This window comes from Sporosarcina sp. CAU 1771, assembly GCF_054482775.1.
This window is the reverse complement of the sequence record NZ_JBTLRN010000022.1, coordinates 1-57671: the sequence shown is the minus strand read 5'-3', so window position 1 is coordinate 57671 and position 57671 is coordinate 1. Positions and strand designations below refer to the sequence as shown.

Genomic DNA, 57671 nt, shown 5'->3' with positions numbered 1-57671 from the left:
AAGGAGTCTATACTTTCTACCGATGTACAGGCTGTAAATAAAGAGGCCGGCACTGCCGTTAAGTTGATTGACCGACTAACGCCAGAGGAACGTGAGAAAGCAATACAATTAGCCTCACAAATTCCAGTCGGTAACTATGAAGCCATAATCACATATGGTGCGAATGCTCAAGGCGAACTGTCAAGGTTTTCGAACCAAATGCTGGACCACGTACAAAGCAATGATATCGGTCCTGTTGGGGACATATTAAAGGATCTTATGGACAAACTTTCAGAAATTGATCCTGAAGATTTGTCAGAAAAGAAGAAGTCAGGCTTAAGTCGTTTATTTGGAAAAGTATCTAAATCACTGCAAGAAATGATGACAAAATATCAAAAACTTAGCACTCAAATCGATCGCATAGGCATTCAACTTGAGCATTCAAAAAGAGGACTAATAGATGATGTGAAAATGCTAGATCAATTATACGAACAAAATAAAACCTATTTCCAAGCGCTCAATGTATTTATTGCTGCCGCAGAAATTAAACGGGATGAAATTGCAAATGTCCTGATTCCTGAAATGCGAAGAGAAGCAGAATTATCAAACGACCAAATGGCATTTCAAGAAGTTAATGATATGGGACAATTTTTAGATCGACTGGAAAAGCGACTTTATGACTTGCAACTTTCCCGTCAAATTACAATACAAAGTGCACCACAAATTCGAATGATTCAACAGACAAATCAAACACTTGCTGAGAAAATTCAATCCTCAATTATGACATCTATACCGCTTTGGAAAAATCAAATTGCAATTGCACTTACTCTAAATAAACAAAAGAAAGCTGTAGAATCACAAAAGCTCGTTACAAAAACGACGAATGAATTACTATTAAAGAACTCTGAAATGTTGAAAATCAACTCAATCGAAACTGCAAAAGAAAATGAGCGTGGGATTATCGAAATTGATACATTGAAGAAAACACAAGAGAATTTAATACAAACGATTGAAGAAACATTACTAATTCAAGCAGATGGTCGTGCGAAACGAAAAGCTGCTGAAATTGAAATTGGACAAATGGAAGAAGAACTTAAACAGCGTCTTCTTGCAGTGCATGAGAAAACACAAAACCGCCCATCCTAGAGGCGGTTTTGTGTTTTTCTATTAAGTATTACGAATTGCAATCGCGAGTGATTTCCTTAAAATACGAAGTGTTTGATCCGTAAAACTCTCAACAGAATTGGATGATGCGGTTTTACTTCCGAACATCATAGTGAATATTGCTTTTCTATCCTCGGTAGGTTCCTCTGTAGATAAGAACAAATGCAATACAGTTACCCCTCTTTTTTCAGTTTCTAATACGGCTTCTGCGGTATCTAAAATACCATTTCGATCGTAACCAAAAGCAGAAGGTTCTCCATCCGAGAAAACTAGTAAAAACTTATGCTTTTCTTGTCGAACAGCCAATCGCTCGGCCATCCATCGAATTGCAAACCCATCACGGTTATCCTCATTCGCTTCGAATGATAATATAGCTAATCCATTATCCTTATCGCGTTCAGCAAATGTGTGCATACGACTAAATACATTCGGTTGAACTTCTTCAGATGCGTTATAGGCATCTTCATAATAGGATGAAATCTCATGATTCACTTGTAACTGTCTTAATACATCATGAAATAGGAGAACTGCACATCTCGTTTCATCAAGTTTATCCAACATTGATGCAGAGCCATCAACGAGTAAACCAAAAACTGCATCTAAATTTACCGATGGCGCATTTTTTCGATAAAATGGCCTTGGTCGTTCATCTACGACTAATGTCGTCAGTTTTGATGAAAGTCTTCCTTTCATCAACTTTTCACGCTTTGTATCCTGTTTAAGTTCGATTCTCTTTTTCATCTCTTCAACAAAAGAACGAACAAAAGGTTTCTGTTCTTCGCGCCATTGGGATAATTTTTGACGATTTTCCGGATTATCCATTACTTCAACACGTAGTTCTTCATAAGTGACATGGATATGCTCCTTACCAAAGTGCACTCCGGCTTTTTTAGTGTTGTCTTTTTCTTGTTTGTCGGTTTCATCTTCAGTGCTATGGTCACTCACATCACCTTTAGATTCACCGAATCCAAATTCTTCAATTTCTGCATCTTCATTTCCTAATTCAGACTTTCCGCCATCCGACTTTCCCGAACGACCATGTTCTAGTTCGAACTCTAAATGGGTTCCAGATTCATCCTCATTTTCTTCATGCCATGAACGAAATACCTCTTCAATCGTATCTTTTTCCTCTTCCCCACCCTTAGCTGCATCTTTCATTCCTTTATGATAATTAAAGACTGTATTCTCTTCAGATAATGATTCGGCAACAGAGTAATATTGATTGACCAAATCCTGATCAATAACTTGGTCAACTAGTTCTACTATGCGATTTGTAATATATAGACTATCAGAAGTACTTTTCGAATCATAAGCATGTTGAAGAATCGTTTTTACTATACCTATGTCTATTGGTCCCCATTCAATGGGTGTTTCATTGTAAAATCCATCATTCAACATAATGAATAATTCACTTAATAATGCATCTGCTAAGAAAGTTTTTTGCATATTTGAAATGACTGCTTGTTTATGAAACGTGTTATAAGCCATCTTCCTTATAGTAAAGGCACTTTCCGTCCCTGGCCTTTCTTTGATAATTTCATCTATAAGACGGAACTCCTCTAAAAGAAGAAGTAGCTCCGAGGCAAACTTCTGAAGTTTATGTGTGCTATATTTTTTTCTGTGACGCGTCCAATCAGTTACGTTAAATTTCTTCCAGAACCCTATAGTTAATAAATATATATCCGATAATCGACCTTCATGCATAAACTCATCACTTCGATGACGCCAAAAAACACTCATTGAAATGATTCCCTCTTTGGGTTGAAATTCGAGGAGTTTCCTTTCGGTTAGCTCAAGAAAAGGCGCATCTGCAAGTGCCCTTCCAAGTCTTTCATATAAGATTAACGTTTTTGCATCAACCATTTCATCATTGAATTGTATAAAACGATTCATTTTCATCACTAAACCCGCCTCATTTCACCCAAGTATCGACAAGTTCCATTACGAGTTTGCGTTCTATCTTATCATCCATTTTTTCTGCAATCGCATACCGTATGGCTCTTTTTACAGGTATGTGCTCAGCAAGACCTAATGCATCCAGTAGACTACGTACAGAGGCGGCATCATCCGAAAGTAAACCATTTACTACCTGTTTCTTTAAATCTTCACCAATTGAAAGTATAGTTTCAATCAGTTGAATAGAAGCTTCTGGATATCTTTCAATCAGTAAGTTCTTAAGTTCTGAACCAGATAAATATGGAATAGAAAATGAAACAAACCGATTTTTAAGCGCTTCATTCATCGGCGAAGTTCCGACGTAACCTTCGTTAATCGCAGAAACAACTGAGAAGTCTTCGTGTGCATAGATAACTTCCCCTGTAAATGGGTTTGTTAACACACGTCTATGATCTAAGACGCTATGTAAAATCGGTAAGGTTTCTGGACGTGCCATATTAATTTCATCAATATATAAAATGTGACCTAATTTCATCGCTTGTACAACGGGACCTTCGACAAAATCAATAACTGTCTCTCCACTTTTTTGGTTAATCGTTTTAAATCCAAGTAGCGCTTCTGCATCCAAATCAACAGAGCAATTGATACTTTGCATTGGTTGTTTGAATTTAGCTGAGATGGATTGCGCTAACTTCGTCTTCCCAGATCCCGTGGGCCCCTTAAGTAAAACAGGCTTTTTAAGGACGACACTTATTAGGACGTCTTCCCATAAATGGGCGTCTGGTGAAACATAACCCCCCTCTTGAATTAACCTTTGTTCAACTTCATTCCTCATTCTGTTTGACCTTACACCTTGTTCATTTAACACGATTGGATTCATCTGTTTCATTCCTCCTGTTAAAAAAAGCCTGATAAACCGCTTTGCGGGTATCAGGCTCTTTCGTTACTTAATTAAAATAGGTTTTGTAATAACCGCCAACTTTTCCAGAATTATCGACTACAAAAATGAATTCATCTGTTTCATTCTTCACTTCGTATTCTTTTCCTGGTGTCAGCATGTTATTCACAACATACTTTTCTGCATCTGCGTGAGCGCAAACCACAGTTCGAATCGTCGGAGATGTTACCCAATCAGCAAAAGTCATTGCTTATGATCCTAGAAGTAGATCTTCTGGATTTTCTAGCAATTCTTTTATCATCTTCAAGAATCCGACAGAATCTTTTCCATCAATAACGCGGTGATCATAAGATAATGCAACGTACATCATTGGACGAATTTCAACATTATCACCAATAGCAACTGGACGCTTTTGGATTGTATGCATTCCAAGAATACCAACTTGCGCACCATTTAGAATTGGAGTAGATAATAATGAACCGAAAACTCCACCGTTAGTAATAGTGAATGAACCACCTGTCATGTCAGCAATCGTCAATTTATTATCGCGTGCTTTTGCAGCCAACTCACCGATTGTTGCTTCGATTTCTGCAAAGTTTTTACGGTCTGCGTCTACAATGTTTGGTACAACAAGTCCACCGTCAGTTGATACGGCTATACCGATATCATAATAATTTTTAAGGAGGATTTCATCGCCATCTATTTCTGAGTTTACATACGGATATTTTTTAAGTGCTGCAACAACTGCTTTTGTGAAAAATGACATAAAGCCAAGACGTACATCATTTTTATCAAAGAATTCGTCTTTTTTACGAGAGCGAAGTTCCATCATTTTTGTCATGTCGATTTCATTAAACGTTGTAAGCATTGCAGTAGATTGTCTAACTTCAAGCAATCTTTTAGCAATCGTTTGACGACGACGTGTCATTTTTTCACGAGTTATGCGACCATCATCTTGAGCAGCTGCTACTGGAGTTGCTGCTTTTGGTGCTGGTTGTGTTTTAGGAGCTGAAGAATGTGCTTCTACGTCTTGTACACGAACGCGTCCCATAGGGTCAACTGGTGAAATAGCTGCAAGATCGATTCCTTTTTCACGTGCTAATTTACGTGCTGCAGGACTAGCGATTGTACGATCTGCTGATTCAACTTCAGCAACTTCCACAACAGGCGCTGCCGGTGTTTCTGCCGGTGTTTCAGTAGCAACAGGTGCTGCTGGTGTACCAGAACCTTCTCCTACGATAGCGATAACCTGACCTACTTCAACTGTGTCACCTTCTGCTGCTAAATGTTGTTGAACAACTCCAGCTTCTTCAGAAATGATTTCAACGTTTACTTTATCCGTTTCAAGTTCAACGATAAACTCTCCTCGTTCAACTGTATCACCTGGTTGTTTTAGCCACTGTGAAATTGTTCCTTCTGTAATCGATTCTGCTAATTCTGGTACTATGATCTCTGCCACAATTAATTCCTCCTCTTAATATACCGTTATTAACGGCTTAAAGCTTCAGTAATGATGCGTTTTTGCTCAATTGTATGTGACTCTCCATCACCTTCGGATGGGCTTGAGCGATGTATTCTACCTGAATAAGAAACTTTTTTATCGCCTGCAATTTCACTTATATAAGGCTGTGCAAACGACCAAGATCCCATATTTTTTGGCTCTTCTTGTACCCAAACAAGTTCTTTTGCATTTGGATAACGTGAAACAATTGTACTGATTTTTTCAGAAGGAAATGGATAAAGCTGTTCAACGCGAATAATATGCAGATGTTCAAAACCTTTTCCATCTTTCACATTTTCAGCTAAATCTATTGCCATTTTACCGCTAGCAAATAGAATACGCTCTACTTTTTCTACGTCCTTACCTGTTCCAGGTTGCTCAAGAACAGTTTGGAATGAACCTTCTGTCAAGTCGCTAACATCTGCACCAACGAGTGGATGACGTAATAATGATTTTGGCGACACGATTACTAATGGGCGCATTGGATCTGTACCAAGCATTTTAGACTGCCTACGTAAAATGTGGAAATAGTTTGCAGCACTCGAAAGGTTTGCAACTGTCCAGTTATTCTCACCACAAAGTTGTAAAAACCTCTCTAGTCGAGCACTTGAATGTTCAGGACCTTGACCTTCATACGCATGTGGTAAAAGCATAACAAGGCCAGACTTCTGTCCCCATTTAGAACGACTAGAAGATACAAATTGGTCAAACATTACTTGTGCCATATTTGCAAAATCACCATATTGTGCTTCCCATAGTGTAAGTGCTTCTTGATCCTCTAGATTATATCCAAATTCATAGCCAACAATTGCTGATTCAGTTAATGGACTGTTATGGACAGAAAACGAAGCTTTTGCACCACTAATATGATGAAGTGGAGTATGCTTTTCGCCTGTCTTCTCATTATGCAAAACTAGATGACGATGGGCAAATGTTCCGCGTTGAACATCTTGACCTGTCAATCGAATTGGATTTCCATCTTGTAAAACAGAACCGAATGCAAGTGTTTCTGCGTGAGCCCAGTCTATCTTCCCTTTTCCTTTAAATGGATCTTCTCGCCTTTGAAGAATTTTAACAAGTCTTCCAAACACAGAAAATTCTTTTGGATAGGTAAGTAGTTCTTCATTCATTTTTCGAAGTACATTTTCTTCAACACCAGTCTCAACTACAGGGTACCCAGCAAGAACTTCTGCAGGAACACTATTATCATGAGGCTTTTTATTTTTAGATGCAGGATGATCTCTTACAACATCATGTGCGTTTTGCATTAATTTGAAAACATCCGAATCTAACTGAACAACATCTTTTTCGTTAAGGATATTAGCAGAAACTAGTTCGTTCCCATAAAGTTCACGAACAGTCGGATGCTTGTGCACTTCATGATACATCAATGGATTTGTAACTAACGGCTCATCCATTTCATTATGACCATAGCGACGATATCCGAGTAAATCAATCAAAATATCTTTTCCGAACTTTTTACGATACTCGAACGCAAACGCAGCTGAAGCAAGAACAGATTCAGGACAATCCGCATTTACATGTATAACTGGCACTTCAAATCCTTTAGCAGGATCTGACGAATAGTGAGTTGATCTAGAATCATAATGTTCTGTTGTGAACCCAATCATATTGTTAGCTATTAAGTGGATAGAACCACCTGTTTTAAATCCTGGTACTCGGCTGTAGTTTAGTGATTCCGTAACAATTCCTTGTCCAGGAAATGCTGCGTCTCCGTGAATAAGAACCGCATAGGCAGCGTTTGTATCCTGTTTAGGAAACCCTGATTCATCTGTTTGCTCTTGGGCAGCACGTGTCTGTCCTGTTACAACAGAATTTACTACTTCGAGGTGAGATGGATTATAAGCCAAGAACCTTTTCGTTCCTGTTTCCCCGCTATATGTAGCTCCCATATGATATTTTACATCTCCGTACCAACCACGTGACGTTTCAACTGAACCGTCAGTTGGGAGGAATGGATCATCATCGATGTTGGCAAATTGAGCAAACATCATTTCATAAGGTTTATTCAAGATGTGCGTAAGTACGTTTAGACGTCCACGGTGGGCCATGCCAATAAGTACTTTTTTAGTTTTATCTTCTTCCGATAAGCGAACAAGTTCATCAAGAAAGACTACTAGTGTATCAAGTCCTTCGATTGAAAAGCGTTTTGCACCAACAAATGTACGGTGAATATACTTTTCAAAGCCTTCGATCTTAGTAAGCCTATCTAAAAGAGCTTTCTTTTGATCAGGTGATAGATTCATCTTGACATTGTTATTTTCAATTTTAGATTGAATCCAGTTGCGCTCATCTTCATCAATAACATGATCAAATTCATACGCGATTTTTCCTGTATACAAAGATTTCAAGTAATTGACAGCATCTAACCCATCATTTACACCTGCAGGTACGTCTTCAAAAAAGAGTGATGAAGGCATATTTTGCAAGTCATCTTCTGTTAGGCCATAATAACCTATATCAATACGAGTATAATCTTTCGGGCGATCGTTTAACGGATAAATATCGGCAGCAAGATGCCCGTAAGTACGAATAGCATCTAGCAGTTTATATGCTGAAAGCACGTTTTCAAATTCGCCTGGACCAACACCTCTTAAGGCTTCTGCTTGTTCCTTGTTTTCCATCTTTGGAGCACCATACTTACTAAATAGCTCACTTAATTCAGGATCAACCAATTCTGGAGATGTTTTAAACAATTCATACATTTCCATTATATACCCAAGATTTGGTCCGGAAAAAGAAGCATAAGGGGACCTATGAGTATCAAAACTTTTCGACATGTCCAATGACCTCCACATTTGCCTTTAGGCATTTTGTGTTTATATTTTTAATCCTTGTTAATTTTACCATGCAAACTGTATAACTTAAAGGATTTCGATTAAAGATTTGTTAATTTTCGCTTTAAATAGGCATAAACTTATTTTTACCGACCAAATATTACCTTGTTCTCCATTTTTACCTACATTATTATACTCTTTATTTCCATTCCATGATAAGTTCCGACATTTGTTGAGGTGTTTTCGGTAATGTCGCTTTCGACATAGTACGTTTTAATTCATCTTGTTTTTGTATTAATAAAACAAGTTCTTCCGAAAGAGGCCGTTTTGGGACGTCCTCTTCTTTCAATACACTGGCAACTCCAAGTGACTGGAAATGAGCAGCATTTAATATCTGATCCCCTCGACTCTTTGCTGCAGATAATGGAATAAGTAACATGGGCTTCTGGATGGCTAACAACTCAAAGATCGCATTAGATCCCGCTCTTGAAACTGCAAAGTCAGAAGCTGCAAGTAGATGTGGAAGTCCTTCGGTAACATATTCGAATTGGGTATATCCCGGAATGCTTTCGAGTTCTTCGACTAAATTACCTTTTCCGCAAAGATGTATCACGTCGAAAGTTTTCATAATGGTTGGCAAGTCGTCACGGAGTGCATCGTTCAAAACAGCTGAACCTTGGCTTCCTCCCATTACAATAAGAACTAATTTCTCTCCGGATAACCGGGCAATTCCTAAACCTACATCCCTTTTACCTTCCAACAATTCTGGACGTATAATGGGCCCGCTACAAGTTGCTTTTCCCAAAGGGACATAGTCTAGAGTTTCCTCAAACACGGTAAATATATGTTTTGAAAACGGTAAAGCCATTTTGTTTGCTAAACCCGGAGTAACATCCGATTCATGGATAACAACTGGAACTTTTGCTATTTTAGCAGCGAAAACTACTGGGACAGAAACAAATCCACCTTTTGAAAAAATGATTTCAGGTCTTGTTTTTCGTATAATTGATAATGCTTGAAAAACAGCGGTACAGACTCGAAATGGGTCTGTAAAGTTTTTCATTGAAAAGTAACGTCGAAACTTACCACTTTGAATTGCATGATAAATAACAGTAGGATGACCTACACCTATTAGCTCTTTTTCAATACCATCATGTGACCCTATATAATGAATTTCATATCCTCTTTCATCAAAAACAGGAATCAATGCTTCGTTGACGGATACGTGTCCTGCTGTTCCGCCACCTGTTAATAAAATCACCGGCCGTTTCATAAGGCCATTCACCTCTTTTTAGTTGGAAATTATCACACACACTGACCTATTATAACAAACAAATCATGCTACAATGGTGATTACTCACATTTCGTTAAAGTTTGCCATTTTATTAGCATAGATTTTTGATATAAAGGATGATTCCCATGGAAAATACGCTTTCAATAAAGAGAAAGACCAACGTTTTTGCGAAGATTGTAATGCCCATATTGATTACTCAAGTTGCTTTATATTTAGTCACTCTCTTCGATATTCTTATGACAGGTCGCTACGATACATACCATTTAGCAGGAGTTACAATTGGTTCATCCTTATGGGTACCTGTATATACGGGGTTAGCTGGCATCTTAATGGGATTGACTCCAATTATTGCACAACTAATTGGGGGGCATCGGAAAGATCATGTACGCCCATCTGTACAACAAGGAATTTATGTATCAGTTGCCCTAGCGTTTCTAGTTTTTCTGATTATACGATTTGCAATTGCACCTATTCTTGATGCAATGCCACTTGAAAAGGAAGTACGTATTCTAGCCTCTGGATACTTACAAGCAATGAGTTTGGGACTACTACCTCTTTTTGCTTATACTGTATTACGTTCATTTTTCGATGGTCTAGGAGCAACTCGTGTTTCAATGTTTATTATATTATTATCCGCACCAATAAATATATTATTAAACTATCTTTTTATATTTGGGAAATGGGGGTTCCCTGAACTAGGTGGGGTTGGAGCTGGATATGCATCTGCGATTACCTATTGGCTTGTGTTTTTAATCGCTTGTGGAGTAGCTTGGAAATGGAGACCTTTTACAGAATTCCACTTGTTTCAGCGTTGGGGTAAGGTTTCGCTAAAACATTGGAAAGAAATTTTAATTATCGGGGTTCCTATTGGAATATCAATTTTTGTAGAAGTAAGTATATTTTCTGCAGTCACGCTTATGATGAGTAACTATTCAACAGCAATAATTTCTGCACACCAGATTGCACTTAATTTCACTTCATTGCTTTATATGATTCCACTGAGTATATCTATGGGTGCAACAATACTTGTTGGACAAGAAATTGGGGCAGGACGGGTAAGAGATGCCAAGCATTATAGCTATTTAGGAATCGGTTTGGCAATCGCATTTAGTTTTGTATCGGTATCCGTTCTATTATTATTTAGAGAACAAATTGCCTCCTTCTACACCAAGGATCTTGAAATCATTAAATTGTCGATACATTTCTTTATTTATGCTGCATTCTTCCAGTTATCAGATGCCATACAAGCTCCGGTACAAGGAGCCTTAAGAGGATATAAAGATGTTAATATGACATTTATTATGGCCATAGTATCTTACTGGGTACTTGGGTTGCCTATCGGTTATTTAGTTGCGACTTATTCTGAACTTGGCCCTTACGGATATTGGGTTGGTCTAATTGCTGGCCTGACTTTAGGTGCACTAACTCTTTCAATTCGTCTTGTCTATATTCAAAAAAAGAAATTCATTTAAATTCGAAAACCCGCGTTTCAGCTTCGCGGGTTTTTTTGATGGTCAATTCAGTATGCCAGTACGTGTAATTTCAGCCTCTACTTTTACATTTATCTCAAGTTCCGAAAACGTATCACTCCACTTTCCTTTATTCCATAAGTGAGGATGGAATGCGCGAACATTTCTGCCGAAACCAACGACGTCACTTTTGGCATCTTGCAATTTCTTGATCACTTTGTTGAAATCCTTAGTCAATTCTTTCGAAAGGTATTTCTCTAATTCTATTCTTGTTTTATCTTCATCCAGGTGATCGTAACCAAATTCTTCAACACTGAACTTCATTTTATAAGTTGCATCAATCTTGCTGTCCTGAATGGCCCATTTTCTTTTGAAGGTGGCTAGTTGAACTGAGATTGGAAACGATTTACCGTCTTTTTCCCACGTGTATGTGAACATCGTATGCTTTCCAAGGTGCTTTTGAAGAACTTGAATGATTGTGGATTCCTTCTTGTCCAATGTGTGTCCTGTAAAAACGTTGCCACTAAACAAGGCGACCCCCGATACTTCAGGTGTACCGGTCATTTCGGACATTTTAATGAAAGGCAATGCAAGGTCAATTCCGTCGTCAAATAGGATTCCAGCGGCTTTTTGAATGTCGTTGTCCGGAATAATAGAGAACGATATGGCGGCTTCCAACATGTCAATAAAGTAATTAGGTAGCTCAACCGATATCTTTTCATTCTTCTCCATATATGGAGCCATTTCCCCTTCTACAACGACAAATCTACTACCTACCGGGTTAGTTGGAGATCTGAAGAAGACATCGAAAGTCTTTATTACATCCGTTTTCGCAGTCTCCTCAGAAAGGAGTATTACTTGCATTTGTGTAACACTGAGCGCTTCCCCTGTCTTACGATTGGCATCGAGTCGTGCTTGCCTTGGGGAGACACCAGTTCCTTCAACAGTTGAGTAACTAGCCGTGCCATTAGTTACTTCGAGCTTTGTGAAATATCCCTTCATTTCCCCAGGTTCCCCCTCAAAACCAAGAAGCGGTACAATGGTAAGCTCCTTGTATAATTGTTCATCCCAACATCCTCCCAACAGGAAAGTACATGCGATGGAAATAAGAGCAATTTTTTTCATTTCCCTTTCCTCCTATTCGTAATGATGACGATGGTCGGAATGAGGATGGTAAATAGAAGGTGGACATAAATGATAAGATCAGTCATTTTTACTACATATTGTTTTGACACAAAAAATAAAGGCAACAAAACGAGCAAAATATGCCAAATAATCGTATCCCTTTTGTGATGCTCTTTTGCATGAAGCCGATGAACGTACAAAGCGGAAAAGGAGAAAATTGTAACCGCAATGATGTTCCAAATCACCCAAATGTAGAGGAAGAACAAGTCAAGCCGCTTAACAAAAGTAACTTCCTGCGACCTCAAAATATAAAGAATCGGTTCCGGAATTTGTTGCAACCCGGTAAGCGTGAAATATAAAATTGTAACAATAATGGAGAAGAAAAAGAACGATAACCAAACCATTTGGTAGAGGAATAACGGTAAGCCTTTTATTTTCTGCTTTACATCGATATGCCTTCTGAAAAACAAATATAATTCAACGCCTATGAAAGCAATCTGTGCCTTAAAGAGACCTTTAAACCATTCCGTTCGAGTTGATTCTCCTAGTGGGAAAATGTTCGTCCATATGAAATCATCCCAAGCGAACTGTAAAATTAAAAGAAAAAAGAAGATGAGTGGGATAAGAATTACAGTTAAATTGATGACCGTTTCCGCCCTACTCAAATTTGCATAGAGCGATACACTTACTAGCGCCGCGAGAACGATAAATTGAGGCGTTTCCGGGAAACCCCACGCCGCTAACGTATAGTCGATGTATGCAAGATATACCACTGTAACAAAAAGCCAGTATCCTTTATACATCCACCCGACGAAAGGATTAATAGCAAACTGCATATAGTATCTTTCATAAAAGAGTAGCAGCATGTAGTGAAGGACACCAGCAACGAGAAAAACAAGCCATGCATCTCTGCCAACTGCGTTTATAAACGGTGATGGAAAGGAGAAGAATGCCGATCCTGTCTGTACAATGAAAAGAAGTAGGAAAAACTGGAGTCTTGATAAATTGAAATTCAAGTTTCTCCACCGTCTTTCTGCTTGTCCCCTCCGTGTGTGAATGTTTGTTGTTGCTTATGATTTTTATAATAAGGTACCCTGAAGAAAATAGTTTTAAAACGGGAGGGATCAAATGGCACGACCGGTGACAAATAGGGTTGTTTCAGTGAAGACTGATTCATCAAATGAATAAATAGGATAAGTGTCGCGATAGCGATACCGAAAAATCCAAAAAGGGACGCTGCAAGCATGAACGGAAATCGGATCATTCGAATTGTCATATTCATTTCGAATGATGGCACGACAAAACTTGCAATTGCGGTCATCGCTACAACTATGACCATCAAATTCGACACCAGGCCTGCATTAACAATCGCATCTCCGATAACAAGACCGCCAACAATCCCGATTGTCGGACCAATTGGTGCCGGTAATCGGATTGCCGCTTCCCGGATAATTTCAATGAAAACTTCCACAATTAGCGCTTCAACTAGCGGACGGTACGGGATATCTTGCACTGCAACTTTCACTTTTTGACTTATTTCAAACGGCAAAATCTCGGAATGGAAACCGACCACCGCAATATAAAATGCAGGTAGGAAAATTGCAATCATGAAACTAAGCACCCTTAGAATACGATAGAATGTTCCGACCAAGACTCGTCCATTAAAATCGTCTGGTGACTCAAAAAAAGAAAAAAATGTAACCGGTGCAATGAGTGCTGTAGGTGATTGGTCAGTGAAAATAACGATTTTTCCTTCCAGTAAATTCGCAACTACACGGTCCGGCCTTTCTGTGTTTAAGAACTGTGGGAAAGGCGACCAAACCGAGTCTTCCAAAAAATCCTCGATTTGTCCAATGCTGTATACTTTTGGTGTATCAATATTTTCAAGTCGATTTTTAACGCCCTCAACAACATCTTTATTTGCGATTGAATCGATATAAACATATGTGACTTTCGTATTCGTAACTTCCCCTAGCCTTATATCCTTTACGACTAGATCTGGGATTGCAAGATGCTTTCGAATGAGGGATATATTTTTATCGTTGCTTTCTACGAACCCTTCATGTGGGCCGCGAATGACGAATTCATTGGTCGGTTCAGAAGTTGAACGCACTTCATAAGATGGTATCGTAATTGTCATTAATAGATTCGTCGCGGGAAAATAGACTGCGATAAAACCATTTGCAACACTTTCTACCAATTTCCCTACCGAAAATGCTTCCACGTTTGATGCGGCGGTTCCACCCCAATTTGGGAGTTCATCAATCGCGCGTTGACGTATAATATCGATTTGTTTATTCACTTCTCCACTTTCCGTCAACGTGTTAAAAAAGCAAACGATACCGACGCCATCTTTCCAACTAACTTCCCGTACGATCAGATCCGCCGAATTATGGAATAAGTTTTTGATATATAATAGTAAACTGTCATTCGACTCCGCTTGATCCATACAATTCACCTCTTTGAAGAGTATGCGCAACAGAAAAACGTTTTAAACTGTATATGAACGTGTATTGATTTCAAAACTAATTAGTTTACATAATTATATTATGAGAACTGTTTATTTTGGAATCTAAAAAAAGAGTCATCCCCTGCCCCAGAATAATTCCGGTGCAAAAGACAACTCTTAAATTAAATTATTTTGTAATAAACTGTTGTGTCCAATAATGACCGTTCGCATCATATCCAATTCCGATATGTGTGAAATCAGACGTCAAAATATTTTGTCTGTGTCCTGGAGAATCCATCCATCCTTGAACTACTTCTGCAGCAGATCGTTGACCCATTGCAATATTTTCAGCCGCAGACCTATACGTAACTCCATTTGCTTTCAATTGGTCAAATGGAGATCCATATGTTGGGCTTGTATGTGAGAAATAGTTTTTTGTAGCCATATCCGTTGACTTTTGTCTAGCAGAGTTCATTAACTTACTGTCTATCTGTAATGATTTAAGTCCTGCCTTCTGCCTTTCAGCATTTGTTAAGTCTAGAACGGCTTGCTCAACTGCGGAATTAGAAGCATTTTGTTGTACTTCTGTAGGTTTTTCAACTGGTGCAGGCTTCACAACCGGTGTTGATGGTACAGATGGAGTTGGTTTCGCAACTGGTGTTGTCGGTACAGATGGTGTAGGCTTTGCAACCGGTGCTGTTGGTTCTGGTGCCACAGGCTTTGCAGATGGTGGTTTGGGTGATTGCATTACAACCTCTTTTTCAGAATTAGTTGTATTGCTCCATCCATAATACATTTGACTATTTATATACTTTTGAAGCTCTATTAGATAGAAGTTAAACTCCCTAGCATTCCATTCACTAGAATGTTGCACCCATTGAATTTTTTTTACTTGTACCTCTCCTTCAAAACTTGAAGCCTCGGCACTGTTGTTATTCGGTAGTAAGAGCGCCGAACTTACTAATAAAGCTGCAATCGATTTTTTCATCTCTTTTCTCTCCCTTCGCAATCTATCATAACGTGCGAGAGAGTAGATATTTCGGATATTCTTTCCAACAAGTCCAACATATTCATAGAGACCATACCAACGGTCATTATTCCACTCATAACTGGAGATTCTTGGACATATATGTTTATATTTCTTGAATATTGGGGTTGACGGGTACTAAAATCAGGTCTTTTTATAGATAATTGATTCAATTCCTTCTCCTATAATTACGAGTCGTGATGGCATTTTAACATATTCAGGCAACCAACTTACCATGCCATATGCATATTGAAAAAGATACGGATTTTTATAGCCTACCAAAGGAACATAACCTTTCATTCGATATACCGTATCAGGAAGAGACTTCACCCAATCCTCAAACTCTTCTTGTCGTACGCTTTCCTCAAATGTAATGAGTTTCGAAGAGAGTGGCAGTCCTTTTCCAGAAATAATCGTATCAGTAGTCCTTTCCTTAGATGCATTAAGCACTTGCTCGATATAGGAGAACTTTATTTTTGCATTTACCGTTTGGACTAAAGGTGCGGAGCAATTGAATTGGGCAATTTCCATTGTAAGTGTTGCCAACTCACCCTCAGAAATTAAATCTGATTTATTTGCAAGAAGGAGATGAGCATGACGAATTTGTTCCATATATAAGGTTCTGATTTGGGGAGAAAGCTTACTACGGTCAAGCCATAGTTTGCTATCCACAACCGTAATTATCCCTTTAACTTTGAGTCGATCCGCAAAAAGTGGCGAATAGACTGCATCTAGTGCTTCTACTGGATGAGCGGCACCCGTCGTTTCAATTAAAATCACATCTATATCCTGATTCTCTTCCAGTAATCCTTGGAGTTGAGCTTCTGTTTGTTCGGATCCAGTGCAACAGATACAACCATCAAGTAATTCTTTTAATGGAACTTCACCCTGAACCGCGTCAGAATCGAATGGTAACTTTCCGAATTCATTCATAAATACAGCAGGTTTCTTCCCCGCTTCTTTTAGTTGCTCAATAACATTTAGTAGTAAGGAAGTTTTTCCACTACCTAAAAATCCGCTAAATAAATATACATCAACCATTCGAACACCTCATCCTCTATAGAAAACGTCCGCCCCAAAGGACGGACGTTTTATAGTTATTTAATTAGTTTTTCTAACAATACTTCTTTTGCTTTCAATATTTGCGGATCGTCTTGTTCAATTTTATCGCGGAGCTTATCCATTAACCCTAAAGTCGTAGGGCCAACCAGAGTTCCATTAACCTCAAGGTCGAGATCTGTCTGAAGCTGTTCTACTGCCTCAATAGTTGCTTCATCGTATAGCCCGTCAATCTCTCCTGGTTCGTATCCAACGGCTTTCAACATTTCTTCAGCCGATTTAATAGAAGGAGAGAGCATGCCTTCTTTCAACTCAACAACTGGATCCAAGTAAGGTAACAACGCGTATGAAGGATAAGGAACCTCTATATCTGGTTGAACACCTTCTTTATGAATCCAATTCCCATTTGGCGTTAACCATTTTGCTGTCGTTAGTTTCAAGTTCGAACCATCTGATAAATCCATAGGTGACTGAACTGTTCCTTTACCGAACGTTTTCACACCAATAACAGGGATATCAGCTGACTCCTTGAGAGCTGCAGCTAAGATTTCAGAAGCTGAAGCACTCCCTTCATCTGTCACTACGGCAACTGGGATGGTTATTTTTTGATTGCCCTTTGCGACATATATATCTGGAGCCGTATCTTTACCTTGATACTGCAATATGTTCTTTCCATTCTCAACAAATAAGCTTGAAATATCAAGGGCTGAGTTCAAAAGACCACCTGGATTTTGTCGGACATCCAGAATAAGACCTTTCATGCCCTGTTTTTCCATTTCTTCAAGAGCGACTAAAAGTTCTTTATAAGTCCCTTCAGAGAAACTTGTAATTCGAATATGAGCTATGTCATCCTCAAGCATTTCAGAATAAATTGTTTCAAGTGGAATGACATCTCTAGTTATTTTTATGTCTACAGATTCAACCGCAGAACCACGCATAATCGTAAGGATAACTTCAGTGCCCTTCTCACCACGTATGAGAAGAACTGCCTCGGATGAAGACATTCCTTGAATACTTTCGCCATCAACCGCAATTATTTTGTCATGTGGCAATATGCCCGCTCTTTCAGCTGGCGAATTTTTAATTGGCGAAACAACAGCAATAAATCCATCTTTTTCTTGAATTTCCGCGCCAATACCTTCAAAGCTGGACGAAATGCTTTCGTGTAGCTGAAGTGCTTCTTGTTCGTTTAAGTAGTCAGAATAGGGATCATCAAGTGCATCTACCATTCCGTTAATTGCCCCATTGATTATTGTTTCTTCATCAATTTCTTCAAAATAATCTTTCTTCAACTGATCATAAGCATTGAAAAGTTTACTAAATTCATTTCTTTCCACTGTTGGAACTTGAACTGGAGAACCAACGTCAACTACCTTATCCTCGCCCACCATAAGTACGGCGAATGTTATACCTGCAGTAACAAGTATGATACTAATTACAAGCATCACAAAGGTAAACGGTTTAAGTTTTACGTACCCTTTAGCCGGTTGTTTGTCAGTTACTTCATCTTGAACGATTTCATCTTTTTCATCCATTTGTTTCCTCACTTTCCGCTCTATTGGATTCGGAAGAAATCAAACACCCTATGTGCATTTGATCTATAATCGGCCTATAAAGAAGCCGAATCTTCATCCAATTAATCCAGAATCGCTGCGTCAAGTGCAACTTCGATCATATCATTAAACGTCAGTTGACGTTCTTCTGCTGAAGTAGCTTCACCAGTAAGAATGTGGTCGCTAACTGTTAGAATTGCTAGCGCCTGACAACCGAATTTAGCTGCTAGTGTATAAAGAGCTGCAGCTTCCATTTCAACTGCAAGTACACCATATTGTGCCCACTTTTCATGATTAGCAAATTCGTTATAGAATAAGTCTTCTGTATATACGTTTCCAACCTTTATGTCTAAACCTTTTTCAACACCAGCGTTATACGCCTTTAAAAGTAAATCAAAGTCAGCAGTCGGTGCAAAATCATTGCCATCGAAGATGATTTGGTTCATACGAGAGTTTGTTGACGCACTCTGGGCAATAATTACATCGCGAACATGAACGTCTTTCTGTATCGCACCACATGTTCCAACACGAATTAGTTTTTTAACTCCGTATTCTTGCATTAGTTCTGTTATATAGATTGAAATCGATGGAACACCCATTCCAGTTCCTTGAACAGAAATACGCTTACCTTTATAAGTACCCGTGTATCCAAACATGTTTCGAACATCATTGTATTGTTTCACATCTTCTAGAAAGTTTTCTGCAATATATTTTGCCCGTAGTGGATCTCCTGGCAGTAAAATCGTTTCAGCAATCTCTCCTTGTTGTGCGTTAATATGTATACTCATTTATTATTCCCCGCTTCCATTTTTTTAATAATACAGCTTCTTCGTTAGAAATTATTATATTTCCCATATAATCATACATGCTATATTTCCTTTATGCAATGAAGATGGCGTCTACTAAAGCTCTGTTCTTTCTTCGTAAATCTTAAACAACTCATCAAAAACAATAGACCGTAGCTCGTCATCCGATTTTTCCTCAATATAACGCGAAAGTGGGTCGAATTGCGTTTCAACTTTAGGAAAACTTAAATCATTAAACATGCGTTCAGCAAATCGTGATTTTTCATCATCTTTTGCTCCGCCTCGATACGAAAGTGTAAATTGATAAAAGGATCGCTTCATTTACTCAATTCCTTCCTGAATTAGAATAAACTAATATATGCTTCGTAACCTTCTTCTTTTAATTGATCAACAGGAATAAAACGAAGGGCGGCAGAATTTATACAGTACCTAAGTCCGGCCTCACCAGGACCATCTGGAAATACATGTCCCAAGTGTGAATCAGCAGTTTTAGAGCGAACTTCTACCCTACGCATCCCAAGTGTCTGATCAACGTGTTCAGAAACTTCTTCGCTTTCAATCGGCTTTGTAAAACTAGGCCATCCGCACCCAGCATCGTATTTATCTAGAGAGCTAAATAATGGTTTCCCCGAAACAATATCAACATATATGCCATGCTCAAAATGACTATCGAACTCATTTCTAAATGGAGGCTCGGTACCACTTTCTTGAGTTACATGATATTGCATAGCGGTTAACTTAGTCTTGAGATCTTTTTTCATTTATTGTTCCCCCCATTTCACTTTTTTAAAGTTCTCTCGTCCAGAACCGGATGCATAGCGATTATAATGACTTGGATTTTTCATGTAATAATCCTGATGCCCTTCTTCAGCTCGGTAAAATGGTTTTGCGGGCAATATTTCGGTCGCAATCGGCTTGTCGAACTTGCCGGAACTTTGTAAGGCTGACTTAGAATTTTCAGCAAGAAGCTGCTGTTCATCTGAATGCACAAAAATAGCCGTTTCATAAGATTCCCCACGATCAAAAAATTGTCCCCCTGGATCTGTAGGGTCAATTTGACGCCAGAAAATATCAAGTAGCTCACTATATGAAATTAATTCATCATCAAAAGTGATTTGTACCGCCTCCCTATGCCCTGTTTTATTCGTACAAACAAGCTCATAGGATGGGTTTACGATATCTCCACCTGTATAGCCCGAAACTACAGATAGAACGCCTTCATACCGATGGAAAGGTTTTACCATACACCAAAAACAACCTCCAGCAAATGTTGCTAATGCTTCTCCCATGCGTTCTCCTCCTCATTTTTTAGGAATGAAAATTTCAAGAATAATTTCATCTTCTGCAAGATTAAACTCTTTTGCTCTTACTTGTAAATTTCCGGATACGGGTATATCAGATAAGTTGATAAATATTTCTTCCTCTTTGGAGCGGACAATCATCCAAGAGGGAAGCTTTACCGAATCTTTTAATATCTTTAAGACTGTCGAAGGAGGAATTGTTAACTTGCCTAATTCAACGGATGACTGTTTTAAAACTAAATTCCCATCTGCATTAACTATTGGTTCAAAGTGCATTACAACAGGAAGCGTATAGGAAAAAACAGTCAATTCAGACGTTAATACAATATCATCTTTCACTTCTAATTTTAAAGGTAAAGGTTCACCTTTCACAGCTTTTTGAATATAGGTATTGGCAATACCTTCAAAGTCGCTTTTAGATGAACGAACTGTTAATTTATGAGTCGAGGCATTGTTTGATTGGACTTCTGGTATTTCAACCGATTCGACAGGGCTTCCGATAAAGATAAATAATGCGACAACACCGGTTATTATCAATCCAACTAATAAGAAGAAATTTAATTTCCAAAAATTCATTTAATGCGTCCCCCTACATATCCAGCTGCCCATCCGACATTTTTTGTAAATCACACATCTCAAACGAATCTAAAAATCGTTGAGCCATTGAGTCATACCCTTTGGCATTCGGGTGAAAAAAATCTGTGTGATAAACCATTGCTGTATTCGAGTCAAATAAGTCTACTACAGGAACGAAGCAGGACTTTCCATCCATAACGGCATGGAATTCTATTGCGTTGTTCCATTCATCTATTATATCCTCAAAGTCGGTTGCTTCATCCGTTACAATTGAAAAGGGATTATAAAGTCCCGCTACACCTATTACTACATGATCGTTTAACGCTCTGATAGTACCGAACACTTCATCCATATTTTTATCGAAACTTTTTAATTCATCATAAAATGGTTCTTTTTGAAGCTTGAAAAGGTTTTTTTTAACAACTTTCATAATATCATTTCCACCAATAGTGAGTAAAATGATATCCGCTTCTTTCACAAATGCTTGAATTTCTTTTTCTTCAAGTTGCTTCAGTAATTGATCACTTCGTCGTCCTTTTTTTGCCAAATTATCGAATTCGATGTCTTTGATTCCCTTCCAGCCTTTAATCTCTTCCGTAATGCGACCAGTGTATCCACCTTTTTTTAATTCATCTCCAACTCCTTGCGTTAAGGAGTCTCCAATGCCGACGACTTTAATCACTTTTGGAATAAAATAATTGGGTATCGTCCATTCTTTAAAGTTGGAACTCTTTCTTTCTGGAAATATAACGTCTGTCGATTTTACAATTGGAGAAGTGCACCCGGACAAACATATTGAGAAGACAATTAGACTAACTAGTACTCTCCTCACTTCACGTTCTCCTTTTCTAGTTAGAGTTAGTCAGTATAATACATAAAACCAATTGCACCCTCACCAGTGTGAGTGCTTATAATCGGTGTTGCGTATGTTATCTTGACATCTATTATTCCAGTTTCTTCAATAAGTTCTTTTAAAGGTAATGCCATTTGCAACCCATTCGCATGTGAGATACCTACACTGTGAACTTCCTTTCCCGCTGTTTCTTCTGTGAACGCTTTGAATAAATGCGCGACCACTTGTTTGTGACTTCTCGCTTTTGCAACAGGTGTATACACGCCATCTTGTAGCGTAGCAATAGGTTTAATGTTTAGCAGTGAACCTATCATTGCTCGACCTTTCCCAATACGACCACCTTTAACAAGGTTATCTAAAATATCTACAACTACGAAGAGCGAAGTCTTTTTTCGAACAGCGTGGAGTCGGTCAACAATTTCTTTAACGGTTTTCCCCATTTCAGCCATTTTAACGGCTTCAAGCACTTGAAATGCCAAACCGTGTGAAATAAACATTGAATCGATCACAGTTACATTTGAGTTGGACATTTCAGCGGCTGTTTGTGCTGATTTAACGGTGCCACTCATGCCACCTGTCATATGTATCGAGATGATTTCACTTCCATCTTTCCCAAGTTCATCGTAAAGCTCCTTAAATGCACCCGCAGCAGGCTGTGAACTTTTTGGTAGTTCTTTTGCTGCTCCCATCAATTCAAGAAATTCCTTTGGCTCTAAATCTACGCCGTCAATATAAGTTTTACCTTCAATTTGAATCGTCAGTGGCACAACATAAATGCCATTCCTTTTAATTTCTTCTTCAGTTAAATCTGAGGTCGAATCCGTAACAATATATACTTTTTTCACAGGACATACTCCCTTCGACTTTTGATGAACATTTTATAAATCTATCAAGTTAATCATACTTTTGTTTAAAATTAAGCTATACAGGAGGTACATATTCCTTAATTTCATAGACATACGAAAGCTTAAAGTGTATTTTACCTACCTTGTTTCTCAACCGCTAACTTAATCATTTCATTCGCATGACTAAGAAGTTCTGCTCTACTAAGATTTTTACATTGTTCAGCAGAAATTAAGGGTAAGATTGCAATTTTCACATGTGCAGGCTTAATTATATTGTTATTTTTTTCCATAATAATTGAAGTGCCTGAAAGTGCAATAGGGACAATCGGAACATTTGCAAGCTGGGCTATTTTTGCAAAGCCAGATTTAAAAGTCTGTACGCCTTCACTTTTGCTTCTGGTTCCTTCGGGAAATATCAACATAGAATGACCTTCCTTTAACTTTACTGCCGCATCATCCAATACATTCATGGCACTTCTACGATTAGAACGATCTAGAAACACACAATTCATCTCGATCATCCATTCTCGAATAATTGGTAATTTCTTCACTTCCACTTTTGATATGAATCCAAAAGGCTTTGGAATGTGTGCAATTAATACAGGGATATCAAAATTACCTTCATGATTACTAATAAACAAAACAGGGCCTTCTGGTAGGTTCTCAATACCACTAACCGAAAATGTACTACCCGTTTGATTCAAGATTCCGAGCGCCCATTTTTTAGGAATCTCATCTATATATAAATCTCTTATAGATGGATCCAAGTCTAAACTAATTTTCTTCGAAGACTTAAGTTTTTTTATAGTGAAAGGGAGATATCCAAACAAATATGAAAAAGTCCTAATTGTGCGGATCATTTATCCTTATCACTTTTTTCGTAGATTAAATATGAAAAAGGAATTCCAACAACCGTTTTCATCTCTTCAGAAGATGAGATGAGTTCCCATCCTGAGCTATACTCTGGAAAAAAAGTATCTCCTGGAAATGAGTGTTGAATCGACGTGATGTATAAGCGATCTGCAATTTCTAAAGTTAATTTGAATATTTCAGAACCACCGATAATCATCACTTCTTCATTGTATTCTTTTGCTTTTTCAATTGCCTCAGTTAGGTCTTGTACGACCAGAACACCTTCCGCAGAATAGTCCTGATTTCTCGTGACGACTATATTTAATCTTCCGGGAAGTGGCCTCCCAATCGATTCATATGTTTTTCGTCCCATGACCATCGCTTTTCCCATGGTCATTTTTTTAAAATAAGCGAGATCTTCTGGAATATACCAAGGCAAATCGTTATTTAATCCTATTACTCGATTCGCATCATGTGCTACTAATAATGAAATCATACAGTTCGCCCTTTCTTAGACAGCAATTGGCGCTTTAATGCGCGGATGGGGATCATAACCCTCAATAATAATGTCAGTTAACTCCATATCGAAAATGGATTTCCCGTTTGTGTTTAGTTTTAATGAAGGCAATTCTTTTGGCTCTCTAGATAGTTGTTCGTTCACTTGATTGATGTGATTGGAATAGATATGCGCATCTCCCAAAGTGTGAACAAACTCTCCAACCTCCAAGTCGCATTCATGGGCGATTAAATGCACCAAAAGCGCATAGGAGGCTATGTTAAACGGCACTCCAAGAAATATATCTGCGCTGCGTTGATAAAGCTGACAAGATAGTTTTCCTTCCGAAACATAAAACTGAAAAAGTGCATGACACGGCGGCAGTGCCATATCTTCAACTTCTGATGGATTCCATGCACTTACAATATGACGCCTTGAATCTGGATTGTTTTTAATACCTTCAATTAAATTTGCAATTTGGTCAATAGAACCATCTCCAGTTGTCCACGAACGCCATTGCTTTCCGTAAACTGGACCAAGATCTGCATATTTTTCCGCAAATTGTTCATCTTCTATAACGCGTTCTTTAAATGATTTCATTTCTTTCAAATAAACTTCTGCAAAATCAGGATCTTGAGTAGCTCTTCGTCCAAAATCTTTCATATCAGGACCTGTATATTCGTCACTACTCACCCATTGTTCAAACGCCCATTCATCCCAGATTGGGTTGCGGTCTTGAATCAATGTTCTTACGTTTGTATCCCCTTTTAAAAACCACAACAGTTCCGAAGCGATAAGACGGAATGCTGTTTTTTTGGTAGTCATTAAAGGAAATCCTTTTGCTAAATCAAATCTCATCTGATAACCGAACACACTAACCGTTCCAGTACCTGTACGATCTTCTTTCTTATTACCTGTTTCAAGAACATGTTTACATAAATCTAAATACTGTTTCAAAAAAACCCTCCTAGCATATAACTTTAGTATAACAAAAACTCCGCGAAAATGGTTGTTTAAGACAACCATTTTGGCGGAGTGTTCTTCGACCAGTAAATATCACCGATAGAATAATGAGTTGCGAAATTGTCCTCTGAAATATGATAATGGAAATTAAAGAAAAAACCATCTTGAGGACGTTTTTCTGTTCGTACATGAAAACGGATTACATCTTTGTTTAAATCCATATCAACAACATGAAAGATTTTCTCGGAATAATTCCCGGCCGGCTTTTCACTAATTGCGAGACGCCTTTTTTGAATATCATTTGTATCTAACAGTGTCATTCGAATAGCCTCGTCAATTTTTGGAAAGATCACTTCATCAAACTCATCGCCTATAACTGGACCTATTTTAGAACCGAATTTTACATAAGCTTGCTGTTTAGCAGTTTCGACAATTTCATCTTCAATGGAACGAAAATGGTACTTCGTTTCGGGTTCATCAAAGCCTAAATGATACGTAGTATTTTCTTGTGGTACACCAGCTTGTTTTGTATCACTTTTTTCTTGAAGAAATGTCCATATTTCATGTCCTGGTGTGATTACACCAAATGTAAGGAGGGCAACCGTAACAATAAGCGACTTTTGTAACCACTTTTTCAAGTCTTTCACCTACACTTCAAGTTTAATTTTAGAATAGAAAAGGTTTCTTCTTTCCTTCTTTCATTGTACAATATATATGTAGATAAATGTACGTTTTTTTGAAGGAGGTTGTCACTGATGACTATCATCGATGTAATGGGTCTCGGAATGCTCGCCCTACTCGTATACTTGAGCGCACTTAACTTTACACATTAATCAAAACTAGCCACCACCTCCTAATTAAGGAAGTGGTGGCTTTCCCTTTTTTCTATTGTCCCAAAGTGGAATTTGGTATTTGGTCTTACAAATCGATTCGCACCGTAGTGCTCGAACACCGGTGAGTCAAACCTGTCTTTGATGACAACCCGCTCCTTAGAGACACGGTATGCCTGTTGCATCCACTCTAGGGTCAATGAAGCTTGCGCACCGACTTGTCTGAGAGGCGTAAAATTAGATGATTCTTCAATAGGAGCACTAAACATAGGATCAATATATACGATATCCCAACTAGAGTCAGCCTGTGCTTTTAAAAACTCGATTGAGTCTATCTGTACAACTTGCACTCGTTTCATAGCTTCTACGAGTTCAGCAGATTCAGAAGGAAAAGAACGCAAACCAACTTTCGTTATAAACGCAACATCGGGGTCCATCTCGAGTCCAGTTACGCACCCCTTACTTCCCACTACAGAAGAAGCAATAATACTATCTGAGGCGAGACCAAGTGTGCAATCTAAAAACGACATTCCTTCTTGCAACTGAGCAGCTTGAATTAGTGGGTCCTCTTCTCCGGTTACCAATCGTTTAATGCGAAATGCTGCCGAGTTCGGATGAAAGAAAAATGGTTTTTCCATACCTTTACGATAAAGTTCATATCGACTCTTCCCCGCGATCAAACATGCTGCATCGTAGTCATTTTGCAATCGTGCAATCGACCTTTTTTTTCGCTCAACAATAGAATACCCTAGAACATCAGCTGCTTGTTCCGCAAATAGCTGAGAAATCTGGCCTGGTCTACCGCCCGTCGAAATTATCGTTTTCACTTACTGCAAACTTTGTCTAGAGCGCCCGACAAATGCTCCTTAATTTGCTCCATTTCGTAATCCTCGATTTGTTCTCTTGGTATAAAATACGCAAGTGCACCATCTTTCCATAATGCAATGGAAGGTGAACTAGGAGCAACCTCTGGCATTAAGTCTCTTAGTGCTGATGTTGCTTCTTTGTCTTGACCAGCAAACACTGTAAACAAATGATCTGGTGCATTTTTGGTTTCTTCAAGTGCTTCTCGAACTGCAGGACGAGCTAAACCTGCGGCACACCCACAAACCGAATTAATAACAATTAACGCGGTACCTTCAAGTTTACTCATATTTTCTTGTACTTCTTCTTCTGTTGTTAGTTCTGTAAATCCTGTCTGGACTAATTCTTGTCGCATAGGCCCTATAATGCCCTTCATATATTCATCATAAGCATTCATTTTATTTTCCTCCTTTGTAATCCAATAGATATTAATAAAGACTTGGAACATCTTTCATTCTACCTTGTCAAGACCATTTATTCATCATAAGTACCTTGTAGTACTGAGTTTTCCGGGATATATAAATTTAATTAGTAAGAAAGTATATTTAGTTAGTTAGCTCATTAAAGGCAAGTACCTTTAATGCCAAGATTTCTTCATCAGTAAATTTACCTTCCATTTCTTGTAGAACGAAAAGTATTTCATTCTCGGACATACCCTTTTCTGCTTTGGATTGTAACGTCAGAAGTTCAGATATTCCTATCTTTTTTATGAGTAGTCGCATTGCCTCTTCTTTCGTAGTGAACGCCAGATTTTGTCTATCTACTTTTTCTACCTCTTCGATGTACTGCTTCAATTCAGGGTCACTAGAAACCATTTTTTTGAAATCATCTACATATCCGTTACTTTTTAATTCTGCAGTTACCTCATTTACTACCTTGTCAGAAGCCCAGTTTAATCCGTAATAATACACGCCATATCCAATCCCACATACCACTATGAGTGTTACCAATACTGACTTCAGTACCTTCATTTCTTCTTCTCCTTTTATAAAGAAAGAAAACGTTAGCAACCTGTATCATTTATTGGTTGCTAACGTTTTCTATTTTATTTGTTTGATGCTGATCTGGCCTCGGTCATTTGTTTCCAAATAGAGCCTTTCGCATCTTCCCCTTCAGAGATTCGAGCGATTGCCATTCCAATTTGAAGTTTAACCTCAAATTCGGGATCCTGCTCAGCTTTCTTTAAGGCCGGAATTGCACGTTCAGTTCCTGTTTCATAAAGGAACATTGCGGCTCTCCATCGAACGAGTTTATTTCGGTCTTGTAATAAATCAATTGCAGCACGTTCAAACCCTTCAAAACCTAAGTCACTCATGCAGTCGGCTGCTGTCCTTCGAACTGCCCAACTTTTATCATGAAGAGCTTTTTCGATAAGTGGGATTACAGCTTCATCTTCTATCATGCCCAAATAAACAGTCGCAAGTCTTCGAATCGACATTTTTTCATCTTCTAATGCCTTTTCTAACACCGGTGTATCGGACATATCTGGATCTGGCATTTGGTCAAGAAGTTGAAATCTCTTCTCCCATTCATCAACAGTAAACTCTTCAAGCGTTACTTTTGATCCGCGTAGTACACTATCGGTTTCGCCTTCTTTAGAATTACGAATGATTTCGTTCAGTCGGTCATCTGAATAAGCAGCTTCCACTTCTTGAATTACGACTTCTCCAATTTCAGTTTTATCACCGTATCGGATACCGTAATCCGCCCATTTACGTAGTAAAATATAGTTATCAACTTCTGTACTATGGACTTCGTTCATAGCTGCGATGAAACGTTCGCTTAAGCCGAATCGCTCTTCTGAAATGCTATCAAAAACTTTAACTTGGAGAGGAATATCTTTGTAAGTTTGGACATGGACATAGACCTCACCGTAACGATTGTCTACCTCTTCTTCTTCAGTGTTATTCTGCTCGCCCTGTTCATCATTGAAGACAGTTTGGACTTCTGAAAGAATCGTTTCCCATGCAACATTCCCTACTCGTTCGACTGCCAAAAAATCCATAACATGATAAATTCCTCGAATTCCATTAATAGATAATAAATCAGATATCGGATGCGGAGCAGTTTCTACGTCTGCTTTTTTATAATTATGACTCGTCCCCGATGGTAATTCCATATCTAAAATAATTTTCATTGAATTTGGACTTGGTGTTGGTTCGATTGTTACGATTTTCAATCAGGTTACCTCCTTATACCTTTGGGATAATTGCTTGTACATCAGCAAGTATAGTATCCCACTCCACGTCTCCGCTTCTTTCAACTGCCATGAAATTCATGACGTGATAAATACCATTAATGCCATTTACTTTTAGTAATGAAGCCATTGGTTCTGTTGCTGTATCCGCATCGCTTTTCTTAAGATTAAAGCTCGTTCCTGTAGGTAGTTCAGTATCCATTACAATTCTCATCGAATTCGGATTTGGTGTTGGTTCAATTGATAATATTTTCATTTTTATTTCCCCCTAATTTATATTCGTATTATTGATCAAATTCCTGCAAATAGGTCCAACGTTCAAAGAGTTTTTCATAGTTTTCATTTAATTTTTCCAGTTTTTCTGTTAGTTCTCTTAATTTATCATAATCTGACCCAGCCGATGCCATTTCCTCTTCAGTTGAAACAATAATTGCTTCTGCTTCTTCAACGTCTTTTTCGATTGTATCCCATTCTTTCCTCTCGGAGTAGGACATTTTTCTTTTTTCAATATCAACTTTAACAATTGGTTCACTTACTTCAACTAGTTCTTCCTCTGTATTATCTACTGGAGGTAAATAACTTTCAAGGAAATCTGAATAAATACCAAACCAAGTATCGACTTTTCCGCTACCATCAAGCACCCATAACTTTGTACAAGTTCTGTCTAAGAAAAATCTATCATGTGAAATCGTGATAACAACGCCTGGAAATGTATCAATAAAATTTTCTAAAACAGACAGAGTTTCTAAGTCTAAATCGTTTGTAGGCTCATCTAGCAGAAGGACGTTTGGTTGTTCCATAAGCAGCTTCAATAAGTGCAGTCGTTTACGTTCCCCGCCAGATAACTTCCCAATGGGAGTTCCATGGGCTCTTGTTGGGAATAAAAAACGTTCTAACATTTGCGAAGCAGAAATACGATTTCCAGTTCCGTCTTCAATATCATTTGACGTTTCACGTATATATTCAATAATTCGCTTATCGCCATCTACCTTGGGAATATGTTGATGGAAGTGGGCAATACGTACTGTTGACCCCTTATCAATCTCTCCTGAATCTGGCTGACTTTCTTCTGAGAACATATTGAGCAGAGTTGACTTTCCTGCCCCATTTGGTCCGACTACAGCAATCCGATCACCTGATTGAAGAAGGCTTGAGAAATCATCGATTATTAATTTGTCTCCAAACGATTTGGATATTCCGATTGCTTCAAGTACTTTCTTTCCAAGGCGAGTTGTTTTAAGTGCAACATCCATATCCGGGCCCGCATCTTCTTTCTTTACTTTTTCTTTTAGTTCCTCAAAACGACCAATTCTAGCTTTTTGTTTTGTTGACCTTGCTTTGGCACCACGTCGAATCCACTTCAACTCCGTTCGGAAGCGATTCCTCATCTTGTCATCTGTAGATGCATCCATTTCTTCACGAAGAGCTCTTGCCTCTAAGTAATCGGCATAATTTCCTGTATGTGAATACAACGTTTTATTTGCTAGTTCATAGATGTGAGTTGCGATACCATCAAGAAAATAACGATCATGCGTCACAAAAATTACTGCACCTTGTTCGTTATTCAAATAATCTTGAAGCCAAGTGATTGACTCAACATCTAAATGGTTTGTAGGCTCATCCAAAAGTAGTAAATCAGCTGGTTCAATAAGTACTTTAGCTAATGAAACACGCTTTTGCTGTCCCCCCGATAACTCACCCATCTTCTTATCAAAGGTTTCTATACCTAACTTAGATAAAATCGTACGTGCCTTCGCATTTAAATCCCATGCATTATAATCATCCATATTATTCATCGCTTGTGAGTAACGATCTTGGGTAGCTGTTGACTCAGCATCTACCGAAAGAGCATCGAGTGCATTTTCATATTCAAGATTTATGCGAATAATGGGAGCATCACTATTAAACACCGTTTCCATTACAGTTAGGTTTGGATCTTCTGAAGGTTCTTGTGGCAAATAAACAATTCTGTATTTATTTGGATGCTCTTTAGAAATTGAATCAGCTTCTTCAATTCCACTAATAATCGACAACAACGTCGATTTACCAGTACCGTTAACACCAATAAGTCCTACCTTTTCACCGTTTACAATTGTGAACGCTATATTTTCAAACAGTGTTTTTTCTCCGACGGTCTTTGTTAATTTTTCGACAATCAATTGACTCATAACAACACATCCATTTCTAAGCTTACATATACCTAGTATAGCTTATTCCGTCTATTAAATGTAAATTGGAGGTTTATATCGTAAAACTTCACCTTTTGCCAAGGAAATCAACATTTGAATTCAATAAAATGCATCTTGCCATTGACCATATGCAACTTACCTATTTATCGTTGTTCCACCAATTATGAAATGGTACGCTTCAACTAGTAAAGAATTACTCGAAGGATGTGAGAATCATTCGCCTAACAATCAATGAATCTGATACGCAAAAAGATGTAGAAATAATAATAAACTGTCCACGTATCGATGCGCAACTTAATCGTTTGATAAATCAAATCAAACAATTTGAACTTACCTTAACTGGAAAGAGAAACGACACAACTTATATTCTATCCATTTCAGATTTATTTTATTTCGAATCCGTCGACAATAAAACATTTCTTTACGATGAAAAAGACGTCTATCAAAGTGATTTGAAATTGTATGAACTCGAGCAACTTGTCCAAAATACAAACTTCATTCGTATTAGTAAAAATTTAATCGTCAATACATCCTATATTGAAAATGTTCGCGCTTTATTTAACGGTAAGTTTGAGGCGATCTTATTGAACGGAGAGAAAGTTATTGTTAATTGACACTATGTTAAAAAATTCAAAGAAACTTTTTTGAAGTAAGGAGGAAGTCTTATGAAAGAAATCATGAGGTATATTAGCTCGGGTTGTATCTCGTTTACGTTAAGCTCAGTTTTTTATCTGTTTTTCAGTTCCATAGATATATTCCCGCCATACGATGAACAACTGGCTTTTACAATGTTGTTTATCTCCATCAGTATTTTGTTTTTCATCTACATAATCCATTTGCTACCTATACAGAGTTCACTACTTTCAAGACTACTAGAAGTTTTCATAGTTCAATTCGTATTAATCGTTGCAATCTCCTTTTTTAATATGGTGCCACTTAAAAGCATTTACACAATTTATGTTCTGGGGATGGGTTTAGCAGTTTATATCCTCCTGATAACAATTCTTTTTATTGGTGATAAAGCTACTGCGGACAAAATTAATTTAGCTATACGCTCACGCAATAAGGAAAGGAAGGAAGTCAATGAACAAAATTATTGAAGTCGAGAATTTATCCAAATCATTTGGTGAAGTTCAAGCAGTAAATAATTGTAGTTTTTATGTAGAAAAAGGTTCCCTTTTTGCGTTTTTAGGAACAAATGGCGCCGGGAAATCAACCACGATTTCTATCTTGTTGACTCTATTACAACAAGATAAAGGTACTGTTAAAGTGCATGGCTATATGGTAGGTAAAGATGATCATGCCATACGAAAGGAAATCGGTGTCGTCTTTCAAGAAAGCTTATTGGATGCTTTGCTTACTGTTGAAGAGAATTTGAAAATTCGAAGTGCTTTTTATGGGCACAACAAAAAGGAAAGAGATGCTGCAATCGAAAGAGTGGTCTCTTTAGCAGGATTGCATTCATTTTTAAAACGCCCCTATGGAAAGTTGTCAGGCGGTGAAAAGCGAAGAGCAGATATAGCACGTGCACTTCTTCATAATCCCTCTATTTTAGTATTGGATGAACCGACGACAGGACTCGATTCACAAAGCAGAAAAAATATATGGGAAACTATTCTTATTCTTCAAAAAGAACGAAAAATGACTGTTTTTTTAACTACACATTATATAGAAGAAGCTGTAGGGGCTGATTATGTTGTAGTGATGAAAGAAGGGAATATTATTGCAAAAGGAACACCTGAACAGTTAAAAGATACGCACTCATCACATAAACTAATTTGCACTACGAATAATGAGGATGAGATGAAAAATAGACTACTTGCAGATCAGTATGCATTTCACACTGAAAAGTCTCTCGTTTATATTGCCTTAGAGGAAACATTGGATGCCATTCCTATTTTGTCCGCATACTCGAAGTTCATCACATCGTTTGAAGTACGTAAATCCAGTTTAGATGACGTATTCATTGTAATTAACGGAAAGGATGTGACTGACAATGTTAGCCTTCGCCAAGCGTAACATCCTATTATATTTTAGAGACAAAGCAACGGTTTTCTTTTCATTACTAGCCGTACTTATATTAATCGCTTTATACGTTTTATTTTTAGGGGATTTGACAGCCAAGAGCCTTCCTGACTTCCCTTCGAAAAAGGGCTTGCTAACGTCTTGGTTTATCGCCGGAATGTTAGCAATTACATCGCTAACAACTACTTTAGGTTCATTCGGAAATCTTGTAGAGGATCGTTCAAATAAAACGTATATGGATTTTTATTCCTCTCCTATTTCACGAGGGAAGTTAGTTGGGGGATATGTTCTAAGCGCATTATTTATAGGTTTTATCATGTGTTTCTTTACATTAATTACTGCAGAAATCTACCTATTTTTTATTGGTGAATCGCTATTATCTCCAAGTAAAATGCTTGCTGTTATTGGTGTCATCATCTTGTCAGTTTTAGCAAGTGCGTCTATGATTCTACTCTTAGTTTCATTTTTTAAAACGTCTAATGCTTTTGCAGCAGCTAGCACGGTCATCGGTACACTTTTAGGGTTTGTGGCAGGGATATATATTCCAATCGGCAGTTTGCCTGACTATTTGCAAACAATCGTAAAAATCTTTCCGGTTTCTCATTCAGCTGTATTGTTCAGGCAATTACTTATGGATTCTCCTATGATTGAAGCTTTTTCACAAGCACCTGCTGAAATGAAAGAATTATTTCTATCGAACATGGGGGTCGTTTTCGAAGTTAATGGTAAAATTGTTTCTCCCTTAACAAGCGTTATCTATCTAATAGGCACGACTATTCTGTTTTTCTTACTCTCTTTGATCGTTATGAACAAGAAGAACAAATGATGCGATAATAAGAGTTAACTTTATCGCATCATTTGATTATTTTTAACGTAGTTTTCAATTACTCGTTCTGTTTTTAATTGAAGATATCGAAAAGCATTTTTTATTGAATCTTCTTCCGTAACTGCTTCATCTGAAATCGAGTGAATTTCGGTAAATAAGGATTCGAACTGCTGATCATTCTGATTATCAATCGTTCCCGAAATGAGAATAACCGGCTTCCCTCTGTTTTCACATGCCTTGGCGATGCCGAAAGGGGTTTTTCCAGACAAGGTTTGTACATCTGTCTTTCCCTCGCCTGTCAAAACTAAGTGAGCGTCTGTTAGATGTTCATCGAAAGAAATTGCCTTTAATACAACGCTAATTCCTTGCTTCATATCACATGGAAAGAAAGCTAGAAAAGCACCCCCTGCTCCTCCTGCAGCTCCTGCACCTTTCTTTGATTGAAGAGAATTTCCAGTTATTCTTTCGATCACATTACCATAATTCTTTAAGTTCGCATCAAGTTGTGCAACCATTTCTGGTGTTGCCCCTTTTTGAGGGCCAAACACAGCAGATGCTCCTAGCGGTCCAATCAGCGGATTTTCTACATCACAGGCAATAACAAAGTTACTTTGTGCTATGTATGGATGAAAATCAGTACTGTCAATGCTAGCAAGTTCATCTAGTGAGCCACCGCCTCTTGTGAGGGCCGCGCCACTAACGTCAAGCAAGTTCATCCCTAAAGCTTCTAGCATGCCTGCGCCACCATCATTCGTAGCACTTCCGCCTAGTCCAATAATAAACTTTCTATACCCCGCATCGAGTGCATGTCGGATTAATTGGCCTGTACCATAAGAGGAAGTCAATAATGGATTTAATTCTTCTTCAGATAAAAGCATTATGCCAGATGCTTCTGCAATTTCAATAACGCATGTTTCTTCGTCACCTAATACTCCATAGCACGCTTCGATTATTCTTCCCAATGGATCATGTACGAGAATCGAAACTAGTTTACCTTCAGTAGCACCCACTAGACTGCTCATTGTCCCCTCACCGCCGTCTGCTGCTGGCAACAAAATGGTTTCAATTGTAGGATCTACATTATGAATTCCCGTCTTCATTGCTTCCGCAGCTTCGACTGCAGTTAAACTCCCTTTAAATGAATCCGGAGCCACAATTATCTTCATCCATCTCACCTCTGCAATTGATAATAATGGTTCAAGCCTACCTCACAAAACGTCTCATTTATCTCGTCACGAAAGGGAGAGTGAACTTATACTCTCCCTATGATTTTGTCCGGAACTTTCTGTTGATAGAAGGTTGATTTATAACTTCATTACCAAAGAGTTTACCATACTTGGATTACATTGCTTACTAACTAAATGAATCCTTATTGCTTTCAGGTTGCTCGATTAACGCTTTACCTCCTGAATACATACCACTTGCGGATAAACCCATCATTAATCCAACAAGTATTCCGCCTTTAATATCGCCTGGGTGCATATAAAAAATCCCTGCCAATAGACCAAATAGTAACGAAACAATAGGTAACATCTTTTTTGGCAAACCAGTGATTTTGAGCAATTGAACAATTCCAATTATTAAAGGTATAAGTACTACGTCGTAAATTTCCAATCCAGCCACCCCCTAATCTCGGTAATATACTTTTCGTTGTAGTTCATTGTATGAAATCGGGAAAGATAACATGAGAATAGTCATTTTATATTTCGGATTAGGTCTTACCTCCATGATTTATTCGTTTCTTAATTTTCTTTCCAAAACCATATCTTCTATATTGCAATTCTAAAATAGTTTATCAATTACAAAGATGCTGTAAAATCAATGTATTCTTTTATTTTATGCTTTGAATTGTTATTTTTGACTTCACAAAAGAGATAGATGTATCATTAAAAACATCTAAGGGAGTGTATACATTGTCAAAATTTACGAAGCAGCAAATCATTGAAAGCGTCCCTCAAAAAGGATTTTTTGGACATCCAAAAGGACTCCTCACATTATTCTTCACTGAGTTTTGGGAGCGGTTCTCATATTATGGTATGAGGGCAATTCTTGTTTACTATATGTATTACGAACTTTCGCAAGGTGGTCTGGGACTAAGTAAGCCTCTTGCACTGTCAATCATGTCAATTTACGGTTCCTTAGTGTACATGTCGGGAATTATTGGCGGATGGCTTGCAGATCGGATCTTCGGTACTTCAAAAGCGGTATTCTACGGTGGAGTTCTAATTATGCTTGGTCACATCGCCCTAGCTATTCCAGGAAGTTTAACGCTGTTTTTCATCTCAATGCTTCTGATCGTACTTGGTACAGGCCTTCTAAAACCGAACGTTTCGAGTATTGTTGGTGAAATTTATCCTGAAACTGATAACCGTCGTGATGCTGGATTCAGTATCTTTTATATGGGTATCAATATGGGTGCATTTATCTCCCCACTTATTACCGGTGGTTTGATGAAAATCAACTTCCATCTTGGATTCGGAGTAGCGGCTATTGGGATGTTCTTCGGATTGCTTCTCTTTGTATTAACAAAAAAGAAAAATCTAGGACTCGCAGGCCAACAAGTTCCAAATCCACTGGAACAAAATGAAAAGAAAAAAGTAATTTTAATTTTTACTGTTTCAGTACTCTTTATTACGGCATTAGTCGGCGGTAGTTTTATGGAAACCGAATTTAATCTTGGATTTACTTTTCTTACGTTAGTTCTATTCGGTGGATTCTTCTACTTTGGTTTCGTAAAGAAAAAATTAACAACGACATTCTCTATATTTGCGTTTCTTTCAGCAGTTCTTTTCGCGTTCAGCCTACCAAATGGATGGTTAACTTTCGATTCATTTATAGCCATTGTTGGAGTACTTGGTTTCCTAATTCCTACAATTTATTTTGTAGTCATGTACAGAAGCCCTAAAACGAATAAAGTGGAACAATCACGCATACTAGCTTTTATTCCCTTGTTTTTAGCTTCGGTCATGTTTTGGGCGATTCAAGAACAAGGATCAACGATATTTGCAGTGTATGCAGATACACGAATTGACCTTAATTTTTTCGGTATTGAAATTTCACCTGCTTGGTTCCAATCGTTCAACCCTTTATTTATAATTACTCTTGCACCCCTTTTCGCTTGGCTTTGGGTTAAACTTGGGGACAGACAGCCATCTATTCCACAAAAGTTTTCACTAGGACTACTTTTTGCTGGATTGTCTTTCATCATTATTTTACTACCAGGCTACCTAGGTGGTACGGACGCACTTGTGAATCCTTTATGGTTAGTATTAAGTATTTTTGTAGTTGTATTAGGAGAACTTCTTCTTTCTCCCGTAGGCTTATCAGCTACTACCAAATTGGCTCCGGCAGCATTCTCAGCACAAACAATGAGCCTATGGTTCTTGTCGAACGCCGCTGCACAAGCGTTAAATGCACAAATCGTAAAATTCTATTCACCTAAAAATGAAATGTTGTATTTCGGAACAATTGGCGGAATAGCTATTCTATTAGCCATTATCCTATTCTTAGTTTCACCTATCATTCAGCGCTTCATGAAAGGTGTTCGCTAATCAAATAGCCTACTTATTTGGAAAGCATGATTCTTATTGGATCATGCTTTTTTTAGTATACAAATCCAGTTTAAGGAATCATTGTTTACCAAAGCCCAAAAAGTGGTATTATTAATGTAGCACTACTTTATAGAAATGGAGGTGAGCGCTAAGTGGAGTTTCTATTATATGCAAGTGCACTAATTGCTGCACTTTCATTACTACTTATCGCAATTTTTGTTATTATTACTCTGAAAAGCGCTAAACAAACAATGGCGGACGTTTCAAAAACACTGGAGCGTGTTGAAACGAAGCTCGGTGGAATCACAGAAAAGACAGAGAGTTTACTTATGAAGACAAATGAGATTGCGGAAGATGCGGAGAGAAAAATGCAGTCCATAGATGTTCTTGCAAAATCTGCTGAAAATCTAGGACATTCTGCAGGCTTTATGAATAAATCCATAAAGGATGTTGCTACTCAAGTTTCGAATCCGCCAGAGAAGTACACAAAAATCATGGAACAAGCTAGTGTAGTTACGGAAACAATCGCGAGGATGTATTATAGTCTTCAAAGAGAAAAGAACAACCACAAATAAGCAAAAGAGGTGACCAATTTGGACTGGTTAGGTATAGGTGTAGTTTTTATCGGAATCGCATTACTTATTCTTACTTTTTTGTTAATCAAACCATTAACGAAATTGGCAGTTGTTCTTGACAGCTTACAGAAAACGACTGATGGACTCCCTACTGTACTCGAAAATACATCTAAACAAGCAGCTGAGATCTTCCAAAAAGGGAACGAAACGCTTGCGCATGTAAACAATGAGATAAATCAAATCACTCCTGTCTTTTATATAGTCCGTGATGCTGGTGAATCATCCCAAGAATTATCTTCTCTTGCACTTGATAAAACACTTGCTTTGAAAAGTCATACGACCGAGGCAAGAGAATTTGCACTCCGCCAAAGACTTCAAGGAATTTATGCACCTCTTGCTTTTTTCTTCTTTCTCTATCAAAGAAGAAAACAAATCAAACAGGCACTTTCAATGACAGAATAAAAAAACACGTATGAAGAAAAAATCTTCATACGTGTTTTTTATATTTTTACATCATTGGTTGCAGCTGCATTCATATCGATAATTTCATTTGAGCGCTTCTCACCTTCAACAAATAACTTTGATTTCTTTAGGCCCTTGCGCTTACCAAATAAATAATAACCTAGGGCAGTTGAACCATAAATGCCACCCAATTTTTTATTTTGATTCGTTGTATCCGCGGCATCTAGTTTCTTTGAACCCGTTTTGGTTACATCAACCAATGCCGATGAAAACTTACGCGTAGATTCACCAACATCGCCGACAATATGAAAAATCGGAGTTAGTGTTCCAAGCTTTTCATTCACATCCGCTAATGTGTTATTTGTGTTATGTAACAATTCACCAGTTTCATTCATAAGCGTGTCCAGTTGCTTTGGTAACAGCTCCACTGTTTTGTCGACACCACTTAATATCGAAGCTAAATTCTTTAAAATTCTAGCTAAGAAAATTGCGATTATTAAAATTGCGATACCTATGAGTAATATGCCGATTCCAACTAAATCCATTAATTATTCCCTCACTTCTTACTATATTTTTTCCCCTTCATCCATGAATCAAATAAAGTAGATGTAAACTCACTGAATTGAATTGCCCGAACAAATGGCTTTAAACCACCCGCTGATTCGCTCTTTGAATATGTTTTCGTCACTGAAAGTAATTTTCCACTCGCAATGGATGTAGCCTGTCCGACATTTTGTATAGATGCAAACAACCCGTCGGTAGCTTGTAGTTTTTCTTTTACGTCACTTGCCGTCTGTTCTGTTTCAACAACTAAATTTTCTACTTCAATGACCATCTGATCCAATTTTCCCTCCGTAGCAGAGATAGTGTTACCGAGGGTTGAAAAAAGTGATGTAATTCGGATAAGTATTGTTATCATATAGATCGAAGTTATTGCAAATGCTACAGCGACTAGAAATACTGCTATATTTATATACATCTTTTGGATTCCACCTCCATATATATCATATACCACAAACAAACTCTTTTTAAAACTTATATCCTGAAATAAAAATGATTCTTCCAGACATTTTACTATTTTAACGCCTAACTTTTTATAATAAGCTTCATGATATACTAATTAGTATAGATAAGGGGATGTAACAAAGTTGCTTGGGCTAATGATTATTTTGATGCTCGTACTCTTCATGCCGTTTACAGTAAGAACAGTTGAACGGAACCTAGAAGTATTTTTGTTCATAATGGGCACTTCTGCCGTTATCGTTAGCCAGGTTCTTAACACGGATTTGATAATCAAAGCTTTACTTGATCCACTCACTATAACTTTCGCAGTAATTGTTGCAGGCTTCTTATTCCGTTGGCTTCAGAATCCTATCGAAAAAGGAATTATAGGAATGAGTACTAGAATTCCTTTCCGCTTATTTATTGCACTTGTTGTCATCGTATTAGGGCTAATCTCCAGTATAATTACTGCGATAATAGCAGCGATTGTACTTGTCACAATTGTAGGGGTTTTAAATCTCGAAAGAAAATCAGAAATTCGCTTGGTCATTATTGCTTGCTATTCAATTGGTCTCGGCGCAGCACTTACACCAATTGGTGAACCTCTTTCGACAATTGCAACTAGTAAACTTAATGAAGATTTTTTCTATCTACTGCGATTGATAGGACCAGATGTAATTCCAGGTGTGGTCATTTTTGGAGTCCTAGCTGCTGCAATTATCAATCCAACGATTGAAAAAAAAGGAGAATCAGCTAGCCAAAAGACAGAAACTTATTTCGAAATTATCATTCGGGGATTTAAGGTGTATTTGTTTGTAATGGCATTGACACTCTTAGGCGCAGGTTTTGAACCCCTTATTGAAAACTATCTACTTGGATTTAGTCACCTAGCTCTTTACTGGATCAATATGATTTCAGCAGTGTTGGATAACGCTACATTAGCAGCAGCAGAAATTAGTCCTCGTATGGATGGTCCTACTATAAAAGCCATATTACTCGGACTGCTTATTAGTGGCGGTATGCTAATACCGGGAAATATCCCGAACATAATTGTTGCTGGTAAACTTCGGATTACAAGTGCAGAATGGGCACGTTTTGGTGTTCCAGTTGGTCTAATTGCAATGGTTTTTTATTTCATAGTTATCGTAACAGTTGGTTAATGAATTCGTAAACATATTATAGAAAAGGTGATTAACGAAATGGATGTAAAACAATATTTAAAGCGATTTGGCGCTGAATCTTTCACCGACATCTCTTTATCAAATTTAACGAAATTACAAGAACTACATATGCAACATATCCCATTTGAGAATTTGGACGTTATTCGTAGAGTCCCCATCTATTTAAACTTACAAACGATATACGATAAAATTGTCGGACACAACCGTGGAGGTTATTGTTACGAAGTTAATGGCCTCTTTCACTGGTTACTCATTGAGCTTGGATATACTGCTCACTTTGTTCCTGCAACTGTAAAAAGGCCGAACGGTATTTGGGCGAAAGAACATACGCATGTTGCACTGATAGTTAAGTTAGATGTTCCCTACTTGCTAGATGTTGGATTTGGTGCGGCTACTCCCCGCGTTCCAATACCTTTAGATGGAAGTATCCAGCAAGATATAAGTAGTTTTTATCGTATAGAAAGACTTGCAGATGATTCGCTGGATTTGATCCAGAAAAACGAAGTTGGCGAACGGATATTATATAGGTTTACATTGGATTATAAAAACTTACCTGACTTTCATGAAGGTTGTGTATTCAATCAAGTTTCAGAAGGCTCATCTTTTACTCACTTTGATATCATTACTCGTTCTACTCCTACAGGAAGAATTACGTTAACAAATAATGAACTTAGCATTACTGATAATAGTGTAGAAACTTCAATTACCGTAACTGACAAAGAAAAAGAGTCCATCTTAAGTAATTATTTCAAAATTGTTCTATAAAATTAGTTCATTTCGCTCATTTTTAGTTAAATCTAAATTATTAGTTTACTTTGAACTGAAACAATGTATAATGAAGATACAAGGTAAACATCGGAGAAAAGAAAACGTAGACGAGTAACCTACAATTTCCTTTCAACGACGAACTGCAACAACCTTGGCGGAAAATTTGCTTTACTGGCGAAAGGCACTCTCGTCAGGAATCGTACGAATAGATTCCAACAAGTTCGTGTATCACTAGCAGTAAAACGGTAAGTTTTTTGTACAAGTGCATTTTGTGAGTTGATGAGTTCTTTATTGTCGGCTCAACTAGATCGCACAGACGGGATGTTCAGATGTATCGTCAGAAAGAACAGTTTGTGAAAAGAACGTAGGAACTAACAAATTTTCCGAGAATACCCCCGAAATCGGGGAAGAAAAAGGCATGGTCCTAGTGGATCATGCTTTTTTCGTTGTATTATTTTGTACTTATCGCCCAGTTCTCTAACTTGAGCAGTTAAACACTAACACTTTTACAATTCTTAAGGACCTTTCAAAACAAATTAAAACGAGTCTTCACTCACCCACTACCCCTAATTGATTCGCGAAGTTTACATTAATGCTCAAATCCACATAAATTAATAGATTAGTAGATGACTGGTTTACATCCATTTTTATAGTATTCCGCTTCTTTTTTCATATACTATCAATATAAGCTTGCTGTTCTTGTTTTTTCATCGGATAATAATTATGTAGCTCTCCCCTTGTTTCTTAAAATGTTTTGTAGAGAGGTGTTCTTTATGTTGGTGTGGCTAGGAGCTATTCTTATTGGAGGATATTTTGTTGGCTGTGTCCATGGATCTGTTCTTGCGCAGAAAATATCTGGCGTAAATATGAAAGAATCTGGCACGAAAAATGCTGGTGCTTCAAATGTTGCAATTGTTCTCGGACTAAAATTCGGTGCACTAGTTGCTGCAATTGATATTAGTAAAGGTGCACTTGCAATTATGATTACCCGATTACTTATCAAACCTGTAGGATTTTCAGAAGATGTTATCTGGTTGTTACTCTTTTCGGTAGCAGGAGCAATCATGATTGGTCATATATTCCCCTTTTACATGAAGTTTAATGGAGGGAAAGGAACAGCAAGTTTAATTGGTATATTACTAGCGTTAGACTGGAAAATTGGATTGATTGCACTCGCGATATTCATCCTTGTTTCAATCGTAACGGACTTCCTAATATTCGGCATCCTAATGCTTTATCTATCGCTAATTATGGTTGCCATCTGGATTGCTACTGGGCTCTGGCCACTCATTATAGCAATTACTTTATTTATCATTGCAATCCTAAAACATATTGAAAATGTACGTAACTTGAGGGCTGGAAATGAAAAACGCGTGTCCTCCGTAATCCGTAAAAAGAATTAGGTACTTAGAAAACATATTTGGACTTTGAAAATAAAGTAATCGTTTTGTTTTTAGAAGAAAGTGGGGAATCATATGTACCTATTTATTATTAATCCTACAGCAGGAAATGGGCAGGCAAGGATGCTTTGGGATGAAACAGAGACTAAACTAAAACAACTAGAAATACCCTATAAAGCTTTAATGAGTCATTCTGAATTAGCAACACGAAAGTTCATCCAGGACAATGTCCAAACGAATTCGATTTCTAGTATAGGATTGATAGGTGGTGATGGGACGGTTGGTTCTGTCATTCAGGCAGTGGCAGGAACGTCTATTTCTTTGGCTATTCTACCTGCTGGTTCCGGAAATGATACAGCAAGAATGTTTCAACTAACATCCGATCCGGATCAATTTGTTAAAGGACTTATTGAAAACAAGGTTAAAACGATTGATTTATTAAAAGTTGAAAATCGCTATGGAATGACAATTGCTGGAGTCGGGGTAGATGCAGTTATTGGAAGGAGAGCCGATCGTTCATTTTATAAACCAATATTAAATAAAGTGAGGTTGGGATCATTTGCTTATACTATAGCTGCCATAATAACGATTCTTACTTTCAAACCCTTCTCATCAACAGTATCTGTTGATGGAATAGATTTCACATCAAATAAAACTTGGTTGATAGCCATCGGAAATACATCTTCCTATGGGGGTGGTCTCATTGTTTGCCCACAAGCTTCATCAAATGATTCACTCCTAAATATTACAATCCTTCACGATGTAGGACGCATGACGATATTACTTCGTTTATTTCCAGCTTTACTTAAAGGAGAGCCTATTATTCAGGAAGGAGTTACCTATATGTCTGGAAAGCAAGTACATACAGAAACAAATCGACCCGTTTATGTCGTTATGGATGGGGAAGTTGTTCAGTCAACACCTCTAGACATAGAAGTCCGTGAACAAGCGCTAAAGTTGATTGAAACTACATAAAAAGCGCCACTTCTAAGAAGCAGCGTACTTAATTTGATATAAGTTGTTTATTTTTCAACAAAACAAACTCAAAACCTTGCTCTCTTAACACTGGCACTGCTTTCTTAACACCATCCGCGGTTCCACTTTGCGGTTGGTTCATATGTAAAAGAGCGATGGAACCTTTTTTTGAATTAAGTAGTGCCTTTTTCACTTGTTCACTGGAAAAAGTTGCTCCAGCATCTCCTAGTACATCGAAATTAACAACTTGATAGTCTAGCGCATTTGCCAAGCCAACGGCGACTTCATCATAATATGCCGTTCCTGATCTGAATAATGTCATCTCGATACCCGTTAACAACTTGACCGTTTCATGGTTGTCCATAATTTCATCATGCGCTTCTTGTACAGATGTTGTCGCCTGGATTCCCCAGGCTTCCCCACCAACTACTGATAAAGGTTTATGGTGTGTTCCATGATTTTCAATCTGAAATAGCGGATTCGCTGCTAACTCAATAAAAAGCTCTTCGTTTGCACGAATCCATCTTTCATTCACAAATAATGTTGCAGGCACTTGTTCCGATTTTAAAAAAGATATTAGCTTCTCATCATACCCACTTCCGTGGGCACCTCCACATGCATCAAACGTAAGCGCAATTACTTGCTCGTTTGTTTCTATGCGTGTCATCACTCCGTCAACACGTTCTCCCCATTGATGTGGAGTCTGTTCAAATACATTTAAATCTATCGGTTCGATTTGTTCTTCAGCTGCTATTTCAGGTTTTAACGTCTCAACTTCTGGAAGAACGATAGGAACAATCAACTCTTCTTTTTCATCTGCAAACGAAATTTCTTCTACCGCTTCTTGACTACATCCAGCTACGAATACTGTAATAAGTCCAAGTATAATAAATCGGTTTCGCTTCGTTTTCGCCATTTACAATTCCTGATAATCCCTTTGATAAATTCCTCCATCTTTCACATCTGAATGGTATATCGCTTTTAAAGCAAAACTTTTCTCTAAATCATGCTCCTTCATTACTTGCTTCAACTTATCCGATAATTCTTTATGATTTTTAACGAGTTTTTCCATCTTTGATTTTGTATATTGCATTTTTATCATCTCCATTAATTTATTTTTCAAGTATACCACGAATGATTCCCCTACCCAAAAGAAGAGTTTGTTATACTGAATCATAAGTAGAATCTGAGGTGACGTATATGTTTAAAACAATCGGTATTCTCGCACATGTCGATGCAGGTAAAACAACCTTTACAGAACAATTGCTTTACCATACAAAGAGTATTCGGCAACGAGGCCGCGTGGATCATAAAGACACATTTCTAGATAGTCACAGTATAGAGAAAGACCGCGGTATTACCGTTTTTGCAGATCAAGCTACATTTTTTTATAATGATTCAACCTACACGATTATTGATACCCCAGGCCACGTCGATTTTTCACCGGAAATGGAGCGCTCCATCCAAGTAATGGATTATGCCGTTGTCCTCATAAATGCAGTTGATGGCATAGAGGGACACACTGAAACTGTGTGGAATCTTTTAGAGAAACATAGAGTTCCTACCTTTTTCTTTATCAATAAAACGGACCGTGAAGGCGCCGATGTTGAACGGGTAATTCATGAGTTTCATAGACAGTTAACAATTGATACAATAGCTCTTTCATCATCTTTTAACGCCAACAAGATGGAAGAAAAACTCATTGAATTTATTGCTGAACGTGATGAAAATCTTTTTGAACGATATATGGATACTGGTTATAACGATGAAATCTGGCTCGATACTTTCAAATCAATGATTCGCAAAAGAGAGGCATTTCCGTGTTTCAGTGGCTCTGCTTTGCAAGACGATGGTATCCTTAATTTTTTAAGTAGTTTAGATATGCTAACAACCACTTCCTACAATTCTGAGGAAGATTTTGCAGCGCGTATATATAAAATTCGACATGATGAAAGTCTTAATAGAATTACTTTTCTGAAGCTGCTTAGCGGAACACTGAAAGTTCGAGATGAAGTACATACAAACGGAGCAATTGAAAAAATTACTCAAATGCGCGTTTACAATGGCAATAAGTTTAAAGCAATTGAGACTGCACAAGCTGGTGAACTTATTGCAGTTTCTGGTCTTTCTTCCAATGCAATTGGCGATGGTATTGGAACGCTCGAAGATAAAATGCTTTTTGAACTAATTCCAACACTCACATCTAAAGTTGTTTTCAGTGAAAATATCCACATAAAAGATATATTAAAATGCTTCACCCTCTTAGACGCTGAAGACCCTTCACTACATGTCATTTGGGATAGTTATGTACAAGAAATTCATGTCCACGTTATGGGAGTTATCCAACTCGAAGTATTGAAACAAATTGTGAGTGATCGATTTCAATTCGAGATAACATTTGATGAACCCAAAATCATATATAAAGAAACCGTCAATTCAACTGTTGTTGGTTACGGACACTTTGAACCTTTAAGGCATTATGCAGAAGTACATATAAAAATTGAACCTTCTGAACGAAATAGCGGGATTTCTTTTGAGAATGTATGTCATTCAACTGATTTGTCTGTTGGCAACCAAAATCTCGTACGGAGTCACTTGTTCGAACAAAATCACCACGGGCTCTTAACTGGATCAACTCTAACCGACATCAAAATAACGCTCCTAACTGGACGCGGACACAACGAACATACTTCCGGTGGTGACTTTAGAGAAGCAACTTATAGAGCATTAAGACAAGGCCTTGAACAAGCTGATAATATACTACTTGAGCCTTACTACTCCTATAAATTAAAAATAGATTCAGATCATATTGGACGCGCACTCTCCGATATTCAAAAAGCACATGGAAATTTCTCGTCTCCTGAAACGCACGCAGACAAAGTCATAATTGAAGGGAAGGTACCTGTTTCAACATTTATGAACTATAGTAGAACGCTAGCTTCCTATACGAACGGGAAAGGTGTACTGCGTCTTCAATTTGGAGGCTATGACGTATGTCATAATTCGGAGGAAGTCATAAATACTTTTGGCTACAATAAAGACGCCGATCCTGAATACACCTCAACCTCAATCTTTTGTATCCACGGGAAAGGCTATAAAGTCCCTTGGGATCAGGCAAAAAAATCAATGCATTGCATCTAATCCGATTTGAGTAAGGATAATTCAAAAGAGCCTTCATTTTATTAATGAAGGCCATGATTAGAAAAAATATTACATCTCTAGTCTAAATATTAAAAATCGCTCGTTTTCATTATGTTCAAAATACCTTGGAACTTTAATATCTTCAAATAACTCAAAACTAGTGTTGGTATCAAGAAATTCGATATAATCAACTGTTGGATAATATAAAATTATGTCGATAAGTCTGTAATCTTTCTCTACCGAAAGCAAGATATTATCAATAACCTTCATAAAAATTTGTACAGAAAATGGGTTGAAAAAATAGAATTTGTTTTCTAACTTCCCTACTGTATATTCTTCTGCTAAACAACACTCAAAGCGTACATAAGAGTCAAATTTATTCATTTTCCTCATATAACTCGCTTGATTCTCAAGAGCCTCTTGATGAAGTTGCCCACTCATCTCAATTCCTGTAACTGGGATGTTAAAGCGATTATGCACATAGAAACTAAACCTTCCTTTACCACATCCAAAATCAACCATTACATCATTTTCATCTGGGGCATATTCATCGAAGAGTGTCTCTAAAGCTTCGTAAGGTGTTGCTTCATAACGATTGTAATGTACAGAATTATTTATTGGTTCACGAGTACCTGTTGTTTGAATTCGTAATAATCGATCTTGTTCTTTATCATTCAAATGACACACCTTCTTTCAAAATAAACTACCATCATTTCGCAACTATGAAACTAGACATTATTGGTAATCTTCTAATATAAGTAATGTTTATTAGGAGTTTTTTAAAATGTTTGATATAATTATTAAGTAAGTTCTATTATTAACTAAGGAGTGAATGTTAATGAGTAACAAGGAAAACAAAAAAAAGCTAACAACCGCTGCAGGTGCACCGGTTCCTGACAATCAAAACTCCATGACTGCTGGGCCAAGGGGTCCTATGCTGTTACAAGATGTATGGTTTTTAGAAAAACTTGCTCATTTCGATCGTGAGGTAATTCCTGAGCGACGCATGCATGCTAAAGGTTCTGGTGCATATGGAACATTTACTGTAACACATGATATTACAAAATACACAAACGCAAAACTTTTCTCAGATATTGGGAAGAAAACAGAAATGTTCGTTCGATTTTCGACAGTAGCTGGTGAACGTGGGGCTGCTGATGCGGAGCGCGACATTCGAGGATTTTCAATGAGATTTTACACAGAAGAAGGAAACTGGGACCTTGTTGGTAACAACACCCCTGTATTCTTTTTCAGAGATCCACTTCAATTTCCTGATTTGAACCATGCAGTTAAACGTGATCCACGTACGAATATGCGTAGCGCAAACAACAACTGGGACTTCTGGACAGGATTACCTGAAGCACTTCACCAAGTAACAATTCTTATGAGTGACCGTGGAATACCAGAATCATACCGGACTATGCATGGTTTTGGTAGTCATACATTCAGTATGATTAATGCAGATAACGAACGTGTCTGGGTGAAATTTCACATGCGTTCACAACAAGGTATTGAGAACTTAAGTGACGAAGAAGCCGTCTCGGTTGTCGGAGTAGACCGAGAGAGTCATCAGCGTGACTTGTATGACAACATCGAAGAAGGCAACTTCCCTAAATGGAAAATGTATATTCAAGTGATGACAGAAGAAGAAGCGAATAATATGCCTTATAACCCCTTTGATCTTACAAAAGTATGGTACAAAAAAGATTTTCCACTTATCGAAGTTGGAGAATGGGAACTAAACCGGAATCCAGAAAACTATTTTGCTGAAGTAGAGCAAGCTGCATTCACACCGGCAAACGTAGTTCCGGGTATCAGCTTCTCGCCGGACAAGATGTTGCAAGGACGTCTGTTCTCTTATGGCGATGCACAGCGTTATCGTTTAGGTGTAAATCATCACCAAATCCCAGTTAATCAACCGAAGTGTCCAGTTCACAGTTTTCACCGTGATGGGGCAATGAGAGTTGACGGGAACCATGGCAGTACACTTCACTATGAGCCAAATAGCTATGGTGAGTGGCAAGAGCAACCAAAATATAAAGAACCTGCTCTGGACATTTTCGGTGCGGCAGACCGTTGGAACTTCCGTGAAGATGATGATAACTATTATGAGCAGCCAGGTAAACTCTTCAATTTAATGACTGATGATAAAAAACAATTATTATATGAAAATACGGCTAGAAATATAGGACCCGCTGACAAGTTTATTCAACTTAAGCACATTGTCCACTGTTACAAAGCAGATCCAGCATACGGACAAGGAGTCGCAGACGCACTCGGTATTGCATGGAGCGAAGTAGAAGCGGCTGGCGGATTAGAATAATTTGTTTTCTTGTGAGAAGGAGCAGTGAACTTACTGCTCCTTTTTTTTCTATAATTATTAGTTATAAGTTAATAAATTTCGTTGACAGACCAAAACAATCAGTTATTTTACTCGTACATAACCTAGAAATTTCTCCTCAAGAAGCTGCCCTACTTTAAAAAGTACAGCTTCATTTCCATTTTTACTTACCAATTGAACAGCTATCGGCATTCCTGATTCATCTAATCCGACTGGAATCGTCAAACTTGGAAGTCCCCATACATTCGCGTAAGCAACATAAGGCATATATTTCATATACGTTTTTCGAATCGAAAATAATTCTTTATATACTCCCCCATGCTTCGTCGCCGCTGAATGATATACAGGAAGAACAACAACACGATTTTCCAAATACCTATCTAACTCTATATCGCCGTGAACTATATATGCACGTATTTCTTCTACTCGTTTTTTAGTAGGTTTAAATAGCGAAGTTCCAATCAGGGCCCAAGACAAATAACGATGATTGTCGGAATTGCCCCCGATAATTTCCTTGAAATATGAACGAATTGGTTGAACTTTTTTGTCGCCATATGCTTCTTTACCTACACCACTTGCCCCATTGATAGACATTATCTCCTGCCATATTCGGGCAGATTCATCGAAAAATGGAGGGATATTGTTTTCGGTAGGTAATGTGCTATTAATCACTTCATATACTTGATCCATTAGTAATTTAGTTTCAAAAGATAAAGGATAATCTGTTTCAGGCAATATGTTTACAGTTATATTATTCAACTGCTTTTCTTCCGCGTTCTTATTCGCTACAATATCGTAAAGTAACTTTGCATCTCGGACAGATTTTGCAATTGGGCCAATCCCTAGCATTCTTTGTTGCAATACTTCTACCTCTGCTGGGTAGCTTCCCGCAGATGAAACTTGTCCTTTGCCTGACTTAAAGCCAATTACTCCATTAAAATGACTTGGGAATCGAATGGAACCCCCAATATCTGACCCTAAACCTACAGCAGCGCCACCAATCGAAATCATAGCGGCCTCCCCACCACTAGAACCTCCAACTGTTTTCGTCAAATCCCGTGGGTTATTTGTACGTCCATATAATTTGTTATCTGTTTCCTGACAAAAACAAAGTTCGGGTGTGTTTGTTTTCCCTAAAATAATTGCACCCTCAGCTTTCAGCCTATGAACGACATCTGCATCTGAACTTTGGACAGCAGTTTTACGAATGACTAGACCGCCTGTAGTTTTCATTCCTTGTACATGAAAAGACTCTTTCATGCTAATAGGTACACCAATCAATTTACCTTCTGCTTTATTTTCCTTTATCCTTCGATCAGTATAAGCTGCTTCTTCCAATGCCTGTTCAAATCGATCTTCTACTAAACAATTAACGGAAGGATTTATTTCTTTAATTTGCTGAATATAGATTTCTACTGTTTCCACAGATGATATTTCTTTATTTTTAATCATTTCAACTAATGCAGTTGCATCTAAGTCTAATATGTTGGCCGTTTTTGTCCCAACATTAATTGATTGTGTCATTTTAGACTCCCCCCTATCATCAGAATAGTAAGTATATTTATATTGTACTCCATGAATTCTAGAAAAGGACTGCAATCGGTTAGATAATTGGAATAAAAAACGATTCACAATGAAGGATTTCCTCAAATGTGAATCGCTAAGTTAAGTCTTATTCGTCTTTTCCTGCAACTCCAGCACCTTTAAATGTTGCCATTTCTTTCAGCATGTTAACAGAAGACTGTAATATTGGATAAGCAACGGCTGCACCTGTACCTTCTCCTAGTCGCATATTCAGATTGAGAATTGGTTCAATCCCTAAGTGATTAATGGCTGTTTTATGTCCCGGCTCAGCAGATTGATGACCTGAAATCATAAAATCTTTTGTTGTTGGAGAGAGCAATTCTGCAATACATCCTGCAACTGTACATATAAAACCATCCAGTAAAATAGGTATCCTTTTTTCTGCAGCAGCGACCATAGCTCCAGCCATGGCTGCTATCTCAAAACCTCCAACTTTAGAAAGTATATCAATTGGATCTTTTGCATTCGGATTATGTAATTTAATCGCTTTGCGAACTACATCTATTTTCTGTTCGTGTTGAGCCGATGAAATGCCTGTACCATAACCAACTATCAATTCAGCATCGGTACCTGTTATAGCCGACAAAAGCGCACTACTCGTAGTTGTGTTTCCAATTCCTACTTCTCCAACTATTAAGCATTTCACTCCACTTTCTAAAAAGCTTATTGCTTCTTCATAGCCTATTTTAACGGCTTGCTGTGCTTCTTCTTTCGTCATTGCGGAGCTCGTCAAAAAACTATCTGTGCCGTTACGAATTTTTTTATGAATAACTTCAGTTTCAGTTATTTCAGCAGCTACACCAACGTCAACAATCCTAAATTCAGCATCGATTAATCGACCAAAAACATTAATTGCCGCTCCGCCTTGAACAATATTCGAAACCATCTGTCTAGTTACTTCTTGAGGGAAAGCAGAGACACCCTCTTTAACAACACCATGATCTGACGCAAATACTAATATTCCTGGAGGTGTTATAGTTGGAAACTTATCTCCAGTTATTTCTACTATCTGTATGGCAAGTTCTTCAAGTCTACCTAAACTCCCAATAGGTTTTGTTAGTGTATTCATATATTCTGTAGCTTTTTGACCCATCTCTTTGTCTAGCGAAGCAATTGTTCCAGCTAACATTCGTTCCCCAACTTTCTTCTGAACTTAATTAAAAAATGGCAAAGTGATAACGATCATCATAATAAATAAAATAGCTAAGTAATTTACGGAAAATAAAAACATCATTTGTGACCACTTGTAATCATTCTTGGTGAAGAACCCACTAATACCCGCGATTAAGAACCCAATATTTAACAAAGCAGCAACCACAAGAAAGACGGTTCCAAGTGATCCTAAAAAGAAAGGCAAAGGAAATAGACAGGCAACGTAAATGACGATTTGTCTTTTAGTAAATGCGATTCCACGAACAACGGGTAGCATTGCAACACCCGCGGCCTTGTATTCATCTTGTCTTTTTATTGCAATCGCAAAGGTGTGTGGCATTTGCCAGATGAAAATAATCAAAGCAAGTACAATTGGAACATAGTGATAACCTGGTGCGATGGCAGTCCATCCGATTAGAGGTGTAACTGCACCCGAAATACTTCCAACAACAGTATTTAACGTATATTTTCTCTTCGACCACATTGTATACAATATAACATACGTAAACCATCCAATGAATGCATAAATAGTTGCTTCAATTGTAGTAAATAATAAAAGAATAATTCCTAATACAGATAAAATAATTCCCATTGCTAAAACTTTTTGTAACGAGATAGTCCCTGTAACAGTAGGGCGGTTTTTAGTTCGAGCCATTTCTTTATCAAGATCAACTTCGTACCAATTATTTAAAAGAAGAGCCCCAGCCATTACAAAAGTACTTCCGATAATCGTTAGTAAAAACACAACTAGGTTTTCAGAAATGGATGTTCCCGTAAAATAAAGTGCTAACCAAAAACCCGTTAATACGGGTAACACATTGGAAATTAATACAGGACCTTTAAAAAGATATATTAGATCCGTAAGCAATGAAGGCTTATCTTGCTCAGTTGTAAGCATAGGTTTTTTCACCAACTGTCCAGAAGTTATCATTTCTTTAGTCATCGTCTATTCTCTCCTCAAAAACGCCAAGCCCAATTCAAAATAAAAAATGGATCCTATATTGGCGAAAGGCATAATTAATTTCATTTTACTATGACTCTTCCTACAAGACAAAGGAAAACTCACTTTTAAAGCTCAGAAGGGCTTTAAAAGTGAACATATAGTGAAATGAACAGGCCTAAGTAGACTTTTAAAAAAATGAATGTCATATCAATTGGTTACCCTTCTTTATTTAATTCTTTTCCCATACCCTTCAGAAAGTGTAATCCATATTTTATCGCACGATTAATATCAGGGTCATTAATGGATTTTATTAAATCGAGCATACCGACAGAGTCCCCATTCTGACCGTACAAATCAATTTCATGTAACCCACTTTGAATGCTAGAAGAAAGCTTTTCAGATACTTCCGGATTGATTGCAGTTAGTAAACCAGATGCATTAATTACATGATTAATAAGATTAGTAATTGGTTCACGCGAAGCTTGGTTTACAGCAATCTCTGCAATATCCTCTTTCGCTTTCAACATTGCATTCACTGCATCCAGAATACCGGCATTATTCAACTCACTTGTTAGCGCAATAATTTTCTGAATGGCTTCATCTTGTAGAGCTAAGTGCGTTTGTAAATTTTCAATTTTAACTTGCTGAACCTCTTCAGGAGTTTGTTCCTTCATTCGGATTGAAGTAATCGGCAGTGCCATCCACTATCACCTCTCTTCTTCTGTAGTTAAATGCACGTATCCAGGGCGCATCCATTTACGCTCTACCTCGACCCCATCTTGTGGATGCCTTTTTTTGTTTCTATGATTTGTTAAAGGGAGTGGACTCTTTCCTTCTATGTTTAGAACTTCCATGCGAACCATAGTTTGTTTGAATGCCGGTGTATTCGTTCGTTCATCAACTGCGGGACCCGTTAAAAAGTTAATCGCAGAATCTTTCTCAACCGAGTTCATAGGTAAAAACAATTCATTATTCTTCACTCGATCTGTGACTAACACAGATAATTTCAATGCTCCGTAAGGCGATACTAAACGAACGAGTGAACCGGTTTGAACGCCACGTTCATCGGCTAAGCTCGGTGAAACTTCAATAAATACACCTGGAAGTTCGGACATTATTCCATCCGACTTATTTGTTAAATTACCTTCGTGAAAATGTTCAAGAAGTCTACCATTGTTAATATGAAGATCGTATTCTTTTGGAAACTTAACAGGCTCTATCCAATCTGAAAGAGCAAATCGAGCTCTTTTGTCTGGGAAATTAAATCCATCTTTATAGAGTAATGGCGTACTTTCTCCGTCCAAACTTCCCCATAAAAAGCTATCCCAGCCTTCCATAGTACTATAATCTGCTTGAGAAAATATCGGTGAAAGACTCGCCATTTCCGCAAAGATTTCACTTGGATGTGTGTAGTTCCAATCAGCATCAAGGCGATTAGCTATTTCTTGGACAATCCACCAATCTGCTTTTGCATCCCCAAGTTCAGGTAATGCTTTATATAGTCGTTGTACTCTTCTTTCCGTGTTCGTAAATGTTCCATCTTTTTCAAGTGACGGAACTGCAGGTAAAATGACATCGGCGTACTGAGCTGTTCGAGAGAAGAATATATCCTGCACGACAAGAAAGTCTAATTTCCCTAGTACGTCATGCACATAATTTGCATTTGAATCGACAAGTGCCATATCTTCACCAACGACATACATTGCCTTCATTATACCTTTGTCTACGGATTGCAGCATTTGAATATTATCGAGTCCAGGCTTGTTGTCGATTTCAACTCCATATGCTTGTTCAAATTTTAATCGTGCCTCATCATCTGTTACGTGTTGATATCCTGGCAACCATCCAGGGAGCGATCCCATATCACACGCGCCTTGTACATTATTATGTCCTCGTAGCGGATAGGCTCCAGCTCCATTTCTCCGATAATTACCTGTAGCTAATAATAGGTTCGATATAGCTGCAGATGTGTCTGAACCCCCTGTGTTTTGTGTGACACCCATTCCCCAAAGAATACACGTTCCATCTGCATCACGAATCATTTCCGCGGTTTTGATAAACATTTCTTTAGAAACACCCGTTATTTTTTCTGCATACTCCAAAGTGTATTTTTGAAGGACTTCTTTGAACTCATCAAATGAATTCACATTCGCATTAATAAATTCTTCAGCATGCCAGCCTTTGTCAATCATGTATTTCGTGACAGCCATCAGCCAAACCTGGTCCGTCCCTTGTTTTGGACTTATAAAAACATCGGAACGCTCTGCCATTTCATTCTTCCTTAAATCAGCAACAATTAACTTTTGACCGTGTAATTTATTTGCTCGTTTCACTCGTGTTGCAAGTACAGGATGTCCTTCTGCAGGATTTGCCCCAACAATTATGACTAGACCAGCTTCCGCAATGTCTTTAATCGTTCCTGCGTCTCCACCCATTCCGACTGTACGAAACAGTCCATCTGTTGCTGGAGACTGACAATACCGTGAGCAATTGTCGACATTGTTCGTTTCAAAGACTTGGCGAGCAAGTTTTTGAACTACGTAGTTTTCCTCATTTGTTATTTTTGAGGAGGAAATGATTCCCACCGCTTCTTTACCAAACTCTTTTTTAATAGCCCCTAATTTTTCAGCAACTAAATCGAGGGCTTCTGCCCAAGTAGATTCAACGAACGAATCTCCTTTTCGAATGAGAGGTTTTGTGAGACGCTCTTCACTATTTACAAAATCCCACCCAAACTTTCCTTTTACACAAGTTGAAATTGCATTCACAGGAGCTTCAGAGACGGGTTGAATTTTCAATATTTTTCGATCCTTTGTCCACACTTCAAACGAACAACCTACTCCACAAAAAGTACAAACTGTTTTCGTTTTCTTAGTTCTTGTCTCCCGCATTGCAGCTTCTATTTCAGATACAGCCATTATCCCGCTATAACTAGGCTCAATGTCTTTTACTAAATCAATCATCGGTGTTAAAATTTCTTCTTTAAGATCCGTCATGAATCCCGCTTCACCAAGCATAGATTTTTCCATTAGTGCATTACATGGACAAACCGTAATGCAATGACCACAACCGACACAAGATGAGTCATTTATTTTGGCGCCACCATCCCATAGTACAATGGGTCGTTCTGCTTCCCAGTCAATCGATAGCGTTTCGTTAACTTGTAGGTTTTGACATACTTCTACGCATTGACCACACGCTATGCACTGATTAGGATCATATCGGTAAAATGGATGAGTAAAGTCGACACTATCTACTGAACATTTTGGCTCATATGGATACTTTTGGTGCTCAATCTCCATTAAGTCAACGGTGTTGTGTATTTTACAGTTTCCATTGTTGTTATCGCATACCGTACAATATAAAAGATGGTTTTCTAAGATTCTATCCATCGCTTCCGTTTGGGATTTCTTTGCATTTGGAGAAGATAGTGATACAGTCATCCCTGAAACCGCTTTCGTTGAACAAGCTCGAAGAAGTCGACCATCTACTTCGACAATACATGTATCACATGTTTCAATTGGGTCCACTTCTGGTAGGTAACAAATTTGTGGATGTTCTATTTTGTGTTGATTGATAATCTGAAGGATTGTCATGCCTTCTGTAAAGTTATATGTAAATCCGTTCATTGTTATAGACATTGGAACACCTTCCTTCTTTATATTAACTAAAGTATGATTATCCTAGATATTAGCGTACACCAAATATACATCTCTGCTATTATTATAGTAAAGATTAGCTGAATTAACAATGAAGTCTAAATACTTTCATTTCTGAAAGGGTGAGAATCGTTGGATAAAGTTACGACACGAAAAATCATGAAATATACAGATGGGCAATTTGTCGAGCTAAATGATGACGTTGTCGTTGAATATCCGGTAACTATCAAAATTAATAGTCGAGAATTTATGACAATCGTCTGCACACCTCAGTATATAGAAGATATGGTCGTTGGCTTTTTAGCTTCTGAAAAAGTTATTGGCAGCTATAAGGAAATTATGAATATAGAAGTGGATGAAAAATTCGGGTTTGTTCATATTACAACAAATAAGTTATATCCGTTTTATGAACAGCTGCACAGCAAACGGTATATTACATCTTGTTGCGGGATGGGTCGACAGGGGTTCATCTTTGCAAATGATGTGTTGACGGCTAAAAAAATGACTGAGAATAAAGTTTCTTTAACACCGAATGATTGCTTTTTTCTTATGAAGGAATTGGAAGATTCTGCGGAACTATTTCAACATACAGGCGGTGTACATAATGCTGCCTTATGCGATCGGAATGGGGTTGTTTTGGCTAGGATGGATATAGGTAGACACAACGCACTTGATAAAATTTACGGGTATTGCTTAAAAAATAATATTTCAGTGACGGATAAAATAATCGTGTTCAGTGGGCGTCTGTCTTCAGAGATTCTGTTAAAAGTTGCAAAAATCGGCTGTGAAGTTGTTTTAACTAAATCCGCTCCAACAGCACTTGCGTTAGAACTTGCTGACGAACTTGGAATTACAGCCGTTGGTTTTGTCCGTGAAAAATCGTTTAATGTATATACACACCCAGAACGAATTACAAACAACTAAAACTACTAATAAAAAAACGATAGCAATTGAATCGAAGCCACTGAAAACATACTAAGATTAGTAGTGTAGACCAAGGCATTGGTTTGCACTACTATTTTTTTGTATAGTAGAGGTGAAGAATAGACCGAATTGGACTTTGGATCTCGAATCCGTACTGAAAACTGGTCTACTTCACCAC

At 37.9% G+C, this 57671-nt stretch carries 57 protein-coding genes (1 of these 57 running past the window's edge); 16 read left to right on the top strand and 41 right to left on the bottom strand.

Annotation, left to right across the window (positions count from 1 at the left end):
• Positions 1–1125, top strand: partial view of a toxic anion resistance protein gene (locus ACXYMX_RS13395; RefSeq protein WP_459044748.1) — the 3' portion only. Its footprint begins 72 nt before the window's first position; only the last 1125 of its 1197 coding nucleotides appear in the window; its start codon lies off the left edge, out of view; its stop codon occupies positions 1123–1125.
• A gap of 21 nt (positions 1126–1146) precedes the next feature.
• On the opposite strand, the gene ACXYMX_RS13390 is transcribed toward ACXYMX_RS13395, so the two are convergent.
• The 6 genes from ACXYMX_RS13390 to ACXYMX_RS13365 all read right to left on the bottom strand — a co-directional run bounded on the left by ACXYMX_RS13390 (position 1147) and on the right by ACXYMX_RS13365 (position 9509).
• On the bottom strand, positions 1147–3042 hold the full coding sequence (locus tag ACXYMX_RS13390; protein ID WP_459044747.1) for a vWA domain-containing protein: 1896 nt from the start codon (positions 3040–3042) through the stop codon (positions 1147–1149).
• A 13-nt stretch (positions 3043–3055) separates the two neighbouring features.
• On the bottom strand, positions 3056–3919 hold the full coding sequence (locus ACXYMX_RS13385) for an ATP-binding protein (RefSeq protein WP_459044756.1): 864 nt from the start codon (positions 3917–3919) through the stop codon (positions 3056–3058).
• A 67-nt stretch (positions 3920–3986) separates the two neighbouring features.
• Positions 3987–4184 carry a DUF6501 family protein gene (locus ACXYMX_RS13380; protein WP_459044746.1) on the bottom strand — a complete coding sequence of 66 codons (198 nt, stop codon included), beginning with the start codon at positions 4182–4184 and terminating at the stop codon, positions 3987–3989.
• Between the two features lie 3 nt (positions 4185–4187).
• Positions 4188–5396, bottom strand: a complete 1209-nt coding sequence (gene odhB, locus ACXYMX_RS13375; protein WP_459044745.1) for a 2-oxoglutarate dehydrogenase complex dihydrolipoyllysine-residue succinyltransferase — start codon at positions 5394–5396, stop codon at positions 4188–4190.
• A gap of 29 nt (positions 5397–5425) precedes the next feature.
• Complete coding sequence (locus tag ACXYMX_RS13370) at positions 5426–8239, bottom strand: 2-oxoglutarate dehydrogenase E1 component (RefSeq protein ID WP_459044744.1); 2814 nt, start codon at positions 8237–8239, stop codon at positions 5426–5428.
• A gap of 196 nt (positions 8240–8435) precedes the next feature.
• Positions 8436–9509 carry an undecaprenyldiphospho-muramoylpentapeptide beta-N-acetylglucosaminyltransferase gene (locus ACXYMX_RS13365; protein ID WP_459044743.1) on the bottom strand — a complete coding sequence of 358 codons (1074 nt, stop codon included), beginning with the start codon at positions 9507–9509 and terminating at the stop codon, positions 8436–8438.
• A 146-nt stretch (positions 9510–9655) separates the two neighbouring features.
• Here ACXYMX_RS13365 and ACXYMX_RS13360 point away from each other — a divergent pair, with 146 nt between their 5' ends.
• Positions 9656–11002 carry an MATE family efflux transporter gene (locus tag ACXYMX_RS13360; RefSeq protein ID WP_459044742.1) on the top strand — a complete coding sequence of 449 codons (1347 nt, stop codon included), beginning with the start codon at positions 9656–9658 and terminating at the stop codon, positions 11000–11002.
• 42 nt (positions 11003–11044) lie between these two features.
• On the opposite strand, the gene ACXYMX_RS13355 is transcribed toward ACXYMX_RS13360, so the two are convergent.
• The 23 genes from ACXYMX_RS13355 to ACXYMX_RS13245 form a co-directional block, all read right to left on the bottom strand.
• A complete protein-coding gene (locus ACXYMX_RS13355; RefSeq protein ID WP_459044741.1) occupies positions 11045–12124 on the bottom strand; it encodes a Ger(x)C family spore germination protein in 1080 nt (359 codons plus the stop codon).
• Positions 12121–13140 (bottom strand): GerAB/ArcD/ProY family transporter, encoded by a 1020-nt coding sequence (locus ACXYMX_RS13350; RefSeq protein WP_459044740.1) that lies wholly within the window; start codon positions 13138–13140, stop codon positions 12121–12123. The genes ACXYMX_RS13355 and ACXYMX_RS13350 overlap by 4 nt, the downstream gene beginning before the upstream one ends.
• Positions 13137–14573 (bottom strand): spore germination protein, encoded by a 1437-nt coding sequence (locus ACXYMX_RS13345; protein ID WP_459044739.1) that lies wholly within the window; start codon positions 14571–14573, stop codon positions 13137–13139. The genes ACXYMX_RS13350 and ACXYMX_RS13345 overlap by 4 nt, the downstream gene beginning before the upstream one ends.
• Positions 14574–14760: 187 nt before the next feature.
• Positions 14761–15561, bottom strand: a complete 801-nt coding sequence (locus tag ACXYMX_RS13340) for a CAP domain-containing protein (RefSeq protein WP_459044738.1) — start codon at positions 15559–15561, stop codon at positions 14761–14763.
• A 183-nt stretch (positions 15562–15744) separates the two neighbouring features.
• The gene (locus ACXYMX_RS13335) at positions 15745–16641 is read right to left on the bottom strand and encodes a CobW family GTP-binding protein (protein ID WP_459044737.1); all 897 of its coding nucleotides are present in this window, start codon (positions 16639–16641) and stop codon (positions 15745–15747) included.
• Positions 16642–16697: 56 nt separating this feature from the next.
• On the bottom strand, positions 16698–18194 hold the full coding sequence (locus ACXYMX_RS13330; RefSeq protein WP_459044736.1) for a lmo1851 family serine protease: 1497 nt from the start codon (positions 18192–18194) through the stop codon (positions 16698–16700).
• Positions 18195–18295: 101 nt separating this feature from the next.
• Positions 18296–19000, bottom strand: coding sequence for a purine-nucleoside phosphorylase (deoD, locus tag ACXYMX_RS13325; RefSeq protein ID WP_459044735.1), 705 nt, complete (start codon positions 18998–19000; stop codon positions 18296–18298).
• 114 nt (positions 19001–19114) lie between these two features.
• Positions 19115–19339: a YozE family protein gene (locus ACXYMX_RS13320; protein WP_459044734.1), complete on the bottom strand. Its 225-nt coding sequence runs from the start codon at positions 19337–19339 to the stop codon at positions 19115–19117.
• Between the two features lie 20 nt (positions 19340–19359).
• Complete coding sequence (gene msrB / locus ACXYMX_RS13315) at positions 19360–19779, bottom strand: peptide-methionine (R)-S-oxide reductase MsrB (protein ID WP_459044733.1); 420 nt, start codon at positions 19777–19779, stop codon at positions 19360–19362.
• On the bottom strand, positions 19780–20307 hold the full coding sequence (msrA, locus tag ACXYMX_RS13310; protein ID WP_459044732.1) for a peptide-methionine (S)-S-oxide reductase MsrA: 528 nt from the start codon (positions 20305–20307) through the stop codon (positions 19780–19782). It abuts the gene before it with no gap.
• A gap of 12 nt (positions 20308–20319) precedes the next feature.
• Positions 20320–20895, bottom strand: coding sequence for a YpmS family protein (locus ACXYMX_RS13305; protein ID WP_459044731.1), 576 nt, complete (start codon positions 20893–20895; stop codon positions 20320–20322).
• 13 nt (positions 20896–20908) lie between these two features.
• Complete coding sequence (locus ACXYMX_RS13300) at positions 20909–21727, bottom strand: GDSL-type esterase/lipase family protein (RefSeq protein WP_459044730.1); 819 nt, start codon at positions 21725–21727, stop codon at positions 20909–20911.
• Positions 21728–21753: 26 nt separating this feature from the next.
• Positions 21754–22593, bottom strand: coding sequence for a DegV family protein (locus ACXYMX_RS13295; protein ID WP_459044729.1), 840 nt, complete (start codon positions 22591–22593; stop codon positions 21754–21756).
• A gap of 134 nt (positions 22594–22727) precedes the next feature.
• Positions 22728–23360 carry a lysophospholipid acyltransferase family protein gene (locus tag ACXYMX_RS13290; RefSeq protein ID WP_459044728.1) on the bottom strand — a complete coding sequence of 211 codons (633 nt, stop codon included), beginning with the start codon at positions 23358–23360 and terminating at the stop codon, positions 22728–22730.
• A gap of 89 nt (positions 23361–23449) precedes the next feature.
• Positions 23450–23941, bottom strand: a complete 492-nt coding sequence (locus ACXYMX_RS13285; RefSeq protein WP_459044727.1) for a dihydrofolate reductase — start codon at positions 23939–23941, stop codon at positions 23450–23452.
• 15 nt (positions 23942–23956) lie between these two features.
• The gene (locus ACXYMX_RS13280) at positions 23957–24898 is read right to left on the bottom strand and encodes a thymidylate synthase (protein ID WP_459044726.1); all 942 of its coding nucleotides are present in this window, start codon (positions 24896–24898) and stop codon (positions 23957–23959) included.
• Between the two features lie 56 nt (positions 24899–24954).
• Positions 24955–25542, bottom strand: coding sequence for a YpjP family protein (locus ACXYMX_RS13275; protein ID WP_459044725.1), 588 nt, complete (start codon positions 25540–25542; stop codon positions 24955–24957).
• A gap of 215 nt (positions 25543–25757) precedes the next feature.
• Positions 25758–26561, bottom strand: a complete 804-nt coding sequence (locus tag ACXYMX_RS13270; RefSeq protein WP_459044724.1) for a class I SAM-dependent methyltransferase — start codon at positions 26559–26561, stop codon at positions 25758–25760.
• Positions 26558–26995, bottom strand: coding sequence for a BrxA/BrxB family bacilliredoxin (locus tag ACXYMX_RS13265; protein ID WP_459044723.1), 438 nt, complete (start codon positions 26993–26995; stop codon positions 26558–26560). Before ACXYMX_RS13265 ends, ACXYMX_RS13270 begins: the two co-directional genes overlap by 4 nt.
• A gap of 148 nt (positions 26996–27143) precedes the next feature.
• Positions 27144–27569, bottom strand: coding sequence for a hypothetical protein (locus ACXYMX_RS13260; RefSeq protein ID WP_459044722.1), 426 nt, complete (start codon positions 27567–27569; stop codon positions 27144–27146).
• Between the two features lie 74 nt (positions 27570–27643).
• Positions 27644–28777 (bottom strand): conserved virulence factor C family protein, encoded by a 1134-nt coding sequence (locus ACXYMX_RS13255; protein ID WP_459044721.1) that lies wholly within the window; start codon positions 28775–28777, stop codon positions 27644–27646.
• Positions 28778–28790: 13 nt separating this feature from the next.
• Positions 28791–29051, bottom strand: coding sequence for a NifU N-terminal domain-containing protein (locus ACXYMX_RS13250; protein WP_459044720.1), 261 nt, complete (start codon positions 29049–29051; stop codon positions 28791–28793).
• Positions 29052–29079: 28 nt separating this feature from the next.
• Positions 29080–30963, bottom strand: a complete 1884-nt coding sequence (locus ACXYMX_RS13245) for an ABC-F family ATP-binding cassette domain-containing protein (RefSeq protein WP_459044719.1) — start codon at positions 30961–30963, stop codon at positions 29080–29082.
• Positions 30964–31190: 227 nt separating this feature from the next.
• Here ACXYMX_RS13245 and ACXYMX_RS13240 point away from each other — a divergent pair, with 227 nt between their 5' ends.
• The 4 genes from ACXYMX_RS13240 to ACXYMX_RS13225 are packed head-to-tail and all read left to right on the top strand — an operon-like array spanning position 31191 to position 33835.
• Positions 31191–31598, top strand: a complete 408-nt coding sequence (locus tag ACXYMX_RS13240) for a LytTR family DNA-binding domain-containing protein (RefSeq protein WP_459044718.1) — start codon at positions 31191–31193, stop codon at positions 31596–31598.
• A gap of 51 nt (positions 31599–31649) precedes the next feature.
• Entirely contained in the window at positions 31650–32084 is a 435-nt protein-coding gene (locus ACXYMX_RS13235; RefSeq protein WP_459044717.1) for a hypothetical protein, read from the top strand.
• A complete protein-coding gene (locus tag ACXYMX_RS13230) occupies positions 32068–33003 on the top strand; it encodes an ABC transporter ATP-binding protein (protein WP_459044716.1) in 936 nt (311 codons plus the stop codon). Before ACXYMX_RS13235 ends, ACXYMX_RS13230 begins: the two co-directional genes overlap by 17 nt.
• A complete protein-coding gene (locus ACXYMX_RS13225; protein WP_459044715.1) occupies positions 32981–33835 on the top strand; it encodes an ABC transporter permease in 855 nt (284 codons plus the stop codon). The genes ACXYMX_RS13230 and ACXYMX_RS13225 overlap by 23 nt, the downstream gene beginning before the upstream one ends.
• A 20-nt stretch (positions 33836–33855) precedes the next feature.
• On the opposite strand, the gene ACXYMX_RS13220 is transcribed toward ACXYMX_RS13225, so the two are convergent.
• Complete coding sequence (locus ACXYMX_RS13220) at positions 33856–35001, bottom strand: glycerate kinase (RefSeq protein ID WP_459044714.1); 1146 nt, start codon at positions 34999–35001, stop codon at positions 33856–33858.
• Positions 35002–35188: 187 nt separating this feature from the next.
• Positions 35189–35449: a hypothetical protein gene (locus ACXYMX_RS13215; RefSeq protein ID WP_459044713.1), complete on the bottom strand. Its 261-nt coding sequence runs from the start codon at positions 35447–35449 to the stop codon at positions 35189–35191.
• A gap of 299 nt (positions 35450–35748) precedes the next feature.
• Here ACXYMX_RS13215 and ACXYMX_RS13210 point away from each other — a divergent pair, with 299 nt between their 5' ends.
• From ACXYMX_RS13210 to ACXYMX_RS13200, 3 genes are all read left to right on the top strand, one after another.
• A complete protein-coding gene (locus ACXYMX_RS13210) occupies positions 35749–37386 on the top strand; it encodes a peptide MFS transporter (RefSeq protein ID WP_459044712.1) in 1638 nt (545 codons plus the stop codon).
• 152 nt (positions 37387–37538) lie between these two features.
• A complete protein-coding gene (locus tag ACXYMX_RS13205; RefSeq protein WP_459044711.1) occupies positions 37539–37961 on the top strand; it encodes a DUF948 domain-containing protein in 423 nt (140 codons plus the stop codon).
• Positions 37962–37979: 18 nt separating this feature from the next.
• Positions 37980–38423 (top strand): DUF948 domain-containing protein, encoded by a 444-nt coding sequence (locus tag ACXYMX_RS13200; protein ID WP_459044710.1) that lies wholly within the window; start codon positions 37980–37982, stop codon positions 38421–38423.
• A 38-nt stretch (positions 38424–38461) separates the two neighbouring features.
• Here the strand turns inward: ACXYMX_RS13200 and ACXYMX_RS13195 are convergent, their stop codons facing one another.
• Both ACXYMX_RS13195 and ACXYMX_RS13190 read right to left on the bottom strand, forming a co-directional pair.
• Positions 38462–38968 (bottom strand): DUF948 domain-containing protein, encoded by a 507-nt coding sequence (locus ACXYMX_RS13195; RefSeq protein WP_459044709.1) that lies wholly within the window; start codon positions 38966–38968, stop codon positions 38462–38464.
• 11 nt (positions 38969–38979) lie between these two features.
• Entirely contained in the window at positions 38980–39402 is a 423-nt protein-coding gene (locus ACXYMX_RS13190; RefSeq protein ID WP_459044708.1) for a DUF948 domain-containing protein, read from the bottom strand.
• Positions 39403–39583: 181 nt separating this feature from the next.
• Between ACXYMX_RS13190 and ACXYMX_RS13185 the strand changes: the two genes are divergently transcribed.
• The 4 genes from ACXYMX_RS13185 (at position 39584) to ACXYMX_RS13170 (ending at position 43749) form a co-directional block, all read left to right on the top strand.
• Positions 39584–40585: a DUF1646 family protein gene (locus ACXYMX_RS13185; protein WP_459044755.1), complete on the top strand. Its 1002-nt coding sequence runs from the start codon at positions 39584–39586 to the stop codon at positions 40583–40585.
• Between the two features lie 39 nt (positions 40586–40624).
• Positions 40625–41371 carry an arylamine N-acetyltransferase family protein gene (locus ACXYMX_RS13180; protein WP_459044707.1) on the top strand — a complete coding sequence of 249 codons (747 nt, stop codon included), beginning with the start codon at positions 40625–40627 and terminating at the stop codon, positions 41369–41371.
• Positions 41372–42147: 776 nt separating this feature from the next.
• Positions 42148–42777, top strand: a complete 630-nt coding sequence (locus ACXYMX_RS13175; RefSeq protein WP_459044706.1) for a glycerol-3-phosphate acyltransferase — start codon at positions 42148–42150, stop codon at positions 42775–42777.
• Between the two features lie 72 nt (positions 42778–42849).
• The gene (locus tag ACXYMX_RS13170; protein ID WP_459044705.1) at positions 42850–43749 is read left to right on the top strand and encodes a diacylglycerol/lipid kinase family protein; all 900 of its coding nucleotides are present in this window, start codon (positions 42850–42852) and stop codon (positions 43747–43749) included.
• 28 nt (positions 43750–43777) lie between these two features.
• Here ACXYMX_RS13170 and ACXYMX_RS13165 read toward each other — a convergent pair whose 3' ends face one another.
• Positions 43778–44665 (bottom strand): polysaccharide deacetylase family protein, encoded by an 888-nt coding sequence (locus ACXYMX_RS13165; RefSeq protein ID WP_459044704.1) that lies wholly within the window; start codon positions 44663–44665, stop codon positions 43778–43780.
• On the bottom strand, positions 44666–44881 hold the full coding sequence (locus ACXYMX_RS13160) for a hypothetical protein (protein ID WP_459044703.1): 216 nt from the start codon (positions 44879–44881) through the stop codon (positions 44666–44668).
• 68 nt (positions 44882–44949) lie between these two features.
• Between ACXYMX_RS13160 and ACXYMX_RS13155 the strand changes: the two genes are divergently transcribed.
• Positions 44950–46890: a GTP-binding protein gene (locus ACXYMX_RS13155; RefSeq protein ID WP_459044702.1), complete on the top strand. Its 1941-nt coding sequence runs from the start codon at positions 44950–44952 to the stop codon at positions 46888–46890.
• 69 nt (positions 46891–46959) lie between these two features.
• On the opposite strand, the gene ACXYMX_RS13150 is transcribed toward ACXYMX_RS13155, so the two are convergent.
• Positions 46960–47568, bottom strand: a complete 609-nt coding sequence (locus tag ACXYMX_RS13150; RefSeq protein WP_459044701.1) for a methyltransferase — start codon at positions 47566–47568, stop codon at positions 46960–46962.
• A 160-nt stretch (positions 47569–47728) separates the two neighbouring features.
• Here ACXYMX_RS13150 and ACXYMX_RS13145 point away from each other — a divergent pair, with 160 nt between their 5' ends.
• Positions 47729–49213 (top strand): catalase, encoded by a 1485-nt coding sequence (locus ACXYMX_RS13145; RefSeq protein WP_459044700.1) that lies wholly within the window; start codon positions 47729–47731, stop codon positions 49211–49213.
• A 102-nt stretch (positions 49214–49315) separates the two neighbouring features.
• On the opposite strand, the gene ACXYMX_RS13140 is transcribed toward ACXYMX_RS13145, so the two are convergent.
• The 5 genes from ACXYMX_RS13140 to fdhF form a co-directional block, all read right to left on the bottom strand.
• On the bottom strand, positions 49316–50755 hold the full coding sequence (locus ACXYMX_RS13140; RefSeq protein ID WP_459044699.1) for an amidase: 1440 nt from the start codon (positions 50753–50755) through the stop codon (positions 49316–49318).
• 148 nt (positions 50756–50903) lie between these two features.
• Entirely contained in the window at positions 50904–51944 is a 1041-nt protein-coding gene (cobT, locus tag ACXYMX_RS13135) for a nicotinate-nucleotide--dimethylbenzimidazole phosphoribosyltransferase (RefSeq protein WP_459044698.1), read from the bottom strand.
• A 24-nt stretch (positions 51945–51968) separates the two neighbouring features.
• Positions 51969–52910 (bottom strand): heme o synthase, encoded by a 942-nt coding sequence (gene cyoE, locus ACXYMX_RS13130; protein WP_459044697.1) that lies wholly within the window; start codon positions 52908–52910, stop codon positions 51969–51971.
• A gap of 215 nt (positions 52911–53125) precedes the next feature.
• Complete coding sequence (locus tag ACXYMX_RS13125; protein ID WP_459044696.1) at positions 53126–53611, bottom strand: helical membrane plugin domain-containing protein; 486 nt, start codon at positions 53609–53611, stop codon at positions 53126–53128.
• Between the two features lie 6 nt (positions 53612–53617).
• Positions 53618–56551 (bottom strand): formate dehydrogenase subunit alpha, encoded by a 2934-nt coding sequence (gene fdhF, locus ACXYMX_RS13120; protein ID WP_459044695.1) that lies wholly within the window; start codon positions 56549–56551, stop codon positions 53618–53620.
• Positions 56552–56728: 177 nt separating this feature from the next.
• On the opposite strand from fdhF, the gene fdhD reads away from it, so the two are divergent.
• Positions 56729–57493, top strand: a complete 765-nt coding sequence (fdhD, locus tag ACXYMX_RS13115; protein ID WP_459044754.1) for a formate dehydrogenase accessory sulfurtransferase FdhD — start codon at positions 56729–56731, stop codon at positions 57491–57493.
• Positions 57494–57671: the final 178 nt, after the last annotated feature.

Coding starts and splice junctions, on each gene's coding strand:
- ACXYMX_RS13390 (WP_459044747.1), bottom strand. CDS start 3,042: ATGAAAATGAATCGTTTTATACAATTCAATGATGAAATGGTTGATGCA.
- ACXYMX_RS13385 (WP_459044756.1), bottom strand. CDS start 3,919: ATGAATCCAATCGTGTTAAATGAACAAGGTGTAAGGTCAAACAGAATG.
- ACXYMX_RS13380 (WP_459044746.1), bottom strand. CDS start 4,184: ATGACTTTTGCTGATTGGGTAACATCTCCGACGATTCGAACTGTGGTT.
- ACXYMX_RS13370 (WP_459044744.1), bottom strand. CDS start 8,239: ATGTCGAAAAGTTTTGATACTCATAGGTCCCCTTATGCTTCTTTTTCC.
- ACXYMX_RS13365 (WP_459044743.1), bottom strand. CDS start 9,509: ATGAAACGGCCGGTGATTTTATTAACAGGTGGCGGAACAGCAGGACAC.
- ACXYMX_RS13360 (WP_459044742.1), top strand. CDS start 9,656: ATGGAAAATACGCTTTCAATAAAGAGAAAGACCAACGTTTTTGCGAAG.
- ACXYMX_RS13355 (WP_459044741.1), bottom strand. CDS start 12,124: ATGAAAAAAATTGCTCTTATTTCCATCGCATGTACTTTCCTGTTGGGA.
- ACXYMX_RS13345 (WP_459044739.1), bottom strand. CDS start 14,573: ATGGATCAAGCGGAGTCGAATGACAGTTTACTATTATATATCAAAAAC.
- ACXYMX_RS13340 (WP_459044738.1), bottom strand. CDS start 15,561: ATGAAAAAATCGATTGCAGCTTTATTAGTAAGTTCGGCGCTCTTACTA.
- ACXYMX_RS13335 (WP_459044737.1), bottom strand. CDS start 16,641: ATGGTTGATGTATATTTATTTAGCGGATTTTTAGGTAGTGGAAAAACT.
- ACXYMX_RS13330 (WP_459044736.1), bottom strand. CDS start 18,194: ATGGATGAAAAAGATGAAATCGTTCAAGATGAAGTAACTGACAAACAA.
- deoD (WP_459044735.1), bottom strand. CDS start 19,000: ATGAGTATACATATTAACGCACAACAAGGAGAGATTGCTGAAACGATT.
- ACXYMX_RS13320 (WP_459044734.1), bottom strand. CDS start 19,339: ATGAAGCGATCCTTTTATCAATTTACACTTTCGTATCGAGGCGGAGCA.
- msrB (WP_459044733.1), bottom strand. CDS start 19,779: ATGAAAAAAGATCTCAAGACTAAGTTAACCGCTATGCAATATCATGTA.
- msrA (WP_459044732.1), bottom strand. CDS start 20,307: ATGGGAGAAGCATTAGCAACATTTGCTGGAGGTTGTTTTTGGTGTATG.
- ACXYMX_RS13305 (WP_459044731.1), bottom strand. CDS start 20,895: ATGAATTTTTGGAAATTAAATTTCTTCTTATTAGTTGGATTGATAATA.
- ACXYMX_RS13285 (WP_459044727.1), bottom strand. CDS start 23,941: ATGATTTCATTATTAGTAGCACATGATGCGAATCGAGTAATAGGATTA.
- ACXYMX_RS13265 (WP_459044723.1), bottom strand. CDS start 26,995: ATGAATGCTTATGATGAATATATGAAGGGCATTATAGGGCCTATGCGA.
- ACXYMX_RS13260 (WP_459044722.1), bottom strand. CDS start 27,569: ATGAAGGTACTGAAGTCAGTATTGGTAACACTCATAGTGGTATGTGGG.
- ACXYMX_RS13250 (WP_459044720.1), bottom strand. CDS start 29,051: ATGAAAATATTATCAATTGAACCAACACCAAATCCGAATTCGATGAGA.
- ACXYMX_RS13245 (WP_459044719.1), bottom strand. CDS start 30,963: ATGAGTCAATTGATTGTCGAAAAATTAACAAAGACCGTCGGAGAAAAA.
- ACXYMX_RS13235 (WP_459044717.1), top strand. CDS start 31,650: ATGAAAGAAATCATGAGGTATATTAGCTCGGGTTGTATCTCGTTTACG.
- ACXYMX_RS13230 (WP_459044716.1), top strand. CDS start 32,068: ATGAACAAAATTATTGAAGTCGAGAATTTATCCAAATCATTTGGTGAA.
- ACXYMX_RS13225 (WP_459044715.1), top strand. CDS start 32,981: ATGTTAGCCTTCGCCAAGCGTAACATCCTATTATATTTTAGAGACAAA.
- ACXYMX_RS13220 (WP_459044714.1), bottom strand. CDS start 35,001: ATGAAGATAATTGTGGCTCCGGATTCATTTAAAGGGAGTTTAACTGCA.
- ACXYMX_RS13195 (WP_459044709.1), bottom strand. CDS start 38,968: ATGGATTTAGTTGGAATCGGCATATTACTCATAGGTATCGCAATTTTA.
- ACXYMX_RS13190 (WP_459044708.1), bottom strand. CDS start 39,402: ATGTATATAAATATAGCAGTATTTCTAGTCGCTGTAGCATTTGCAATA.
- ACXYMX_RS13185 (WP_459044755.1), top strand. CDS start 39,584: ATGATTATTTTGATGCTCGTACTCTTCATGCCGTTTACAGTAAGAACA.
- ACXYMX_RS13180 (WP_459044707.1), top strand. CDS start 40,625: ATGGATGTAAAACAATATTTAAAGCGATTTGGCGCTGAATCTTTCACC.
- ACXYMX_RS13175 (WP_459044706.1), top strand. CDS start 42,148: ATGTTGGTGTGGCTAGGAGCTATTCTTATTGGAGGATATTTTGTTGGC.
- ACXYMX_RS13170 (WP_459044705.1), top strand. CDS start 42,850: ATGTACCTATTTATTATTAATCCTACAGCAGGAAATGGGCAGGCAAGG.
- ACXYMX_RS13165 (WP_459044704.1), bottom strand. CDS start 44,665: ATGGCGAAAACGAAGCGAAACCGATTTATTATACTTGGACTTATTACA.
- ACXYMX_RS13155 (WP_459044702.1), top strand. CDS start 44,950: ATGTTTAAAACAATCGGTATTCTCGCACATGTCGATGCAGGTAAAACA.
- ACXYMX_RS13145 (WP_459044700.1), top strand. CDS start 47,729: ATGAGTAACAAGGAAAACAAAAAAAAGCTAACAACCGCTGCAGGTGCA.
- ACXYMX_RS13140 (WP_459044699.1), bottom strand. CDS start 50,755: ATGACACAATCAATTAATGTTGGGACAAAAACGGCCAACATATTAGAC.
- cobT (WP_459044698.1), bottom strand. CDS start 51,944: ATGTTAGCTGGAACAATTGCTTCGCTAGACAAAGAGATGGGTCAAAAA.
- cyoE (WP_459044697.1), bottom strand. CDS start 52,910: ATGACTAAAGAAATGATAACTTCTGGACAGTTGGTGAAAAAACCTATG.
- ACXYMX_RS13125 (WP_459044696.1), bottom strand. CDS start 53,611: ATGGCACTGCCGATTACTTCAATCCGAATGAAGGAACAAACTCCTGAA.
- fdhF (WP_459044695.1), bottom strand. CDS start 56,551: ATGTCTATAACAATGAACGGATTTACATATAACTTTACAGAAGGCATG.
- fdhD (WP_459044754.1), top strand. CDS start 56,729: ATGAAATATACAGATGGGCAATTTGTCGAGCTAAATGATGACGTTGTC.